The organism is Nicoliella sp. ESL1149, from assembly GCF_058107265.1.
The window spans coordinates 1095757-1153427 of record NZ_JBYLUE010000002.1; the positions used below are offsets into that span (position 1 = coordinate 1095757).

The 57671-nt window shown below is 34.3% G+C and carries 59 protein-coding genes, 2 tRNA genes and 1 other RNA gene (1 of these 62 running past the window's edge); 47 read left to right on the forward strand and 15 right to left on the reverse strand.

What is annotated here, in order from left to right; genetic code table 11:
* From lepA to AC3B6G_RS05290, 4 genes are all read right to left on the reverse strand, one after another.
* On the reverse strand, positions 1–904 hold the 5' portion of the coding sequence (gene lepA / locus AC3B6G_RS05275; RefSeq protein WP_489849356.1) for a translation elongation factor 4. 884 nt of this gene lie to the left of the window's left edge; 904 of the gene's 1788 nt are visible here — the first part of the coding sequence; its start codon is at positions 902–904; its stop codon lies beyond the left edge, outside the window.
* Between the two features lie 179 nt (positions 905–1083).
* Complete coding sequence (locus AC3B6G_RS05280) at positions 1084–1947, reverse strand: hypothetical protein (RefSeq protein WP_489849357.1); 864 nt, start codon at positions 1945–1947, stop codon at positions 1084–1086.
* 160 nt (positions 1948–2107) lie between these two features.
* Entirely contained in the window at positions 2108–3487 is a 1380-nt protein-coding gene (locus tag AC3B6G_RS05285; protein ID WP_489849358.1) for an aspartate ammonia-lyase, read from the reverse strand.
* 99 nt (positions 3488–3586) lie between these two features.
* On the reverse strand, positions 3587–4684 hold the full coding sequence (locus AC3B6G_RS05290; protein WP_489849359.1) for an aminopeptidase P family protein: 1098 nt from the start codon (positions 4682–4684) through the stop codon (positions 3587–3589).
* Positions 4685–4849: 165 nt separating this feature from the next.
* Between AC3B6G_RS05290 and AC3B6G_RS05295 the strand changes: the two genes are divergently transcribed.
* The 3 genes from AC3B6G_RS05295 (at position 4850) to AC3B6G_RS05305 (ending at position 9166) form a co-directional block, all read left to right on the forward strand.
* On the forward strand, positions 4850–7048 hold the full coding sequence (locus AC3B6G_RS05295; protein ID WP_489849360.1) for a DUF5776 domain-containing protein: 2199 nt from the start codon (positions 4850–4852) through the stop codon (positions 7046–7048).
* Positions 7049–7213: 165 nt separating this feature from the next.
* The gene (locus AC3B6G_RS05300; protein WP_489849361.1) at positions 7214–8401 is read left to right on the forward strand and encodes a DUF805 domain-containing protein; all 1188 of its coding nucleotides are present in this window, start codon (positions 7214–7216) and stop codon (positions 8399–8401) included.
* Between the two features lie 24 nt (positions 8402–8425).
* Complete coding sequence (locus AC3B6G_RS05305; RefSeq protein WP_489849362.1) at positions 8426–9166, forward strand: zinc ribbon domain-containing protein; 741 nt, start codon at positions 8426–8428, stop codon at positions 9164–9166.
* 27 nt (positions 9167–9193) lie between these two features.
* Here the strand turns inward: AC3B6G_RS05305 and AC3B6G_RS05310 are convergent, their stop codons facing one another.
* The gene (locus tag AC3B6G_RS05310; protein WP_489849363.1) at positions 9194–9958 is read right to left on the reverse strand and encodes a DUF1003 domain-containing protein; all 765 of its coding nucleotides are present in this window, start codon (positions 9956–9958) and stop codon (positions 9194–9196) included.
* A 138-nt stretch (positions 9959–10096) separates the two neighbouring features.
* Here AC3B6G_RS05310 and AC3B6G_RS05315 point away from each other — a divergent pair, with 138 nt between their 5' ends.
* A complete protein-coding gene (locus tag AC3B6G_RS05315; protein WP_489849364.1) occupies positions 10097–10954 on the forward strand; it encodes an aldo/keto reductase in 858 nt (285 codons plus the stop codon).
* A 124-nt stretch (positions 10955–11078) separates the two neighbouring features.
* Positions 11079–11981 (forward strand): magnesium transporter CorA family protein, encoded by a 903-nt coding sequence (locus AC3B6G_RS05320; RefSeq protein ID WP_489849365.1) that lies wholly within the window; start codon positions 11079–11081, stop codon positions 11979–11981.
* A gap of 38 nt (positions 11982–12019) precedes the next feature.
* On the opposite strand, the gene AC3B6G_RS05325 is transcribed toward AC3B6G_RS05320, so the two are convergent.
* Positions 12020–12601, reverse strand: a complete 582-nt coding sequence (locus AC3B6G_RS05325) for a L,D-transpeptidase (protein WP_489849366.1) — start codon at positions 12599–12601, stop codon at positions 12020–12022.
* Positions 12602–12683: 82 nt separating this feature from the next.
* A complete protein-coding gene (locus AC3B6G_RS05330) occupies positions 12684–14087 on the reverse strand; it encodes an APC family permease (RefSeq protein ID WP_489849367.1) in 1404 nt (467 codons plus the stop codon).
* Positions 14088–14192: 105 nt separating this feature from the next.
* Between AC3B6G_RS05330 and AC3B6G_RS05335 the strand changes: the two genes are divergently transcribed.
* The gene (locus tag AC3B6G_RS05335; protein WP_489849368.1) at positions 14193–15062 is read left to right on the forward strand and encodes a LysR family transcriptional regulator; all 870 of its coding nucleotides are present in this window, start codon (positions 14193–14195) and stop codon (positions 15060–15062) included.
* A 36-nt stretch (positions 15063–15098) separates the two neighbouring features.
* Here AC3B6G_RS05335 and AC3B6G_RS05340 read toward each other — a convergent pair whose 3' ends face one another.
* The 3 genes from AC3B6G_RS05340 to thrC are packed head-to-tail and all read right to left on the reverse strand — an operon-like array spanning position 15099 to position 17892.
* On the reverse strand, positions 15099–15533 hold the full coding sequence (locus tag AC3B6G_RS05340; RefSeq protein WP_489849577.1) for an ACT domain-containing protein: 435 nt from the start codon (positions 15531–15533) through the stop codon (positions 15099–15101).
* A gap of 2 nt (positions 15534–15535) precedes the next feature.
* A complete protein-coding gene (gene thrB, locus AC3B6G_RS05345) occupies positions 15536–16414 on the reverse strand; it encodes a homoserine kinase (protein WP_489849369.1) in 879 nt (292 codons plus the stop codon).
* Entirely contained in the window at positions 16411–17892 is a 1482-nt protein-coding gene (gene thrC, locus AC3B6G_RS05350; protein WP_489849370.1) for a threonine synthase, read from the reverse strand. Before thrC ends, thrB begins: the two co-directional genes overlap by 4 nt.
* A gap of 104 nt (positions 17893–17996) precedes the next feature.
* Here thrC and AC3B6G_RS05355 point away from each other — a divergent pair, with 104 nt between their 5' ends.
* The 8 genes from AC3B6G_RS05355 (at position 17997) to AC3B6G_RS05390 (ending at position 25129) form a co-directional block, all read left to right on the forward strand.
* Positions 17997–19136, forward strand: coding sequence for a homoserine dehydrogenase (locus AC3B6G_RS05355; protein WP_489849371.1), 1140 nt, complete (start codon positions 17997–17999; stop codon positions 19134–19136).
* A gap of 15 nt (positions 19137–19151) precedes the next feature.
* A complete protein-coding gene (locus tag AC3B6G_RS05360; protein ID WP_489849372.1) occupies positions 19152–20480 on the forward strand; it encodes an aspartate kinase in 1329 nt (442 codons plus the stop codon).
* 192 nt (positions 20481–20672) lie between these two features.
* Positions 20673–21641 carry an AEC family transporter gene (locus tag AC3B6G_RS05365; RefSeq protein WP_489849373.1) on the forward strand — a complete coding sequence of 323 codons (969 nt, stop codon included), beginning with the start codon at positions 20673–20675 and terminating at the stop codon, positions 21639–21641.
* 115 nt (positions 21642–21756) lie between these two features.
* Positions 21757–22143, forward strand: a complete 387-nt coding sequence (locus AC3B6G_RS05370; RefSeq protein ID WP_489849374.1) for a hypothetical protein — start codon at positions 21757–21759, stop codon at positions 22141–22143.
* A 76-nt stretch (positions 22144–22219) separates the two neighbouring features.
* The gene (locus AC3B6G_RS05375) at positions 22220–22768 is read left to right on the forward strand and encodes a hypothetical protein (RefSeq protein ID WP_489849375.1); all 549 of its coding nucleotides are present in this window, start codon (positions 22220–22222) and stop codon (positions 22766–22768) included.
* Between the two features lie 13 nt (positions 22769–22781).
* A complete protein-coding gene (locus AC3B6G_RS05380; protein ID WP_489849376.1) occupies positions 22782–23408 on the forward strand; it encodes a carbonic anhydrase family protein in 627 nt (208 codons plus the stop codon).
* 74 nt (positions 23409–23482) lie between these two features.
* Positions 23483–24205 (forward strand): sulfite exporter TauE/SafE family protein, encoded by a 723-nt coding sequence (locus AC3B6G_RS05385; protein ID WP_489849578.1) that lies wholly within the window; start codon positions 23483–23485, stop codon positions 24203–24205.
* Positions 24206–24667: 462 nt separating this feature from the next.
* Positions 24668–25129 (forward strand): hypothetical protein, encoded by a 462-nt coding sequence (locus AC3B6G_RS05390; protein WP_489849377.1) that lies wholly within the window; start codon positions 24668–24670, stop codon positions 25127–25129.
* Between the two features lie 32 nt (positions 25130–25161).
* Here the strand turns inward: AC3B6G_RS05390 and ssrA are convergent.
* Positions 25162–25536, reverse strand: a transfer-messenger RNA (tmRNA) gene (gene ssrA / locus AC3B6G_RS05395).
* A gap of 140 nt (positions 25537–25676) precedes the next feature.
* Here ssrA and AC3B6G_RS05400 point away from each other — a divergent pair.
* Complete coding sequence (locus tag AC3B6G_RS05400; RefSeq protein ID WP_489849378.1) at positions 25677–26363, forward strand: hypothetical protein; 687 nt, start codon at positions 25677–25679, stop codon at positions 26361–26363.
* A gap of 39 nt (positions 26364–26402) precedes the next feature.
* On the opposite strand, the gene AC3B6G_RS05405 is transcribed toward AC3B6G_RS05400, so the two are convergent.
* Positions 26403–26476 (reverse strand) — tRNA-Glu (locus tag AC3B6G_RS05405).
* A gap of 115 nt (positions 26477–26591) precedes the next feature.
* On the opposite strand from AC3B6G_RS05405, the gene AC3B6G_RS05410 reads away from it, so the two are divergent.
* From AC3B6G_RS05410 to AC3B6G_RS05435, 6 genes are all read left to right on the forward strand, one after another.
* A tRNA-Gln gene (locus AC3B6G_RS05410) sits at positions 26592–26664 on the forward strand.
* A gap of 64 nt (positions 26665–26728) precedes the next feature.
* A complete protein-coding gene (locus tag AC3B6G_RS05415) occupies positions 26729–28453 on the forward strand; it encodes an ABC transporter ATP-binding protein (protein WP_489849379.1) in 1725 nt (574 codons plus the stop codon).
* A 2-nt stretch (positions 28454–28455) separates the two neighbouring features.
* Entirely contained in the window at positions 28456–30285 is a 1830-nt protein-coding gene (locus AC3B6G_RS05420) for an ABC transporter ATP-binding protein (protein ID WP_489849380.1), read from the forward strand.
* An 83-nt stretch (positions 30286–30368) separates the two neighbouring features.
* Positions 30369–31223: a VOC family protein gene (locus AC3B6G_RS05425; RefSeq protein WP_489849381.1), complete on the forward strand. Its 855-nt coding sequence runs from the start codon at positions 30369–30371 to the stop codon at positions 31221–31223.
* 2 nt (positions 31224–31225) lie between these two features.
* Positions 31226–32209, forward strand: a complete 984-nt coding sequence (locus AC3B6G_RS05430) for a serine hydrolase domain-containing protein (protein WP_489849382.1) — start codon at positions 31226–31228, stop codon at positions 32207–32209.
* A 53-nt stretch (positions 32210–32262) separates the two neighbouring features.
* Entirely contained in the window at positions 32263–33669 is a 1407-nt protein-coding gene (locus AC3B6G_RS05435) for an MFS transporter (RefSeq protein ID WP_489849383.1), read from the forward strand.
* Positions 33670–33704: 35 nt separating this feature from the next.
* Here the strand turns inward: AC3B6G_RS05435 and AC3B6G_RS05440 are convergent, their stop codons facing one another.
* The gene (locus tag AC3B6G_RS05440; RefSeq protein ID WP_489849384.1) at positions 33705–34412 is read right to left on the reverse strand and encodes a type 1 glutamine amidotransferase; all 708 of its coding nucleotides are present in this window, start codon (positions 34410–34412) and stop codon (positions 33705–33707) included.
* Complete coding sequence (locus AC3B6G_RS05445; RefSeq protein WP_489849385.1) at positions 34412–35764, reverse strand: MurT ligase domain-containing protein; 1353 nt, start codon at positions 35762–35764, stop codon at positions 34412–34414. The genes AC3B6G_RS05440 and AC3B6G_RS05445 overlap by 1 nt, the downstream gene beginning before the upstream one ends.
* A 190-nt stretch (positions 35765–35954) precedes the next feature.
* Here AC3B6G_RS05445 and AC3B6G_RS05450 point away from each other — a divergent pair, with 190 nt between their 5' ends.
* The 26 genes from AC3B6G_RS05450 to AC3B6G_RS05575 all read left to right on the forward strand — a co-directional run bounded on the left by AC3B6G_RS05450 (position 35955) and on the right by AC3B6G_RS05575 (position 56896).
* The gene (locus AC3B6G_RS05450) at positions 35955–36539 is read left to right on the forward strand and encodes a thymidine kinase (protein WP_489849386.1); all 585 of its coding nucleotides are present in this window, start codon (positions 35955–35957) and stop codon (positions 36537–36539) included.
* 11 nt (positions 36540–36550) lie between these two features.
* The gene (gene prfA, locus AC3B6G_RS05455; protein WP_489849387.1) at positions 36551–37648 is read left to right on the forward strand and encodes a peptide chain release factor 1; all 1098 of its coding nucleotides are present in this window, start codon (positions 36551–36553) and stop codon (positions 37646–37648) included.
* Positions 37638–38483, forward strand: a complete 846-nt coding sequence (gene prmC / locus AC3B6G_RS05460) for a peptide chain release factor N(5)-glutamine methyltransferase (RefSeq protein WP_489849388.1) — start codon at positions 37638–37640, stop codon at positions 38481–38483. Before prfA ends, prmC begins: the two co-directional genes overlap by 11 nt.
* A gap of 13 nt (positions 38484–38496) precedes the next feature.
* Positions 38497–39516, forward strand: a complete 1020-nt coding sequence (locus AC3B6G_RS05465; protein ID WP_489849389.1) for an L-threonylcarbamoyladenylate synthase — start codon at positions 38497–38499, stop codon at positions 39514–39516.
* A 32-nt stretch (positions 39517–39548) separates the two neighbouring features.
* A complete protein-coding gene (gene glyA / locus AC3B6G_RS05470; protein WP_489849390.1) occupies positions 39549–40799 on the forward strand; it encodes a serine hydroxymethyltransferase in 1251 nt (416 codons plus the stop codon).
* Between the two features lie 157 nt (positions 40800–40956).
* Positions 40957–41676, forward strand: coding sequence for a F0F1 ATP synthase subunit A (atpB, locus tag AC3B6G_RS05475; protein WP_489849391.1), 720 nt, complete (start codon positions 40957–40959; stop codon positions 41674–41676).
* A gap of 34 nt (positions 41677–41710) precedes the next feature.
* Complete coding sequence (gene atpE, locus AC3B6G_RS05480; RefSeq protein ID WP_489849392.1) at positions 41711–41923, forward strand: F0F1 ATP synthase subunit C; 213 nt, start codon at positions 41711–41713, stop codon at positions 41921–41923.
* Between the two features lie 43 nt (positions 41924–41966).
* Positions 41967–42470, forward strand: a complete 504-nt coding sequence (gene atpF / locus AC3B6G_RS05485) for a F0F1 ATP synthase subunit B (RefSeq protein ID WP_489849393.1) — start codon at positions 41967–41969, stop codon at positions 42468–42470.
* A complete protein-coding gene (gene atpH / locus AC3B6G_RS05490) occupies positions 42471–43016 on the forward strand; it encodes an ATP synthase F1 subunit delta (RefSeq protein WP_489849394.1) in 546 nt (181 codons plus the stop codon). It begins immediately after the preceding gene.
* A gap of 30 nt (positions 43017–43046) precedes the next feature.
* Positions 43047–44573: a F0F1 ATP synthase subunit alpha gene (atpA, locus tag AC3B6G_RS05495; RefSeq protein WP_489849395.1), complete on the forward strand. Its 1527-nt coding sequence runs from the start codon at positions 43047–43049 to the stop codon at positions 44571–44573.
* A gap of 27 nt (positions 44574–44600) precedes the next feature.
* Entirely contained in the window at positions 44601–45497 is an 897-nt protein-coding gene (locus AC3B6G_RS05500) for a F0F1 ATP synthase subunit gamma (RefSeq protein WP_489849396.1), read from the forward strand.
* A gap of 21 nt (positions 45498–45518) precedes the next feature.
* Positions 45519–46928 (forward strand): F0F1 ATP synthase subunit beta, encoded by a 1410-nt coding sequence (atpD, locus tag AC3B6G_RS05505; RefSeq protein WP_489849397.1) that lies wholly within the window; start codon positions 45519–45521, stop codon positions 46926–46928.
* A gap of 13 nt (positions 46929–46941) precedes the next feature.
* Complete coding sequence (locus AC3B6G_RS05510; RefSeq protein ID WP_489849398.1) at positions 46942–47367, forward strand: F0F1 ATP synthase subunit epsilon; 426 nt, start codon at positions 46942–46944, stop codon at positions 47365–47367.
* Positions 47368–47514: 147 nt separating this feature from the next.
* Entirely contained in the window at positions 47515–47745 is a 231-nt protein-coding gene (locus AC3B6G_RS05515; RefSeq protein WP_489849399.1) for a DUF1146 family protein, read from the forward strand.
* 19 nt (positions 47746–47764) lie between these two features.
* Positions 47765–49078: a UDP-N-acetylglucosamine 1-carboxyvinyltransferase gene (murA, locus tag AC3B6G_RS05520; RefSeq protein WP_489849400.1), complete on the forward strand. Its 1314-nt coding sequence runs from the start codon at positions 47765–47767 to the stop codon at positions 49076–49078.
* A 97-nt stretch (positions 49079–49175) separates the two neighbouring features.
* A complete protein-coding gene (locus AC3B6G_RS05525; RefSeq protein WP_489849401.1) occupies positions 49176–50183 on the forward strand; it encodes a rod shape-determining protein in 1008 nt (335 codons plus the stop codon).
* 7 nt (positions 50184–50190) lie between these two features.
* Complete coding sequence (yidD, locus tag AC3B6G_RS05530; RefSeq protein ID WP_489849579.1) at positions 50191–50475, forward strand: membrane protein insertion efficiency factor YidD; 285 nt, start codon at positions 50191–50193, stop codon at positions 50473–50475.
* A gap of 30 nt (positions 50476–50505) precedes the next feature.
* Positions 50506–50724 (forward strand): DUF2969 family protein, encoded by a 219-nt coding sequence (locus AC3B6G_RS05535; protein WP_489849402.1) that lies wholly within the window; start codon positions 50506–50508, stop codon positions 50722–50724.
* A gap of 27 nt (positions 50725–50751) precedes the next feature.
* Positions 50752–51957 carry an FtsW/RodA/SpoVE family cell cycle protein gene (locus AC3B6G_RS05540; RefSeq protein WP_489849403.1) on the forward strand — a complete coding sequence of 402 codons (1206 nt, stop codon included), beginning with the start codon at positions 50752–50754 and terminating at the stop codon, positions 51955–51957.
* Between the two features lie 105 nt (positions 51958–52062).
* A complete protein-coding gene (locus tag AC3B6G_RS05545; protein WP_489849404.1) occupies positions 52063–52446 on the forward strand; it encodes a GntR family transcriptional regulator in 384 nt (127 codons plus the stop codon).
* A complete protein-coding gene (locus AC3B6G_RS05550; RefSeq protein WP_489849405.1) occupies positions 52427–53296 on the forward strand; it encodes an ATP-binding cassette domain-containing protein in 870 nt (289 codons plus the stop codon). Before AC3B6G_RS05545 ends, AC3B6G_RS05550 begins: the two co-directional genes overlap by 20 nt.
* Positions 53289–54140 (forward strand): hypothetical protein, encoded by an 852-nt coding sequence (locus AC3B6G_RS05555; protein WP_489849406.1) that lies wholly within the window; start codon positions 53289–53291, stop codon positions 54138–54140. The genes AC3B6G_RS05550 and AC3B6G_RS05555 overlap by 8 nt, the downstream gene beginning before the upstream one ends.
* A 126-nt stretch (positions 54141–54266) precedes the next feature.
* Positions 54267–55370, forward strand: a complete 1104-nt coding sequence (locus tag AC3B6G_RS05560; RefSeq protein WP_489849407.1) for a D-alanine--D-alanine ligase family protein — start codon at positions 54267–54269, stop codon at positions 55368–55370.
* Positions 55371–55424: 54 nt separating this feature from the next.
* Positions 55425–56024: a DNA-3-methyladenine glycosylase I gene (locus tag AC3B6G_RS05565; protein ID WP_489849408.1), complete on the forward strand. Its 600-nt coding sequence runs from the start codon at positions 55425–55427 to the stop codon at positions 56022–56024.
* 26 nt (positions 56025–56050) lie between these two features.
* The gene (locus AC3B6G_RS05570) at positions 56051–56197 is read left to right on the forward strand and encodes a helix-turn-helix transcriptional regulator (protein WP_489849580.1); all 147 of its coding nucleotides are present in this window, start codon (positions 56051–56053) and stop codon (positions 56195–56197) included.
* A 24-nt stretch (positions 56198–56221) separates the two neighbouring features.
* Entirely contained in the window at positions 56222–56896 is a 675-nt protein-coding gene (locus AC3B6G_RS05575) for a hypothetical protein (RefSeq protein WP_489849409.1), read from the forward strand.
* 40 nt (positions 56897–56936) lie between these two features.
* Here the strand turns inward: AC3B6G_RS05575 and AC3B6G_RS05580 are convergent, their stop codons facing one another.
* Positions 56937–57425 (reverse strand): universal stress protein, encoded by a 489-nt coding sequence (locus tag AC3B6G_RS05580; protein ID WP_489849410.1) that lies wholly within the window; start codon positions 57423–57425, stop codon positions 56937–56939.
* Positions 57426–57671: the final 246 nt, after the last annotated feature.

Here is a 57671-nt window from a genome sequence, read left to right on the forward strand (position 1 = left end):
TTCCTGCGTACACCATTGGGGTGGCAGGCTGATATCCAGGAAGTGATTTTGATGTTGGCTGATCATTGTTGGTAATTGTATCACCAACCTGAACTGATTTAGCATTTTTAATACCAGTTACAACATATCCAACGTCTCCAGCATGCATTACCTTTGTTGGGTGCATTGATGGAGTGAAGAACCCAATTTCTTTTGCGTTGAATGTTTCTTTACTGTGCATTAACTTTAGAGTATTACTGGAAGTTAATTTACCGTCAAAAATCCGAATTGAAGCGATGATGCCTTTAAAACTATCGTATTTTGAATCAAATACCAATGCTTTTAATGGTTTTTGTTCATCACCACTAGGAGCAGGAAGCTGATGAACGATTGCTTCTAATACATCATGAATACCAAGCCCTTTTTTTGCGGATATCTGCAAAATTTTATGATTTCTGAACTGGTCGTCTAAATCATAAATTTGATTGGTTGTCATTTCAATTTGAGCATTTGGCATGTCCACTTTGTTAATTACTGGAATGATTGATAGATTAGCTTTTTTAGCCAGCTGAAAATTAGCAAAAGTTTGAGCTTGGACTCCCTGGGTGGCATCTACCAGTAGGATAACACCATCACTAGCAGTTAAGCTTTTAATCACTTCATAATTAAAATCTACGTGTCCAGGGGTGTCAATGAAGTTTAATTCATAGTCTTCATTATTATCTGCGTGGTATAAATTGCGAACCGTTCTGGATTTAACAGTTACCCCATGAGCTTTCTCGACTTCCATGTCATCTAATAATTGTGATTTACTATCTCTTGGATCCACGGTATCAGTCATTTCCATGATCCTATCAGCTAAGGTAGATTTACCATGGTCAATGTGAGCAATGATAGAGAAGTTTCTGATGTTTGATTGTTTCATTATTTATACTCCATTCTAATTCGTAAAAATCTGAAATTAGAATAAAGTACCAACTAAAAGAATCTTTTTCATTGGTTTCACATCCTTAAATAAAGTTTGTACTAGATAATTTAGCATATTTTTAAACTATGTACAATAAAAGCCGTTGACTAAAAATCAACGGCTCCTAAAATTTTATTTTAATAATTTTCAACTAAGTTAAGCAAATGTCTTTCAGCTTTCTTTAAAGCAGCCTTAGCCTTCTTTAAAGTTTTACGAGCTTTGGTTCTAGTCTTGTGAGTAGCAGCATTAGCAACACGCTTCTTAGCTTTCTTAACAGCTTTCTTATCCTTAGCAACCCGTTTCTTAGCAGCAGCTATCTTGCTGTGTGATTTACGGTGATGGGTAGGAGTAGCGGCACTAGATGCAGAACTAGAGTTGGAACTAGCGCTTGATGTTGCAGAACTAGTACTTGAAGCAGAAGATGCAGAACTCAAAGTTGATGCAGAATCAAAACCAGATGCGGCTTGATCAAAAGTGGTTGATAATTTGTTAACGACACCATTGTAATCAGCAATGTCATTTTTAGCAGCATATGATTTAGCATCAGCACTCATTTGATTATAAATAGTGTTCATATCACTATAGGCTGCAGAAGCCTTATTAACCTTGTTTTGTGAGTCAGAAAGCATTGCTTTGTGATCATTGACCGAGTTTAGCAATGAAGTCATTGCAGATGAGTCCTTTGCAGCAGCATATGATTGAATAGCAGCAGAAGCATTGTTTTCAATGGCTGTTTCACTAGCAGTGGCTTCAGCAACACCCTTACTGATTGAAGTGTAACGAGCATCAGCAGAGCTCATTCGACTGGCTGCTGAAGATAAAACAGTATTGGCACTTGAAGCAGCAATTTGGAATCCAGCTGAAGTAAGTGAGCCTGCATTCGTGTTAGTTGCAACTACATCAGCATTCGCATTATTTGCATGATTAGTTTGATTGATAACAGCGCTACCACCAGCAGTTAATGCGGTCATAGCAGCTAAATATAAAAGTGTTTTTTTCATAAATATAACTTCCTTTCACTTTTTATGATTTCATCTTACCATTTTGAGTAGAAATTGATAGTAAATTGATTTGCCATAAGAGTTTCTTTATTACTTTAAGTTAAAGTTAAAAAAGCTACCATTAAACGGTAACATAACTGTTTAAGTGGTAACTTTCTTGTTATTTATTTGTAAGATTTTTGGCTGAAAAAAGTTTTTCGATTTGTTCATCATCTAAAAGGTTTTCGGCCTTGACCAATTCTTTTACACTACGATGTTCTCGTAAAGCTTTTTGAACTAGTTTAGTTGTTTTATTGTATCCTAAGACGGGATTAAGAACAGTTGCAGTTACTGCAGAAGCATAGACTTGACGTTTACCTAGTTCAACGTCCACTTTAGAATTATCGAGACATTTTTCAATGAACATCTCGATAGCGTTCTTTAAGTGTTTTTCACTCATGATTAATTTTTCAAAAATTAAAGGTTCAAAAGCATTTAATTCTAGTTCGCCATGTTCAGCACTTACCGTTACCATTGCATCATGGCCCATCATTTCATAAGCGGTTTGGACCAATGCTTCAGGGATAACAGGGTTGATTTTACCGGGCATGATTGAAGATCCTGATTGAACCTTAGGGAGGAGTAGTTCGCCTAAACCGGCTTGAGGACCACTTGCTAGTAACCGAAAATCATTTCCCATTTTAGCAAGGTTAACTGCGAGTGCTTTTAATGCTGATGAGAACTCGACATAACTATCGCAGTTTTGGGTATCATCAATTAAATCAGTAGCTGTTGTTAAAGGAAGCTTCGTTTCATCTGCCAGATTAACAGTAATGTGTTCTTGATAGTATTTAGAAGCGTTTAATCCAGTCCCAATTGCAGTAGCTCCCATATTAACGATTGCTAAATCTTCTTCAGCGTTATCAAGACGATGGATGTCTCGTTTGAACATGCTAGCATAAGCATGGAAAGAGTTTCCGAACGTAGTTGGAAGGGCATCTTGAAGTTGAGTTCGGCCAACTTTAATATCGTCAGCATATTGTTTAGCTTTTGCTTCAAAAGCACTGATTAAATGTTCAATGCTTTCGCGGAGTGGTTTTATAGTTTTTAACATGGCAATCTTTCCGGCAGTCGGATAAGCATCATTAGTAGATTGGCCTTGATTGACATCATTATGGGAGTCGACAGAGTCTTGAAGATTAGTTAGATAGTTGTTAGCTAAATTTGCGATGACTTCATTAGCGTTCATGTTAGTGGATGTTCCAGCACCACCTTGGATTGCAGTGGTAATGAATTGATTCCGATATTTATCAAAGTTGCTGATTAATTCGTCACAAGCCATCTTAATAGCACGAGCCTTATCCTTGCTTAAAGTTGTACCTTCAGCATTTGTTTTTGCAGCAACCGCTTTAATAGTAATCATTGCTTCATTAATTTCTTGTTGAACCGGTTTTTCAGTTACGGTAAAATTCTGGTGAGCACGGAGGGCATTGATTCCATATAACGCATCACTAGGGACATCCATTTTACCAACAGCATCTTCTTCTACTCTAAACTTCATCTATAACGACTCCTTATATAATATTTATGTTATATCTTATTACATAAGTAACCTTTTTGTCAATAAAAAAAGATATTATACTAAAATTTATACATAGTTTTAATCGACATATGTTAGCTCTTTTGACATATGAGTGAATGGAACCGCACCATTTTGGGTTAAATGAACACAATCTTCGATTCGAACTCCTGCGACTCCAGGAACGTAAATCCCAGGTTCAAGTGAGAAGCACATGCCCTCTTTAAGAACTAAATCATTTCCGCTCTTGATTTCAGGAGCTTCATGAGTACTTAAACCAATTCCATGTCCTAAACGATGAATGAAGTATTTACCATAACCAGCATCAGTGATTACCTTTCGAGCGACTTGATCTAATTCTCCAGCTGTCATCCCCACCTTAGCAGCTTTTTGTGATTCTAATTGGGCCTGAAGAACAGTGTTGTAAATTTTGATTTTTTCAGCGTCTGGTTTACCAACAGCAACGGTTCTTGAAGCATCAGAACAGTATCCATCGTGAACGGTTCCAAGGTCAAATAAGACAAGTTCATTGTTCTTTACCTTATTTTCACTAGTTCCATTGTGTGGTTGTGAAGCGTGGGCGCCAGCTTGGACGAGTGTAGGGAAACTGTTTTCCATGATGCCACGCTTCATTAATGCATATTTAATTTCAGCAGAAATTTCGTTTTCGGACACACCAACCCTAACAGCGTTGAATCCAACTTTGAAACAGAAGTCAGCTTCTTTTCCAGCTGCTTCAAGTTCGCGAATTTCGTCAGGAGTTTTGATCATTTGCATGGCATTGATGGTAGGGGTGACATCTTTGTCAAAACTGCCACTATCAATTGCTTGGGTCAAAGCTTCCACTTTGCCATAAGCTAAGTTATCAGCTTCAAATCCAATGTGTTGGGGGTTCGCAACCCGTTTAATGATTTGTTTTGCCATTATCATCCATGGATTTTCACTATCCTCATATCCATAAACATCGCCTTTAAAACCACTTCGTTCAATTTCTTCAACTTGAAGTGAGGGGGCAAACATGAAAGCATCTTGATCTGGGAAAATAATTAACGCCATGATGCGTTCAATAGGGTCATTGTAGTAGCCAATTAAATATTGAATCGCTTTGGGATTGCTAATGTATGTAAAATCAAGTTGATTATCGTTAGTCCATTTTTGAAGTTGTCCTAGTTTATTCATTGATAAAACCTACCTTTATAATATGAAATTAAATTAACATTATTATATTCTCATAAGTTGGGATGTCAATTGTGATAACGATTTCCGAAGTATTTTTATTATACAAATTCTAAAAATATATTATAATAAAATTAAGAAAATTATTTTTAGAAATGGGGTCTTCAAATGCATTTTAAATATTCAGAGTTAAGTTCGAATCAATTAAATCTGTTAACAAAGAAGTTTAAGTTACATAAATTTGAAAAATTAATGTTAGCTTCTGCAACCTTAGTTGGTGGGATTTCGTTGTTTGGTAGTCATATGGGAAATGTGGCACATGCTGATACGACAAAAACAACGACAAATAATGATGATAAAAGTAAGGAAAATAAAAAACCAACTATTTCATTAGCTGTTCAAGTCAATAATGCAAATCAAAATGGGACAGACTCATCTACAAAAAATGAGGTTGAAGTAACTAGTGATAATACAAAAAATCTAAAAGATGGTCAACATTTAGATATCGTGGTTACTTTTTATGCTGGAGACACTGTATTAGGAACATATACTTATCAAGGAACTGCAAATCAACAATTTGAAATTCCTCATGATGTCTTTGCGAACCAAGGATACTATACTAATGGTGCTATATACACAACGCCAATTAGTGGAACAGATAAAGTAAGTGTACACGTATATCAGGAATTTAACCTTACTTACAACTTTTTTAATGAAACAAATAATGCTAGTTTAGGTTATAAAACTTTTAGAGGTAAACCAAATACTGTTTTTTATCTTTCCACAAATGATATTCCTTCAGGTTATAAAATTGCTAGCGATTATAATAACGGAAGTTATCCTGGATATTATGTATCTAAAGGTGATTCATCAGTATCTGTTAAGTTATCACCTTTACCAGAAAGTACAAGAGTTAATTTTATTTATGATGGACAGAATGTTGGCTATAAAGACTATTCTGGAGTCCAGGGAGATACATTTAATGTGCCGGCTAGTGATGCTCCTTCAGGATATCATTTTAATGGAGCAACATTAAAAACGGATGTTAATAATCCAACTCAAAATGTTCAAGTTGAAAAAGATGCTCAAACTACGTACAATACAACAATTAAGTTTGAATTAGCAGATGGAACTGAGAAGGGTAGTCATACCTATAATGTTACAGATGGTGCAACAATTGTCTATAGTGATGATGTTCCAACTGGCTACTATGTTACCGAAAATAAGGTAGTTAGAGGAACTAACGGTAATCAAACGGTTGTAGTAACGGTTGCTCCAAAGAAATATAGTACAACTATTAAGTTTGAATTAGCAGATGGGACAGTTGAGAAAACTAATACCTATAATGATGTTACAGATGGTGACACAATTGATTACAGTCGTGATATTCCAACTGGCTACCATGTTACCGAAAATAAGGTAGTTAAGGGAACCAATGGTGATCAAACGGTTGTCGTAACTGTTGCAAAGGATTCGGAAGTAACTCACAGAACGACAATTAATTTTGTTGATGAAGATACTGGAAGAACGATTTCAACTAAAAATTATGATGGAGTTTATCCAAACGCTCCAATTAAGTATTTGTCAGATGTTCCTGCTGGATATTATGTTGATGGAAATCAACCAATTAATGGAGCTAATGGTGATCAAACCGTAACGGTTAGAATTAAAAAGAGTGCTCAACCTGGCCCAGCTCCAACGCCCGGGTATCATCCAACTCCTAAACCTGCATCCAGTTCCGCAAGTAATGATTCATATGCTGGGTATGTTGCATCTAATACATCTAGTTCATCAACATCATCAGCTAGCACAACTGACAGTTCAAGTGCTTCAACTTCATCTACTGCTTCTGCCGAACCAGTTCGGGTTTATACACTAAGAAAAGTTGGTTTTTATACTAATCCATCCATGCAAGAAAATGACAAAATTAATACGTTCAAGGAAGAAAAACGAACTAATCGTCCTGAATTTAAAGTCTTAGATAAACAGACTAATTCTGCGGGTCAAGTTGTATATAAAGTTCAAGATCTCAATCCTAATTCCAAGACTTATGATAAGGTTGGTTATATTACTGCTAATTCCATCGATTCGGATAGTCTTTACTACACTGGAGCAGGTGAATCCAATGTTAGGACTAATCTTCGTAACAAAGTCGTTGAATTTGTAAAGCCACGAAAGATTAGGGTTATTAATAAAGCAATTGTAGAATATGCTAATCCTAAGTTCACTGATAAGAAAGGCTACTATAAGAAGGGTAAGAAGCTCAAAGTAGTTTCGATTCATAAGTTAGGAACTGTTTACAGATTTAAGTTAGCAAATGGTAATTACGTTACTGCTAATAAACGATTTGTTAAATTGCTTAATTAGTAATTTTGCACATTAATAATTATAGAAAGCTAAGGATTTTATTCCTTAGCTTTTTTTATATTTATTAAACTATAATTTCATTATGAAATATTGATATTGCAATGTTTTATTCACTATGATAGAGTTAAATATTATTGATAATTTAATATTTGGGGTGTATATTTAATGGCTAGTTTTTGTACTAACTGTGGAAAAAAGATTGAAGATGGAATCAATTTTTGTCCTTATTGTGGAAGCCCACAGAGCAACATGAGTGTTGATAATGATGTTTCATATTACAATGATAATAATGATATCTCATTTGATACTAATTCATACTACTTTGGTGATGATGAATATGGTTATAATGACAATAATCAGCAAAATGAAAAAATTGAATCTACCAATAATCGAACTTTTATTGATGCATTCAGTTTATCATGGAAAGATATGCTAACAGTTAACAGCATAATGAGCAGAGGGGATTATTGGAAGGCTTATTTTATTAACGCAATTTTTTCGATTGGCATATTGATAGTTGCTTCATTTTTATCAGGGCTATTTATTAAACAGCCAGTGTTATTATTTACCCTGGTTCTTGTATATAGTGGAATCGAGGCTTTATTCACAATTAACTACTTTACGGCCACGATTAGACGTCTTCACGATACTGATAGGAACGGTTGGACAATGTTACTTATCTTGATTCCGATTTTAGGGTCAATTTTATTACTTTGTTTATTATGTGTTCCTCATTTTGATAGTAGACGTTTTAATTTGAATCCATTACATACTGATCCCGTAAAACAACCGGGATTTTGGATTAGTTTATTGTTATTAATGGTTATTTTTGTACCATTCAATTGTGTTCAAAATAACCTGATTTCAATTCCAGATAGTAGTAATCAAAAAATTACTAGTCACTCAAGTAAGAAGACTGTTTCTAGTAAGGATGACGATGATAGTTCAGATGATACTGATACTGGTGATTTTGAAAATAAAGCTGTAAAGGGAATTGATAGTGATGACTATAATAGTGGTAAAGCTGCTAATAATAATTTCTCTTATGGTGAATTGATAAAATCGGATGATTTCTTTGGAAAATCATTTAATCTTGAAAATGCTCAAGTTTTACAAGCTGAGCAAAGTGGAAATGCTACTACATTATTAGCATATATTGATGATGATTCTGATAATCTTTTCAAGATTTATTATGCTGATAAGACAAAAGCAGTTGAAGATAGTGTTATCAATGTTCAGGGAATTTTAGGAAATAGAGAAGATTATGATACGAAAATTGGTGGAACTAACACCGTACCAACATTAGTAGCCCATAAAGTAACAGTTATTGGAACTGCTAGTGATAACGAATAATAAATGATAATTGGAGAAAATAAAATGAACAAAAACTTTTGTCCGAATTGTGGAGCTCCATTGAAACCTAATAGCTCATTCTGTCCAAGTTGTGGATATCAACTTTCTAAACAATCATCAATTAATGCCGGCTATGGAAATAATAATTCATCACAGTCCAAATCACCAACGGGTTGGATTATTTTAATACTTCTGATATTCTTAATTTCAGTATTTTCTGGGGTATTCGTATATAATAAATTTTTTAATAGTAATACTGAACCAAAGTCACAAAATCATCAAATCACGAATTCTAAACCTGCTGCAAAAAGTAGTTCAACAGTAAGTAGCCATAGTAAAAAAACGACAATCAATAATAATAATCATTTAAACAATAGTGAGCGTAATATTTCAGCAAATGATACTGATACCTTACTTAGTGATACTTTTACTAAAATTGGCGATAGTGTAACTGATTCTGATGAAGATTTCAGTAATGATTTTGTTGGAAGTACTTCTAATCCTTCATATCAACAAATTAAAAATTGGGTCGATATTCAATCTGCTAATTCAAAAATTGATTCTGTTACGATTGATGTTAGTAATGTTGTTGTTAACGGGAGCAACGTTACTTTTAAGGCGAAATATGATTTTTACCATGGTGATGAAGGAAATGATCACATTCAAATTTTTAATTGGAATGGTAAAATTCAAAATGCCAATGGTAGATTGTTAATTACATCCTGCCAAAGTGATTCAAAACCAATATCAGATTACTATGAATAACAAAAAATCTTAAGGTATGATTCTACCTTAAGATTTTTTTGTTAATTTTAAATTTTCTAGTTCAATTCGTTCATTTTCAAGTAAATCAAGTTCTTCTCTGATTTCACCAAGGGTTTCTAATTGTAGTTTTTTAATTTCAAGATGATGAGGCATTTGATTTTGACTTAATTGATCAAGCTTGGCATGCAAAAGGCGAAGCTCATTTTCAGACTTTAAATTAACGTTGTAATCATTATCCGCATCTAAACGGTCTCTTTGATTGGAACGGTTTTGACTCATCATAATAATGGGAGCTTGAATGGCGGCGATACAACTCAATGCTAGATTCAGTAAAATAAATGGATAAGAATCAAAATCGGCACCAAAAATATGAAAAATGTTGATGACCATCCATCCAATTAAAATGGCAATAAAGATAAAGATAAAAGTCCAACTTCCCCCAAATTTAGCTACATCATCAGCAACTCGTTGTCCAAATGTTTCCGATTGATTCAATGATTCATTGATATCTTTGATTTTGTAGTCTTCTTTTTTCATGGTTCGAGTTAATTTACGATCAATTTTATTATTTCGTTTGTGGTCATCATTAATAAGTTGGTTAATTCGATTAAGTTGATACTTTAGAAGATGCTCGTTACAAATGAAATCATTTCCATTTGCTTTTTTAAAATCATTATGGATATGTCCAAGAATGGTAGAGTCGATTTGATTCAATCTTTTTCCTTCGTTAATGAAGAATTCTTTTTCATCAACAATGCATCGATGAATATCATTTTTAAATCGTTTATCCATTAAAAAAGTCCTCCTAAAGTTAGTAATTTATTTAATTATAAAAAGTATCTTCTCAACAAGCAAGATACTTGAACTGATTAGTAATATTGTTTATATTAAAAAATGTAGTGTACAAAGTAAAAGAGGAGGATTATTGATATGGATTATTTTAAGTTAAATGATGGTAACAAGATTCCTGCCGTTGGTTTTGGAACTTATAAGATTACTGAAAATACTGCTGATGAAGTGTCAGATGCGATTCATGCTGGATACCGTTTGATTGATACCGCTAAAGTTTATGCGAATGAAAAAGGTGTCGGCGAGGGAATCAAAAAGAGTGGCATTGATCGTTCTGAATTATTTGTAACTTCAAAGGTTTGGATTAATGATGCTGGATACGAAAAGACAAAGAAAGCATTAGATGAATCTCTAGAAAAATTAAATTTAGATTATCTTGATATGTACTTGATTCATCAACCATATGGTGATAATTATGGTTCTTGGCGTGCGATGGAAGAAGCTAAAAAAGCTGGTAAGGTTAAATCAATTGGTGTTTCAAACTTCCCTGCATATCAATTAACTGATTTAGCTGTATTCAATGATGTTAAACCAGTTATTAACCAAATTGAAATTAACCCTTGGAATCAACGAAAAGATTTAGTTGATTATTTAAAGAGTTTTGATGTTCAACCTGAAGCTTGGGCTCCATTTGCTCAAGGTTATGACCATATCTTCAGTAATCCAGTTTTAACTAAAATTGCTGACAATCATGGTAAGGGCGTTGGGCAAGTTATCTTACGTTGGCTAAGACAACGTGGAATCGTATCCATTGCTAAGTCAGCTAAACCAGAACGAATGAAAGAAAATATCGACATCTTTGATTTTGAATTAACTGATGACGAAATGAAACAAATTGCTGCAATTGATCGCAAAGATGGAGTTGCTGCTGATCATACTGATCCTAAGACTGTCTTTAAATTAAGTAAATACAGTGATAATTTAAAGGGTCTTGATTAATATCATTATTAATATCTAGTTCATTTAAAAAGTCCTTCTTCTGAGGGGCTTTTTTATTTATACTGGTAATTTAAATACTGTTAAATTAAAATGATAATATGAAAAAGTTAAAGGATGGATGATTTTGTTAGATGCTCACAAAGTAAGTGATCAATTTGATTGGATTCAGGTAAAGGAACCAGAAAGAAATGATTTTGAAACATTATCACAAAAGTATGCAATTAGAAGTGACATTATCAATTATGCTTTTGATATTCACGAACGGCCACGTTTAGAGTTGGATGAAGATAGTGATTATCGATTGTTTATCTATGATGTTCCAATTGAAAGCCGCTTCCGTGGTGGAGTAGCTGTTGAGCCAGTTGCTTTTTTGATTAATGATGATCATTTATTCACAATCACCCGTCAAAAAACGAATTATGTAATTGATATTATTAATTCAGTTCTGAATGATCCTCGGACTAAGGATACAGGCAAAATCTTGGATTTAATTTTAGATTCAGTCTATCAGCTTAGTCTTGGTTATTTTGATTATATTAATCAAGCCAATCGAGAACGAACCGATATTCAACAACATTTTATTCACCGTGCTGATCGAAAATTAATTACGGCATTATTAGCAATTCAGACTCAAATGGTTTACTATTTAACTGCTTTAAATTCGAACAGTGAAATGTTAGCGACTGTTGAGCGGAAACTAGGTTCTGAACTAAGTGAACACCAAAGTGACCGGTTAGAAGATATTTCGATCGAAACAAAACAAAGTCTTTCAATGGCTGAAGTTGCGTCTAGTGTGACAAGAGAAGTTGCTGATGCATATTCTAATGTCTTGGATAGTGATTTGAATAAGACGATGAAACTACTAACTGTTTTTTCAATCTTACTTGCAATTCCAAACATGGTTTTTGCTTTTTATGGTCAAAATGTGAAATTACCATTAGCTGATGATGGTTGGGGAATTACCATTATTTTCTCAATTTTACTTTGTATTTTAGTATGGTATCTTTATCGGCGTTTCTGGTCGTAAAATAAAATCTCCTCTGGTTTATATCAGAGGAGATTTGTTTATTTAATAACCACTTTAGTTCCTGTTGGAACGTGTTGATTGATCCATTTTGCATCTGGGACGGAAAGTCGAATACAACCGTGGGAGTGAGCCGTTTTACCAAGAGCTTTTGCTTCAGCAGGAAGGTATTTTCCTTTGGCATTGGTTGGAACGGTGTGGAATAAATAAATTCCATGGTCTTTCCATGATGTCCAGTAGTGAGCGCCTTCTTTTGAATTTCGGTTATAAAAGAAATTACCACGTTCATTTTGAATATGGAACGTTCCGCGTGGAGTGGAGTTATGAATTCCAGTCGATGCGAACATTGTATAGAGGACCTTATTCTTTGGACTCATTATATAAACCCGTTGATTTTTAATTGATACGTCTAACCAATTATGATTTCTAAGGTTCATGTTTGGATATGGTTTGTTTTGCGATGATTTTCGCCAATCTATAACTGGTTTATTCTTATGATGAATAGTTACTGATTGACTACTTTTTGATGATTGAGTATTCTTATTACTAGTTTGATTACCACAGGCACTTAATAAAGATAGGCTGACTAGAGAAATCCCGATTAATTTCATTTTTATTTTCATTTCATTCACCCCAATACATGCAGTATAGTATTAAAAATTTAAGATATCAATTTAAAAAGGTAGCCATTCGGCTACCTTTATTTTAATCTTTTCGATTTTGAAGTTTAGAGTGATGGATACTGTAAGCGAAGTAAAAGATAACCCCAATTACTAACCAAATTCCAACTGAAATTTTCGTGATGTCAGGAAGAGCAATTAAGAAATAAATTGTGAATACGCCAGCAATAATTGGTAAAAATGGGTACCAGGGCATTTTAAAACCAGTATTCTTAATATCTTTACGATGACGAAGTTTAATAATTCCAAATGAAATAAATGCAAAAGCAATCAATGTTCCAGCGTTAATTAAACTAGCTAATTGAGCAAGCGGTACTAGGCCAGCAAAGAAGGCTTGAACGATAGTTGCGACAATAATTGCATTTTTAGGGACCGAATGTTTACTAGAAACTTTTCCCATTGATTTCGGAAGTAATCCATCTCGACCTAATGCATAAACTAATCGGGATCCACCAATGAACATTGTCATGATGGCAGTAAAAATTCCAATCAATGCCCCAATTGTGATTAATTTGTTCCAAGCGGTTAGGTGAATAACTTGAAGGGCGAAGGCAGCAGGGTCGTCAACGTTTAACTGTTTGTAATTTACAATTCCAGTTAGAACAAGGGAAAAACTAACGTAAAGAACAACGGCAATTACAACAGTTCCCAAAATTCCTCGAACCACATTTTTACCAGGGTCGATTGTTTCTGCTGAATTCGCTGCGAGGGCATCAAATCCAATAAAAGCAAAGAAGACGGTTGCAGCTGCAGTGGAAATTCCTCCTAGACCAATTGGACTACTATGGAATTCTTTTGGATAGAATGGAACATAGTTGCTGGATTTAATATAGAAAACACCAACGACGATAAAGATAATAATAATGGCAACTTTGATTAAAACGGCCCAATTTTCAATTCGCTTAGAAAGTTCAGTTCCGTGAATGATGATGGCTGCAATTAACAACACGATAATAACGGCAGTGATGTTAATTACACCACCTTCCATTGGACTAACCTGGAGGGCTTTAGGAATATTAATTCCCATTGCTGCTAAAATATTATTATTAAAGTAAGCAGCAAAACCAGTGGCTTCTGCAGAAACAGCTAGGAAGTATTCTAGAACTAAGGCCCATCCTAGAATCCAACCAATAAATTCACCATAAATAATGGATCCAAATGAATAGGCTGATCCAGCAATTGGCATTGCAGAAGAAAATTCAGCGTATGCCATTCCTACTAACCCCGAAACAATCGCAGCAAGTAAAAAGGCGATTGCAACAGCCGGACCAGCATGTTGGGCAGCTTCATGTCCAGGAAGAATAAAGATACCGGTACCAATAACGGCCCCAATTCCCAATCCAACCAAATCTTTGGCACGAAGTGTTTTAGCTAAATGAGAATCGGATTGGATAAAGTTATCAACCGATTCTTTTTTGAAAATGTTCATTGAAAAAAAGCTCCTTAAATTATGTTATAATTATAAATATAAGTTATCTGATTTATTAAGTACAATTAATAATCGTGATAGACACATTATGGAAAGGTGATACGTATGAATCGTTTGCTTGTTTTACAAGCTATTTTAGAGACTAATAGTTTTACTAAAGCTGCTGATGCATTGGGATATACCCAATCTTCTGTCAGTCAGATGATCAGTGGTTTAGAGAAAGAAATGGGGATTAAAATTTTAAAACGTTCCCGACATGGAGTTTCTTTAACAGCTGAAGGAAGCGAATTGTATCCATATATTCAACAAAGTATCAACCAATATAAGACATTACAAGAAACAGCGAATGCCATCCGTGGGGTTAAGGTCGGAACGGTTAAGATTGGTGCGATTACCAGTGTTAGTTGCTACTGGTTGCCACCACTTTTTAAAGAGTTCAAGAAAGAATATCCTGGTGTTAATTTCGAATTAAGTCAAGGGGATTATGGAACCATTTCTGAGTGGATCCGGACTGGTCAAGTTGACTTTGGTCTGATGACTGCTAATTACACGGCAGGGTTAAAGAGTGACGTTTTGCATATGACTGAGATGCATGCCTTTCTACCGGAGAATCATCCTTGTGCAAAGCTAGATAAAGTTCCAATTGAAAAATTAACTAAAGATCCATTCATCTTGATTGAAGGTGGGGGTTATAGTGAACCACTAAATGCTTTTTCAGAAGCTGGTGTAGAAGCTAATGTTAAGTATAAGATTCAAGATGATTATACGATTATGGCAATGGTAGAAGCTGGTTTGGGAGTTAGTATCTTGTCTGAATTAGTCGATCGCCGTTCTAATTTTAAAGTCGTTAGTCGACCTGTAGAACCAGCAGTGGTTCGACCATTAGCGGTTGTTTATCGAGATAAAGCCACTTTACCAATTGCTAGTCGATATTTTATTCAATTTATGAATGATCATAAAGATATGTTAGTTTAAATTAAAAAGCTATCCGAATTAATTCGGATAGCTTTTTTATTCAATTGATAATAGCTCAACTTTATTGGCACCGTGAATATCTCTGATTTGATCTAATAATGATTCAATATTTTCAGTCATGTGATTTAAATCTAGTGAAATGGTAACACTAGCAATATTATGAATTGGGATGTTTTGATTGATCGTTAAAACACTTGCGTGATTATCAGCAATTACTTGAAGAACCTTGGTAAGCATACCACGTTCATTATTAAGCATGAAAGAGATAACCGCTTTTCGATCCCAGCTGTTTTTATCAGTATCATAAACCAGGTCACGGTATTTATAATAACTGCCTCGACTGATGCCAACTTTTTTAACAGCATCACTGATTTTTTTCACTTTTCCAGTATTTAATAAATGTCGCGCTTGAATGACCTTATCAAAAGTTGCTGGTAATAACGAACGATCTACAATGTAGAATTTATCGATAGTTACATCTCCCCTTGGGTTCCCTTTACATCCACAGCGACATTTAGTGTCTGCCATTGTGGGAAATGGTTTTGAATTACGTTTTTTATTTTATCACGTTTTTCAGAGGATGACAGAACTGCCATGACAGTTGAACCACTGCCACTTACATAGTAAGGAACATCATAGGTATTAAAAATCTGCTTAAGTTCTGTAAATCCTTGAATTAATTTGGCGCGGTAAGGTTGTTGCATCTTATCAATGAAGCCTTCTTTGATTAATTCTTCATTTCCATTTTGCATGCCAGTGACCATCATTAAAGCATGACTGATTTGGTAAGTGGCTTCAGTGTAATTCATTGTAGTAGGCAAAACTGATCGAGCTTTGTTTGTACTTACTGGAGTATCTGGAATGATGGCTAATAATTGCCATTTTGGATTTACTGGGTATTGGACGACCTGTAAATGATGTCCTTGAGTGTAAGTCGTCATACATAAACCGCCATAGATTGCGGGAGTGACATTATCGGGATGACCTTCAACTTGATTAGCTAAGGTCAATAATCTTTCTTTACTGAAGGGAGTTCGATACCATTCACCAGCGGCTTTAATTCCGCTAACAATACAGGTAGCAGAACTGCCTAATCCTCTAGAAACAGGAACTTTCGTTTGAATATCGATATGCAAATTGGGAATTGGTTTGTTAAGGGCTTGGCATCCTACAATAAAAGCTTTATAAACAATGTTATCTTCGTTCTGAAATTTTTCAGGGCATCCAGTTATTGATAAATGATGTTCACTTTTACTAAACGAGAATTCAGCATATAAATTAATGGCTAGACCCAGACAATCATATCCAACTCCTAGATTAGCGCTGGTAGCGGGTGTTGTAATTTTGATCATTTCCAGTTCGCCTCCACTTGTTGTTTTACATAGTCCGTCATTTGGTTAGGTTCGATTACGGTTTCTTTATTTAATGGAAGGGACCATGTTTTTGCTAATGAAGCTGGCATTTGAAATTTAGTAACGTTAACAAGTTCTTTTGCCGTTTCTTTTGGTGTATCTTGATGATGACCCAAGATTGCATCAGAAACAGCATCAACAAACTTATAAGGACTCGCCGTACTCAATAAAACCATTGGGGTATCATCATCTTGGTTTTGGAACTGTTTCATAACGTGGTAGCCGGTGGCAGTATGGGTATCCATAAGATAGTGATCCATTTCAAAAACCTCTTTAATACTATCTTCAATTTCTTTATCAGTTGCAAAACCGCAACTAAATTCTTTCTTAATAGAAGCTAAAATTTCTGGTTTAACTTGATAACGTCCATTTGATTCAAGTTGATCCATTAATTCTTTTACATATTTGCTATCTTCACCACTCATATAGTATAAAAGTCGTTCAAAGTTACTCGAAATTTGAATATCCATACTTGGAGCAACTGTTTTGAAAAAAGGACGATTTCGATCATAGACACCGTTTTCAAAAAAGTCAGCTAGAACTTTATTTTCGTTACAAGCAATAATTAGTTTTTTGATTGGTAATCCCAATAATTTAGCATAGTAGCCAGCAAGAACATCACCAAAATTACCTGTTGGAACTGTGAAATTAATTTTAGTCCCCATTTTAATTTTGTTATTTACCAGTAATTGTTGATACGAACGGAAATAATAAACGATTTGGGGGATTAACCGACCGATGTTAATGGAATTTGCACTTGAAAGGCTAATGTTATTACCTAATTCTTGTTTAAGTTTTTGATCATTAAAAATCTTTTTGACGTTTGTTTGGGCATCATCAAAATTACCGTTGATTGCAGCAACATTAATATTGTTTCCATCCATCGTTAACATTTGTTGCTTTTGAGTTGGACTGACTCCGTTGTGGGGATAAAAAACGGTAATTCCCATTTGCTTGGTGTTCTTGAAACCGGCCAATGCAGCAGTACCAGTATCACCACTAGTAGCAGCTAGAATCATTACTCTTTGGTGGGGAGTTAGACATTTATTCATTAATTCTGGGAGTAATTGGAGGCCAACATCTTTAAATGCAGCTGTTGGGCCATGGAATAATTCCAAAATATGGAAGTTTCCAACTTTAACTAATGGGGTAATCTGGTTATCTGTAAAAGTATTTTGATAAGCATCATCTAAGCTCTGGTCAATTTCCTTTTCCGAAAAATCTGGGAGGAGAACTTTTAAGATCATTTTAGCCGTTTCAATATAATTTTGATGTGGTAATTGATTCAAATCAACATGTTTATCTTTTAAATTAGGAAGAACAAAGAGGCCCTTATCATCAGCAAATCCTTTAACAATTGCCTGCTTTGCACTCATTTGAACATCGCTATTTCTAGTACTGGTGTATAAATTATCCATTTAAATCGCTCCTTAACTTGCTTTCGTAATATTTACATGATAATATGTTTATAAATAAAAGACAAGTGTTTATTTAAAATAGACACAATAAGGAGCGAGTTAAGATGAAAATTGCGGTCTTAGGAAATGGAACTGTTGGCTCTGGAGTTATTGAACAAGCTAATAAACAACCGAACTTAGAAGTTTCCTACATTTATGTAAGACATGATTTAGATGATTCTAAAAAAACAAATGATTTTGAAAAAATCGTTAATGATGATTCTGTTAACCTAGTAGTTGAAGCAATGGGTGGTTTAGAACCAGCTAGAACTATGATTTTAGATGCAATGAAGCATCATAAACATGTAGTAACCGCAAATAAGGCCGTTGTTGCTAGATACATGGAGGAGTTTCAAAAAACCGCTACAGAGAACAACGTTGCTTTCCAATTTGAAGCAAGTGTTGGAGGCGGAATTCCGTGGTTACATAATTTATTAAGAACAATGCGGAACAACAAAATTACCGGAATTGTTGGAATCCTAAATGGAACAAGTAACTTTATTTTAGATCAAATGCATCGGACGAAACGACCTTTTGATGAAGTTTTAAAACAAGCTCAAGACTTAGGTTATGCGGAAGCCGATCCAACTGCTGATATCGACGGATACGACATTGAAAATAAAATCTGTATTAGTGCTGATCTTGCATACCATACAATTATTAAACCTGATTTACAATCGTACCGGTGGGGCATTCGAACGATGAAAGCACAAGATATTGATTATTTTGAAAAGAACAATTGGGTCGTTAAATTAGTTGGACAAGCGGTTCGGAAAGCCGATGGTTTGAATATTGTCATTGAACCACGTTTGTATCCAAGTGACGCAATTTTCAGTACAATTCATGATAATTTAAATTATGTCCAATTGTTTGGCAATCAATTAGGTATGGTTGGTCTAGCTGGTCAAGGAGCTGGGAAAAATCCAACGGCAGATGCAATCCTAGAAGATATTTTAGATGTTTTAGATGGTCATCAAAGTTCAGTTGGGGCGTTAAATAAAAAATATCCATTGAATCGAGAATGGGCTAAATCAGATTATGTTGTCAGAACGACAGTTGATTTGACTAAGGATGATAGATTAACGGTTGTGACCGATGGTAATTATTATCAAGTTAAATCAATTGAAGTTAATGAAATGCATCAATTAATGGAGAAAATTTGGAATGAAGATAAGGCTGCAATGGCAGCTCGAATTACGAATTAAAAGGAGTGCGTTAAAATGAAAGTTGTTGCAAAGTTTGGCGGAAGTTCTTTAGCAAATGCGAACCAATTTAATAAGGTAAGAAAGATTGTTGACAGTAATAGTAGTCGAAATGTAATCGTTGTTAGTGCAGCCGGAAAGAGTAAGGATCAACCAGTAAAATTAACTGATCAATTGATTGATATTTACGAGCGGATGCAAACAAAACAAGATTATACTGGACAGGTTCAAGCTGTCAGTCAACGTCTTCAATTATTATCTGTTCAGCTTGGATTAAAGAAACCAATTCAAACTTTGTTTAGCAAGATTATTCAACAATTACCTCAACTTTCATATGCAGAATTTGTTTCTCGTGGTGAATTTTTGACAGCTAATTTAATGTCTGCATACTTAGATTATCCAATGATTGATGCCGCTAGATTCCTTGTGATTGAGAATGGTCAAGTTGATTTTAAAGAATCTAAACGACGTTTAGCTGCATTAATGCCAGCTGGTGGACATTGTGTTATTCCGGGCTTTTATGGGGTGAATCAAGCAAATAAAATTCAATTACTACCACGAGGTGGTGGAGATACGACTGGAGCAATCATTGCAAATTTATTAGATGTTGATCGTTACGAAAACTGGACTGATACGAGTGGAATTTTGATTGCTGATCCACGAGTTGTTGATGCCCCATCCGTAATTAATGAACTTTCTTATAATGAATTACAAGAACTATCTTATTTAGGAATGCAGGTATTTCAAGAAGAAGCAATTCAGCCAGTTCGTGTTAAAAACATACCAATTGTGATCAAAAATACGAATCAACCATCTGAATCAGGAACGTGGGTCGTTGATCAAAAAGGAGAACAACGATTGGTTACGGGAATTGCTGGCCGGAAACATCAAACTTTAATTACGATTCATAAATATCAATTAGTTCAACATATTCAAGATTTATTTAATTTGTTCAACAATTTTAAAGCAATGGATGTTAAATTTTCATACGTCTTCAATGGAAATGATCAATTGAATATTACTTTAAATCATTGTAATGAGTTTGTTGAAAATGTTTTAGATGACATCGAGAAAGTTGTTGAACCTGATAAAATAGATGTAGAAACTGACTTAGCATTAGTTGGTGTTGTAACGGATGAACTTCAACAAAACCCATTACTTGTTGGTCAAATCGTTGAATCATTGGCAAATGATAATGTTCCAGTTAAGACGCTATTTCAAGGAAATGGGGACTCTAAGGTAATTTTTGGGGTAAATGATAGTAATTATCATGAAGCAGTTCAAAGTATCTATAGCTTATCTTTTTTAGATCAAATTCATTCTAATATCAAAGTTAGTTCGATATAGGATTTTATTATGTAAATAGGTTTTAAAAAGTTTGCCAGGTTTGGGAGGCTTTTTTATTTTTCTTTATTCATTATTAATATTTTTTATTAAAGATTAAGGTTTTGACTATTAGATGATTAATCATATAAAATGAACTAGTTTGTTATATTAATTGACATAAATTATTTCTGAATTTTAAGGAGGAACAATTTCATGGCTGTTTTATGGAGTTCAATCCAAAGTGTCCTAGTGGTCGTATTGATCATGGTTTTAGGATATGTTTTACGCCGTAAGGGTTGGTTTGCTGATACATTTGGTGGTAATATTGCCAAGTTTATCAAGAACATCGCCTTACCCGCTTCAATTTTTATTTCTGTTTTATCCCGATTAAGTATTGGAAAACTAGCTGGATTTGCTAGTTACTTGGTATGGGGATTAATTTCCGTTGTGATTGGATATGTAATCTCGTTTTGTTTAGTAAAGGTATTGAAGGTTCGTAAGGGTCGTCGAGGGGTGTTCATTAATGCTATCGTTAATGCGAATACTATCTTCATCGGTTTACCTTTAAATATCGCCTTATTTGGTGATAAAAGTATGACCTTCTTCCTCGTTTACTACATTATTAACACTGTTTCTACTTGGGCTTTTGGGGTCTTCTTGATCAGTAATGATGATCCTACCAAGGATAAGAGTCAAGAACACAACAAGATTGACATTAAGAAAGTTTTACCAATGCCATTAGTTGGATTTATCGTTGCATTGATTTTCTTACCATTCAATCATGCAGTATTAAGCGTTTCATTCATCGCCCAAACATTAACTTATGTTGGTAACTTGGTCACACCATTATCATTGATTTATATTGGGATTGTTTTAGCTGATGCTGGTTTGAAGAGTATTAACTTCGATCGTGATACAGTAGTAACTTTAATTGGTCGTTTCATTCTTTCACCAGTTGTAATGATTATTTTAATGATGATTGCTAAGAATTCTGCTGGAGTTCCAAACTTATTATCTAGTACAATGATTGTTCAATCAGCTACACCAATGTTAGCAGTTTTACCAGTCTTAGCTGCTGATGCTCATGGTGATGTTAAGTTTGCTACTAATATCGTTACATTATCAACGGTATTGTTTATCATTGTTGTACCAATTTTAAATACTTTAATTCAATTTATCTAATTAATTGAGCTGATGCATTAGTATCAGCTCTTTTTTGAGCTTTTTAGTTGCTTTTACCCGTTTAAAACAATTATTATAGTAACTGTAATAAAAACAAAGAAAGAAGTTTTGAATTATGAGTAAAAAAGATTTTGAAGCAAAAGATTTAGAAAAGAACTTTAAAGATATCAAGAGAGGTTTACGTGAAAAGTCAACTAATCCTCAAGGTGCTTGGGATCAATTAAAAGATATTGCTGATTTCATGGATGCTAGCGAATCCAAAGCTGCTGATTACAAGAAGGTCTTAGTACCAGAATTAAATAAGAAGGATAGTCGTGGTTTCTTATATGCTGGTGAAGGTAAAGACGTTAAAGCTTCTGTTAACGACAGCAAAGATTTCAAGGATATCGATGTATCTAATTTAGATGATAATAAGGTTTATTTATTAGATGAAAAGAAAAATGAATACAAACCTTTAGATGAAGATTACATTGATGGAATTATTGATAAGGTTGTAAAATAAATCGATTATTAATTTTAAAATTTGAGAGTTTACCATTTTATATTTGGTAAACTCTTTTTTTAGGAGAAATGATATTATGTTAAAAAAGATGTTATTAGTATTACTATCAATAAGTGGATTTTATTTTGTAATTAGTTTAGAGAATGTTAATGCTTCAAGTACACATTATTTGACCAGTTTTCCAAAACAATATCGAGGAAACTGGTATGCTTATGACAAAGATGAAGGTTTGATTAAAGAAAGAATTACCAAAAATAAAATTGTTTATCGAACTACTAAAGATGCTCACGATAATGATTATAATGAGTACCTTCATCGATATGTTAAACATAATCCATTAAAAACAGGTCATAAAGAATATAAAAAGACGATGGATTGGGCATATGCTTCCAATACAAAGACTAAAATTCATGGCTTTAAGTGGTTATGGATTTATGGTTGGAATGCAACTGCTGGTGATGGTGATTTCCTTAATTACCATAAATTTAATGGGCACCAAGTATTAACAGAAGCTGGTGGAGCAGAAGTTTGGGTCGATATTCACTATTACAGAACGCCTAAATTAGCTAAACAACTAGCTAATAAACGTTACAACGGGTTTAAATATTATCCTAAATTAAATTAAGAGGAGATTATGGATGGCAGATTATAGTAATCAAGATAAGTGGCCAATATATTGGGGTCATCAACAATCTCCAATTGACATTAATAGTTCGCGAACGGTTGCAAAAGAATCATTGCGTTATCAGGTTTTAAAGCCATATCGATTAATGACAGAAATCGATGACCATTCGACCATTAGATTGGTTGGAGATGGGGGAATTATGATTAATGGAAACGAATGGTCCTTTAATCAGGTTCATTTTCATTGTCCTAGTGATCATTTGATTGATGGAAAAAGTTCACCACTTGAGATTCATTTAGTCCATTCAAATTCTATTGGTCAAATTATGGTGTTATCATTAATGATCCAATTAGGGGATAATGATAAAGGGTTTGGTCAAATTATTGATAAATTTAAACACGCTAATACAGTTCCCATTAAATTGGAAATTACAAATTGGTTAGATAATAATGATCCGCATGGTTTTCATTATTTGGGTTCATTAACAACGCCACCATTGATTGAAGGCGTGGAATGGATTATTGTCACTAATCCTTCTGTTACCATTAGTAAAGAACAATTATTAAGATATCAAGAGCTATTTTTATCTAATAATCGAGATATTCAAGATTTAGAGGGAAGACCAGTTACAAAGTTTTAAAAATGATATAATTAACAATATTAAAGATTGAGAAGGCGATTATTATTACTATTGCGTCAATTTTATTTTTGATTGTGATTGGCTTTATTTCAGGGATTATTAATAGTGTGGTAGGAATGGCATCGTTGATTTCTTATCCGGCAATGATTTCTGTTGGAATTCCACCGGTATTGGCAAATGCATCGAATACCGTTGCGTTAATTAGTAGTGGAGTTAGTTCTACTTTAGCCTCTTTAAAGGAACTAAAGAAGAACCTTAAAGCAATGTGTATTGTGGTAAGTTTGACCGCAGTTGGTGGCTTCTTGGGTTCATTATTATTACTACATTCTTCCAATAAGGTATTTTCCAAAGTTGTGCCTTTTTTAATTTTCTTTGCGGCTTGTTCACTTTTTATCCCCAAGAAAAAGGGTGATGCTCAAAAGAGTGAAAATAAGAAGGCGTTGATTGGAGAATATTCTATTTTAGGCTTAGTTGGAATATATGTTGGATATTTTGGAGCTGGAGCTGGAGTCATTATGACAGCAGTTCTCTCTAAATTAACTGATAGTCCTTATCATGTTTACAATGCAATTAGAAATGTTGCAACGTTGGCTGCTAATTTTGTGGCTTCAATTATTTTTATTAGTGTGGCTCATTTGTATTGGGGAGCAATTATTTCGTTAGCAATTGGGTTGTTTTTTGGTGGTTTTGTTGGCCCATCGTTAGTTCGTCATATTCCAAATAATGTGATGCGAATCGGGGTAGGGGTGTTTGCCTTTGCCCTATCGATTTATCTATTCGTCAAAGCTTTTTTCTAATTTAAAGACTAGACCTACTAACTTAAGAGTGGGTCTTTTTATTTTGATTAAAATGCTATTTATTTACATATTTAATGTTTATTAATATCGAAATGAATGGATAAAACCAACGTTTAGACAAAATTATTAATGGGGTAAACGAGGGATCTTTGTTGTCGATATTGATAAATAGAATACACTACCTATTAAAGTATGAAAGAGTTAAGATATTTTAGGACGTTTGTGATGTTAAACAATGTGATCAACCTTGCAATAGATTAAATTATTTTATGAATAAGCGAACTAATTATATGCATAATGATTGAAATTAGCGATAATCAAACGCTAACGAACAAGACAATCATTGCCAAAATAAGTATAATAAACCTAGAAGCTTTAGATTCGCATCTTGATTGAAATCTAAATTTGTCAAACATCATTTATCAGATGATGGACCTGAACTCTAGAAAGGGATGCTAGACTATGCCAACGTTTCCTATTAAACATTATCAAATTAAATTAAATTCTAACTATACGATCAATGTGCCCGATCGTGTTTGGCAAGATTGGAATTTAAAAGCTAATTCCACATTGCTTGTAAAGATTAATGATCAACAATTGATCTTAACTAAGATTCCTGATCAAAGTGATTGGCAAGGTATTATTGATGCTTATGCTAAAAATGGGAAAATTGAGATTTTGGGCGATCAAAATGATCATGATCAAGATGTTCATGACTGGAAATTGCAAAGTGACCCAGAAGCTGAACACGCTACCGATGATCGTACTTATGACGAAGATGGCAATTTGTTAGTTCATTGTAATCAAGATCACGAGTTCAAACTACCAGCACCTGTTTATCAGACTCTAAAGCTCCAACCCAACGATCAATTAGATTTACTAACAGATCAATATCATAAAGTTATGATTGAAAAAATCAAATAAAAAAGACTGCCAATTATGACAGTCTTTTTTATTAATGGAGTCGGCGGGAGTCGAACCCGCGTCCGAGCATATCGCCACCCAAATCTCTACGTTCGTAGGGATATGATTTGGTATTTCACTAGTTAAAACGCCATATTCCAGGGCAACCATGACTAGCTAACCTGATTAATCTCTTCTAATTACTTCAGGTGTGAGCAATTAGCGTAAGCATACTTAATTATAAAACCCGTAACTTACTCATATGCGAAGTAAGGCGGATCACACAGAGCTGGTTTTTAGGCAGCTACTGCGTAGTTGTTTGTATTATTGTTTGCAGTTATAATAGAAAACTGTGCGTTTTTAACGTGGTCGTTGCCACGAAACGCAATTTGGGCTCGACCTATACCCGTCGAATCCTTAACGACCCCAAATAATACGTTAATATAATAGCATATCATGCATAAAATACCAAATAATTAAGCTTTATCAATAATTTGATTTATCATCATACAAAATATCTTATAATGACGTATAATAAATATTAATAATATGGTTTGGAGTGAATCATTTGAAATCAACAACGATTGCAAGTGAACAAATTAATTCATTTTACGTTCGCTTAAAGACATCACCAACCCCAGATTGGTACTTGCCAGAATTTAAAAAGCCACAACGTAAAATGCTCAAAAGACATTTTCAAAGAAAAAGTGTAAAACAAGATATTTTGATTAATCAAATTGCTTTTTTTCATAAACATAGTTGGATGCATTTTGATTTAGAAAATATTAGTGGCTGGTTACCTTTTAAATCCGTTCGGAAGAATTACTATCGTTTAGCAATTACCCCAATTCAACAAACAAGTGATGGCAAAACTCAAAGTATTTTTACCTGCGTTAAGATGATGTTAAATGTTCAAGCACCATACAACGAGATTGAAGAACGTTTAGAATCTGTTCAAAATACGAATTATTTAAGCCCATTGAGTTTTGCTGATGTAACCCTTGATACAGTTGGATCATTCCGTAATTTATCGAATAAATCGTTACGGCGATTAGTGAGCCAATTGCGGAGACATCGGTCAATCGTTTTATGGGGACAACATAATTCTTTTCATGCAGAAGCAATTTTATTGATTGGTTTTAATAAACGAGTGTTTATTTATAATGATCCTACAACTGGTGAGATGGGAACGATTTCCAAGAGATCATTGTTAAAATATTGGAAATCAGGAAATTATCAAGCTTTAAGTTACTAAAAAAGCTGTCGTTTTATAAACGGCAGCTTTTTAATATTATCACCCGCACGGGGGTCGAACCCGTAACTCCGCCTTGAGAGGGCGACGTCTTAAACCAATTTGACCAGCGGGCAATTAAATTGACAAATACTATTCTAGCTAATCTCAGGTGGAAAGTCAATTTAAGTGGCTAAGGTTGACTTTAAATCGAAAGGCTAGTAACATATTTAAAGCGTAGTTAAATATTATTGGGTATTCGCCAAATTGGTAAGGCAGCGGACTCTGAATCCGTAATTTACTGGTTCGAGCCCAGTATACCCAATTTTATACCGTCACTTGTTGACGGTTTTTTATTTTACTCATTTATTAAGAGCAAGGAGTTAAAAATGTTTACCTTAATTAAAAAATATTTAAATCGATGGGCAACTTTAGCAGCAGTTCTATTTTTAATTGTTCAGGTGTCTTGTGATTTGTATTTGCCGACCGTGACGGCAAATATTATTGATCAAGGAATTGCTAAGAATGATGTCCACTATATTATCATTACTGGGATTAAGATGTTATTAGTTGCACTGCTTGGATTATTATCAGCCAGTGGAAATATTTACTTTGCAGCTACCCAATCTCAAAAAATGGGTCGAAAGTTACGTTCGGAAATTTATCGACGGGTAGTATATTTCTCCGATCAAGATTTATCACGTTTCGGGAATGCTTCTTTAATAACAAGGGCAACTAATGATGTTACCCAAATCCAAAATGTTGTTGTTAATGTTTTAAGAATGATGATCATGTCGCCGATTACTCTAGTAGGGGCAATTGTATTGGCATTTTCTAGAAGTGCAAAGTTAACAACGATATTTATTGTTTCTTTATTGATTTTAGTTGTTGTAATTTTTACGATTATGCGCTTTGCTGGTCCCTTATTTCGTTCATTGCAGAAAAAGACTGACGGAATTAACTTGGCCTTTCGAGAGGGACTTACTGGGGTTCGGGTAATTAGAGCTTTTAATCGGGATGATTATGAACAACATCGTTTTGATAAATTAAATCATGCTTATACTAATAACGCCAAAAAAGTATATAGTATCGTTGCATTCATGTTTCCAGTGATGACATTGATTTTGAATTTTACAAATATTGGCATCGTTTTATTTGGTTCTATTTTAATTAACCATCAAGCTTTAGCAGTTGGAAATTTAGTTGCATTCATGACCTATTCAACACAAATTTTAATGAGTTTTATGATGTTCTCGTTCATTTTTGTTATGATTCCTCGGGCAAGTGCATCTGCAGGAAGAATAAATGAAGTTCTTGATGTTAAGAACTCAATTCAAGATTTACCAAATAGTGAACTGCAAAAGCCTTCTGATCAAAATACATTATCCTTTGACAACGTATCTTTTAAATATCCTGAGGATGATTATTTAGCATTAAAGAACGTTTCATTTGATGCTAAAGCTGGTCAAACGGTCGCAATTATTGGGAACACAGGTTCTGGTAAATCAACACTAGTTAATTTGATTCCGCGATTATTTGATGTTGATAAGGGAGCAGTGAAAGTAAATGGAGTCAATGTTAAAAAGATGGCTCAATCAGTCCTCCATCAATTAGTTTCCATTACCCAACAACAAGCAGTGTTATTCTCAGGAACCGTAAGAGATAACATGAAGTTTGGAAATGAACAAGCCGATGATGATTTGATTTGGAGGGCATTGAAAATCGCCCAAGCTGATGATTTTGTGAAAGAGAATGGTGGGTTAGACAGTGAAGTTCAACAGAACGGTAGTAACTTTTCTGGTGGACAAAGACAACGGTTAGCAATTGCACGAACCATTATTAAAAAAGCAGCAGTATATGTTTTTGATGATTCATTTTCAGCGTTAGATTTTAAAACCGATGCTAATTTAAGAATGGCGCTATCAAAAGATGAACAAATGAAACAAGCGGTTGTCGTAATTGTTGCACAAAGAGTGTCTACGACTGCTAATGCAGATTTAATTGTTGTTTTAGACAAGGGACAAGTTGTTGGTAAGGGGACTCATGAAGAATTAATGGCAACAAATCGTATTTATCAAGAAATTGTTAATTCACAAATTAGAAAGGAGGACTAATAATGCCACATAAAAGAACAGTTAAAAATAAACCAGTTAATTTTTGGAACTCAACATTGCGCTTGATTCGTTATTTAAAACCATGGCGGGTAATGCTAGGAATCGTTGTTTTAATGACGCTAATTGCCCTTATTTTTCAAGTTTTAGCTCCAGAAGTTTTAGGCCAAGCAACTACTGTAGCATTTAATGGAGTGGAAAAAGCTGCTAGATTAAAGCGTTTAGGTCGTCCGTTAAACTATGTTCCAATTAATTTTACTAAAATCTTTCAAATCTTGTTGATCACAGCTGGGATGTATTTGATCACGACAATCATGAATTCATTACAGTCTGTTATTATGAGTAGATTATCTCAGGATGTTGTTTACCAGTTAAGAAAAGATTTAAAACTGAAAATGAAAAAATTACCCGTATCTTATTATGATCAACACTCCAATGGAGATATGATGTCAAGAATGGTCAATGATATGGATAATATTTCATCGATGCTACAGTCTAATTTGACTCAGTTCATCAATAGTATCTTGATGCTAGTCGGGGTACTAGTAATGATGCTGATCTTGAGTTGGCAATTAACGCTTGTCGCATTGATTATGATTCCACTTAGTTTGATTATTGTTGGCTTTTTGGCCCCTAAGTCACAACGATTTTTCGTTCGCCAACAAGCACAATTAGGAAAAGTGAATGCAGAAGTTGAAGAAAACTTTGGTGGTCATAATATTGTGAAGACTTTTAATCGAGAAAAAGAAGTTATCAAAAAATTTGAAGCAGCTAATCAGGCCTATTATAAATCTGCTTGGAAGGCTCAGTTTGTTTCAATATTAATGTATCCAACAATGACATTCATTCGAAATTTAGATTATGTTTTAGTTGCAATTGTTGGGGGCATTCAAGTGACCCGTGGAATGATTACATTAGGTAATGTTCAAGCATTTTTGCAATATACCAATATGTTTTCACAACCAATCACTCAAATGTCCAGTTTAACGAATACGCTTCAAGCAACGATTGCATCTGCTGAACGAATTTTCAATGTGTTGGATGCCCCTGAAATGACAACTGATGAACATCATAATGTTGAATCAGTTGCATCCAATGACGAAATTGCTTTTGCTAACGTTAATTTTCAATACGTTCCAGATGAACCTTTAATTCAAAATTTCAATTTAGAGGTGCCAAAGGGAACTGATGTGGCAATTGTTGGTCCTACTGGAGCTGGAAAGTCAACAATTATTAATTTACTAGAGCGTTTTTATGACGTTGATAGTGGTAGCATTCAAGTTCGTGGGAAAGATGTTAATAATAATTCACGTGAAGCCCTCCGTTCTAAAATGGCAATGGTTCTGCAAGATACTTGGCTATTTAAGGGGAGTATCATGGAAAATATTAAATATGGTAAAAAAGGCTCAACAGATGGAGAAGCAATCAATGCTGCTAAGGAAGCACGAGCAGATGAATTTATCAGAGAATTACCAGATGGGTATCAGACCATCTTGAATGAGAATGCCTCTAATATTTCTCAAGGGCAAAAACAATTAATCACGATTGCTAGAGCTTTTATTGCTGATCCAGAAATTTTGATTTTGGATGAAGCTACTAGCTCAGTTGATACAAGAACCGAACAGCTATTACAAAGTGTGATGGATAAGCTTAGTAAAGGACGGACCAGTTTTATCGTTGCGCATCGACTATCTACTGTTCAAAATGCTGATCAAATTATTGTAATGAATCATGGAAAGATAATTGAAGTTGGAAATCATAAATCATTGATGCAGAAGAATGGCTTTTATGCTGATTTATATAATTCACAATTTATTGGAAATTCTTTAATTTGAAATGACGAATAGGCATTCTCTTTGTTTAAAAGAACGTTTGCTATTATAATAGTAGTTAGAACCAGATCGAGGGAGCTAATAAAATGGATTATCAATTACCTGCAGAATCGAGAATTGAATTGGTTGCTTTACGAGTCGCTAAGCCAGATCAAATGATTGATTTTTACACTCAAATAGTTGGGTTATCTTTAATTAAACGAACTGAAAACACCGCATATTTAGGACTTTCTAATCGGCATGTCTTAATTACGATTAGAAAAATTATGCACCCAGAAAGTCGTGATAATGTCGCAAATATTCATTCATTTGCTTTATTATTACCACGTCAAGAACAATTAAAACAAATTTTAATGCATATTAATAACCTTGGAGTGAAAGTTGCCGCAGTTAATACTAATGCTGGTTGGGATTGGGTAGAACTTCAGGATCCTGAAGACAATCACTTTATTTTGGTTGCCAAAAAGCCCCTCGCCCAATCTGAATTAATTGGGGATGTTAATTGGTTAAGCCAAGTTGAAAAGAAAATTGAAACTAGAAATTATCTAAAAGATAATAAAGAACGCTTAAAGAGATTACCAATCAATACACAACTTGGGTGGATTGAAATGGGGGTTTCTAACCTTGTAAAATCGCTTGAATTTTATCATGAACGTTTAGGAATGGACGTTGAAATGGATCGAAATGGAAATGCAGTTTTGACAATTCCATCAAATGATACTCAAGAATTGGTATTATATGAAGATGATCAATTAGCAAAACACGGGATTGAAAATCTTGGTTTGGATTATTTGAACTTTCAAATGCCACATTCTCGTCAAATTAATGAATTGAATGAACAATTTGAAAATACTGGTCATACGATTCAATACAGTAGTATGGATCATTTATTGTTCCTAGCTGATCCAGATGCATTGAATTTAACCTTTTCTAAGGGTTAAAAATGAGATTAAGTCATGCGCAATTTGCGTTACACAATTTAGTAAAACAACAACTTGTTCCGGGCGTTAGTTATGCGATTTTAAATCATGGCGAAATTACTACTGAAGTATTTGGTAATGCTGAAATTTTACCTGAGCCGAAACCATTAAAACCGAATCAACAATATGATTTGGCTTCTTTAACTAAGGTTATCGGAACGGTTCCTGTAATTTTACAATTAGTTGAACAACATCGATTGTCATTAAGTGATTCAATTAGTGAATATTTACCTGAATGGAAATATCCGCATGTTACCATTCGTCATTTGATTACGCATACTTCTGGAATAACTGGATACATTCCTCATCGAAATCAATTGAACCGAGTTGAATTGGAGAATGCATTGTTGGGTCTACATATTGGAAAGAATTTCAATACGAAAATGGTTTATTCTGATACTAACTTTGTATTTCTGGGAATGATTGCTCAAAAAATATTGAAACGTCCTATCCAAGATTTAATTCAAATGAATGTTTTTAATAGGTTGAACATGACGAATAGTACTTTTAATCCCATTGATATCCAACGATGCGTGCCAACTGATTATCATCATGGAAATTTAAGGCAAGGTTCGGTTGAAGATCCAAAAGCACAAATATTGAAGAGCGATTGTGGTTCGGCAGGTGCATTTAGTACTTTATCTGATCTTATAATCTTCGTGAATGAAATGCTTGATTCAACCGGAAAATTATTTGATCATTTTAACATTAATGATTTTATGCATGACCAGACGGTTGGTGGGGAATTAGGACGTTCTTTTGGATGGAGTTATTACAAACATCCTGAGTATCTATTCCAAGCTGGATATACAGGGACTGGAATTATTTTACAACCGGTTAAGAAAAGGGCTTTAATTTTTCTAACTAATCGAGTCCATCCCCAAAAGAATAATCCTGATTTTATTCCATATCGAAATCAATTAATTCAAACGTTTATAAACGAATAAATAACAGAGTGCTTTGTCACTCTGTTTTATTATGCTTGAAAGAGGGAGTTACATTGTCAAAAAGGCAACAAATTATTATCTTAATTGCAACCGCAATCCTAACGTTTATGTCAACAGTGGATATGAGCATCGTGAATACCGCAATTCCACAACTTTCTAAAGATTTACAAATTCCAATGAATGAAGCTGAATGGATTTCATCTTCTTATCTGATTTTAATTTGTATGTTGTTGATTTTCTTTGGAAAAATTGGTGATCAAATTGGCCGAACACATGTTTTTCAAATGGGGACACTGATATTTTTATGTGGATCGCTTTTTTGTGGACTTAGTCCGAATTTAATTAGTTTACTTGGATCTAGAACGATTCAAGCCATTGGAGCATCAATGGTGATGGCAACTAGTTTTGGAATAATTACGGAATTGTTTCCTAAAAATCAACACGGACGAGCATTGAGTGTTAATTCTGTCTTCGCCCAGACAGGAAACGTTAGTGGACCTATTTTAGCCGGGTTTATTTTATCTTTTACGACGTGGCATTGGTTATTTTTTATTAACATTCCAATTGGCATTATTGGTTATTTATTAGGGCATTTTGTTTTTCCAAAAAGAGATTTTCATTTTAAAGAAATTAAGATTGACTGGTGGGGATTTATCAGTTTCGCTTTATTTATATTAACGTTCTTTGTTACTATTTATACGGGACAAGTGGTTGGTTATAGTCGACCATTCATATTAGCATTGTTTGGTTTAGCCGGAGTTTTGTTGATTTTATTTATTTGGATCGAACACGTTGTCAAAGAACCATTGCTGTCGTTAACTTTGTTTAAAAAACCAGGATTTTCGATTGGAATCGTTGTGACAATATTTGTCTTTATTATCGTTTACTTCAATAATGTTTTAATGCCATTTTATTTACAAAATCGCTTGGCATTTACACCATCAAAGATGAGTATGTATTTAATGATCATTCCATTAGTGAATGTTTTTACATCACTTATCGGTGGTTACATGACTGATTTAATTGGTCCGGAAAAAATATCTTTGATTGCCTTATTCTTATTCTTAATTGCGGAAGGCTTATTTACGTTAATTAGACCCCAATGGTCAATTTTAGTATTGGTAGTTGCTTTTGTTATATTTGGGAGTAGCAACGGATTGTTCCAAAATAATCCAATGATTATGTCCAATGTTAGTAAATCTGAACAGGGAATTGCTGGTTCGATTGCGGCATTAAGTCGAAATATCGGTTTTACTGTTGGGTTATCTTTAGCGACAACTTTGTTATATCTTGGAATGGGGATTAGAGCACAACGTCATATTACAACTTATCCCATGAAGCACCCAGAATGGTTCATGTTCGGTATGCATTATGCATACGGATGGGGACTAGGGATTGTAGTTGTTTCAATTATTCTGTTAGGTAGTTTGGTTTGGCATAAAATCCGTATAGAAAAATAAAAGATTCTTTGATGTTTTCCATCAAAGAATCTTTTTTAGTATGATTCAGGAACCTTTAGTGCTTCTTGTTTACTAAAGTCTTGATCAGGATATTTATTATGCAGAGCAGTAATTAGCATATGTTTAGCAATGGCACCGTTCCGTGCTAAGATTGGACCATGGAAATACGTACAATAAACGTTTTTGTAGATAGCACCTTCTTCGCCATCTTTTCCGTTATTGCCATATCCCTTATCAACTTTACCGAGCGGTTTTTCATCTTTACCTAAATAGGTGACACCCTGATGGTTTTCAAATCCTTTGTATTTTTCACCGTTATCTGGATTTGTGATTTCAATGTCACCAATAAAACGATTGTTATGTTGAGGTTCAGTATAATGATCCATAGCGCCGATTCCAGGCATTTTCTTTCCAGCAGCATCAATATAATACTTACCCAGTAATTGAAAGCCTCCACAAATGGCGACCATTGGTTTTCCTTCGTTGATGTATCTGGTTAGTTCAGTCTTTTTGGTTTGAAGATCCTTAGAAACGATAGTTTGTTCAAAGTCCTGTCCACCACCAAAAACAGCTAAATCATAGTCATCAGCATTAAAACTATCATCTAAACTGACAACTTGATCGTCAACTTGAACGCCCATTAGTTTTCCGTAGTATTGAAGAGCTAAAATATTACCATAATCACCATAGGTATTCATTAAATCACCGTATAAATGAGCAATTTTTAATTCATATTTAGCCATTATTTAAGCCCCCTTTGAATGTAACCTCGTGCTGCAAAGTCACGACGAACTTGCATCATTGCGGTATAAGTAGCCAAGATGTAAACCTTCTTAGTTGGAAGGTCAGCAATTTTATCAACAACCTTTTTTAAGTCTGGTTCAACTTCATGTTCATCATCTGGGACACCGGCAATTTTTAATCTGAACGTGATATCTTTATATCTTTCACCACCAGTAATGTACTTTTTAATATTCATTTTTGGTAAGCGTTCAAAATCACCATCCCAAATCCAACTTGTATCAATTCCATCAGCATAATTTGCATTCAAAAGTGCAACAAATGAAATTGGTTCGTGGTCAGTAGAAATAGTGTCAATGACTTGGTTTAAGCCAACTGGGTTTTTAACGAGGATTAATGTGACGTCTTTTCCTTTAACATTAATTTGTTCCTGACGACCAAAAATCTGTTCATTGGCTTTAAAAGCATCCGTAATTTGACTAGGTTCAACGTCCATTAAACGACCAACAGAATAAGCAGCAAGTGCATTGTAAATGTTGTAGATTCCACCAATTCCTAAAGTGAAACGTTCGTATTCAATTTCGAATTCAGAAGAGTTAGGAGTGAGTTTATCGAGCGCGGTCAATCGGTAATCTAATTTAGGACGATGATATCCACAATTAGGACAGAAATAATCTCCTAGATTACTGTAAGTGATGCTGTGATAGTGTAAAATATGTTCACACTTAGGACAAAGGACACCATCAGTATTAGGTTTAGCTTTTTCATCTTTATCTGAATTAGGATGTAGATCAAATCCAAAGAAAAGATGAGGATTTGGTAGTGAATCAGAATGAAAGATGGGGGCATCTCCATTTGCAACAACCGTGGCGTTGGGGGCTAGCTTAGTACCATCAAGAATTTTTTTATAAGTGGTATATATTTCACCGTAACGATCCATTTGGTCTCTGAAAATATTGGTATAAACGATTGCTTTTGGTTTAATATATTTAGTCACCTTAACAACGTTAGCTTCATCAACTTCTAAGACAGCAATTGGATGATCATCCCTAGGTCGTTTAGCCTTTAAAAAAGTGGTTACAATTCCCTGTTCCATGTTAGAACCAGAAGGGTTGGTTAAAACGTGTTGATATTTTTGTTTTAAGACCTGCACTGTTAACGCAGTGGTCAATGTTTTTCCATTCGTTCCAGTAATTATGATCACATCATAGTTTTGGCCCATCGATTTTAAAACCTCTGGGTCAATTGCAGTTGTTATCTTTCCTGGAAGGGAGCTGCCTCCCTTAAAGATGTTGTGGAGAACCCAGTATGATGATTTTCCAGCTAGTGTTGCAAGTGTACTTTTCACAGACATATTATTTACTCCAATCTAACGATATCTATATAAAAGAATTTTACCATATATCATAGTTAATTAAATCCTAAATGGTCGTGTCTTAATGGAATTTAAAATTTGGCTAACTATCGAAATTATTTCTTAAATCAGCTATAATTAAAAATGGAGTTTTTATGTGCTGAATTATTAAAAAGGAAGAGGGATATGAATGGCCCAGCTTTATTTTAAGTATGGTGCGATGAATAGTGGGAAGACAATCGATATTTTAAAGGTCGCTCATAATTACGAAGAAGAAGGTAAATCCGTAATTTTAATGACCAGTGGTCTTGATACTAGAGATGGCTATGGAATGATTGCTTCACGAATTGGCTTAAAACGAAAGGCTTTTCCTATTCTTGCAGATACGGATGTTTTTGAAGTGGTAAAAGAAAAGGATTCCCATGCTCATTGTGTATTGGTAGATGAATCCCAATTCTTAAATCGTGATCAGGTTCTTCAATTAGCTCGAGTAGTTGATGATCTTCATATCCCAGTGATGGCTTACGGATTGAAAAATGATTTTCAGAATCATTTATTCGAAGGTTCTGAAGCATTATTATTATTTGCTGATAAAATTGAAGAAATTAAAACAGTTTGTTGGTTCTGTGATCATAAGGCAATCATGCCTCTTCGTTTTTCAGGGAACCATCCTGTTTATGAGGGAGAACAGATTCAAGTCGGTGGAAATGAATCTTATTACCCAGTCTGCCGGAAACATTATTATAATCCACCACTAGAAAAAATTGGAAAGTAGGGAGAAAACTAATGGCAAGTGATTTTGATAAAATTTTCGATCGACTTCAAGCGGCTGTCGACCGTTATGATGAATTGAACGAATTGATCAGTGATCCGGAAGTGATTGCTGATACTCAAAGATTTATGAAGCTTTCAAAAGAAGAGGGAAGCTTGCGTGATTTAGTTGCGGCATACAATAAATATAAGAAGGTCACTGATGAAATTGATGGTGACAAAGAAATGCTTAATGAAAAATTAGATGATGAAATGAATACAATGGTAAAAGATGAATTATCTGATTTAGAAGAACAACAAGCTAAGTTGCAAGATGAAATTAAGATTATGTTGCTCCCCAAGGATCCTAATGATGATAAGAATATTATTATGGAAATTCATGGAGCAGCTGGTGGGGATGAAGCCAGTCTTTTTGCTGCCGATTTACTATCTATGTACACTAAATATGCCGAAACTCAAAATTGGAAAGTTGAAATCGTTGATAAAAGTGAAACTGAAGTTGGTGGCTTCAAAGAAGTTGCTTTAATGATCACAGGCCAAAAGGTCTATTCTAAATTGAAGTTCGAAAACGGAGCCCATCGGGTTCAACGTGTCCCTGTGACTGAATCCGCTGGTCGAATCCATACGTCAACAGCTACGGTTGGGGTAATGCCTGAAGAAGAAGATGTTGATATTGATATTGATCCTAAGGATATTCGGGTCGATGTTTATCGTTCTTCTGGTGCGGGGGGTCAACATATTAATAAGACTTCTTCAGCTGTTCGGATGACTCATTTACCTACTGGAATTGTGGTTGCAATGCAAGACCAACGTTCTCAACAACAAAACCGGGTTAAAGCAATGCAAATTTTAAAAGCCCGGGTCTATGATTACTATAAACAACAAGAAGTTGATAAGTATGATGCCGAACGAAAGTCAGCAATTGGAACCGGAGATCGTTCAGAACGAATTCGGACTTATAATTATCCTCAAAATCGGGTAACTGATCATCGAATTGGCTTAACTTTAAATAAGTTAGATAAGATTATGAATGGTGACTTGGAAGAGATCATTGATGCTTTAATTATTTCTGACCAAGCGAAGAAACTTGAACAGTTAACAAATGAAAACTAATCCAATCACTTATTTTGAAGCTCGTCGTCGAGCTTCTTTTTATATTGAAGAACATCATAAGGATAAGACGATTGCGGATTATTTATTGAAACGTCGGCTTCACTGGAATGATGCTGAACTATTGATGCATTATCGCGATATTATAGATGATGAAATCTTGAAAAAATATCAAGATGATGTCCATGATTATGTCGATGGAATGCCACCTCAATACATTATTGGGACCGCGCCTTTTTTTGGAATGGATTTGATTGTTAATTCAGCTGTGTTAATTCCACGGATTGAGACAGAGGAATTAGTAGAGTGGGTTTTAAGCGATAATGACCAATCCCCATTAAAAGTACTCGATTTAGGAACGGGGAGTGGTGCAATTGCATTGGCTTTAAAAGCTAACCGTTCCAATTGGCAAATCACGGCTAGTGATATTTCGGAAGCAGCGTTAAAAGTAGCAAAGGAAAATGCCGATAATCAGCAAAAACCGATTAATTTTGTAAAAAGTGACCTATTTAGTTCGGTAAATGAGCAAAAATTTGATATAATTGTATCAAATCCCCCATATATTTCAAAAAATGAGGTAAAATATATGGGTGAAGACGTCATTGAACATGAACCACATTTAGCATTATTTGCTGACAATGACGGGCTACTCATTTATCAACGGATTGCTGATTATCTCGGTGCCCATCAACGAAATAGCCAAACTATCTATTTAGAAATTGGTTTTCATCAAGGTCCTGCGGTGAAAAAAATATTTCAAGATGCATTGCCCAAAGCTACGGTAACACTCAAAAAAGATGTAGCAGGTAATGATCGAATGATTAGAGTTCGATCGTAAAGGAGGTTCTAATTTGCAAACCCATATTTATAAGCCCGCTGAAATTAATTTAGCAGCGAAAGACTTACAAAATGGTGATCTAGTATCTTTTCCAACTGAAACTGTGTATGGTTTAGGCGCAGATGCGACGAACGAACAAGCAGTTAAAAATGTATATAAAGCAAAAGGTCGGCCAAGTGACAATCCACTGATTGTTCATGTGACTGGTATCGAACAAGTTGAAAAGTATGCCCAACCACTATCTACAGAAGCTAAAAAATTAATCAACACTTTTTGGCCTGGTCCATTAACAATTATTTTTAATTTGCAACCGCATAAGTTGTCTAAGGCGGTCACTGGTGGTTTAACCACTGCAGCTTTTAGGAACCCAGATAATCAAGTCACTTTAGATTTGATCAAAGAAGCTGGAGTTCCGTTAGTTGGTCCTTCGGCAAATACTTCTGGAAAACCTAGTCCAACAACAGCTGAACATGTTTACCATGATTTAAAAGGTAAAATTGCTGGGATTGTTGATGATGGCAGTACTGATTATGGAGTTGAATCGACTGTTTTAGATATGTCGGTGCCTCAACCTGCAATATTAAGACCTGGCGCAATTACTGTAGATCAAATTGAAAAAGTTTTAGGTCGTCCCGTTCTTGATGAGAGGAAAAAGGTTGCAGATAAAGACATTCCCAAGGCTCCCGGGATGAAATATAAACATTACGCTCCCAATGCGCAGGTTTACATTGTCGATCATAATGACGATTGGCAAGCTGCTAGCAAATGGGCATCTCAACAAGATTGTAAAGTAGGAGTGATGACTACTGATTCAATTTTAAGGGAAATTGATTGGCCTAGTGATGTTGAGACATTTAGTTTAGGTAGTTCAGTGCGAAGCGCAAGTCACTTGTTATTTGCTGGATTGCGGCATTTCGATAACCATCCAGAAGTTAAAGCAATTTTAGCTGAAGGATTTAGTATCGATGGTTTAGGTGAAGCTTATATGAACCGCTTGAACAAATCTGCCGGACAAATTCATTTCAAAAAGTAGCTATTGATAATTATTGAACCCACAAGGAGATAATGATAATGATTAATTATGATTACAAAAAAGATGATGCAGAGTTATGGAACTCAATTGCTAAGGAACAAAATCGTCAACAAAATTTTATTGAATTAATTGCTTCTGAAAATATTGTCTCTGATGCTGTTATGGCAGCTCAAGGTTCTGTTTTAACTAACAAATACGCTGAAGGATATCCTGGTCACCGTTATTATGGTGGTTGTAAATATATTGACCAAGTTGAACAATTAGCTATCGATCGGGCAAAAAAATTATTTGGTGCCGAATACGCTAACGTTCAACCCCATTCTGGTTCACAGGCTAACCAAGCAGTTTATGCTGCATTCTTAAAGCCGGGTGATCGAATTTTAGGAATGGGCTTAAATGCTGGTGGTCATTTATCACATGGTGCTAAATTTAATTTTTCAGGTAAAATTTATCAATCATTTTCATATGATTTAAACCCAGAAACTGAAACATTAGATTATGATGAAATCCTAAAAATTGCTAAGGAAGTTCAACCTAAGTTGATTGTTGCTGGTGCTTCTGCTTACAGTCGAATTATTGATTGGAAGAAGTTCAGAGCAATTGCTGATGAAGTTGGCGCTTACTTAATGGTTGATATGGCTCACATTGCTGGATTAGTTGCTGCTGGTCTTCATCCAAGTCCAGTTGGCATTGCTGATGTTGTAACCACTACTACTCATAAGACTTTACGTGGCCCTCGTGGTGGAATGATCCTTTCCCAAGAAAAATATGCTAAAAAGATTAATTCTGCTGTATTCCCTGGAACTCAAGGGGGTCCTTTGGAACATGTTATTGCTGGTAAGGCAGCTGCCTTTCGTGAAGACTTACAACCAGAATTCAAAACATATTGTCAACAAATTATTAAAAACGCTGCAGCGATGGCTGAAGTGTTTGATGCTGATGATGCTGTTCGAGTTGTTTCAGGTAAGACTGAAAATCATTTGTTGAATCTAGATTTAACTAATTCTGGTTTATCAGGAATGGAAGTTCAAAACTTATTGGACTCTGTTAACATTACTACTAACAAGGAAATGATTCCTAATGATAAACGTAGTCCTAAGGAAACTAGTGGTCTTCGTTTAGGAACTCCTGCGATTACAACTCGTGGATTCAAAGAAGAAGATGCTAAACAAGTTGCTAAATTAATTTTAGCTGCCATTCATAATCACGATAATGAAGCAAAGCTTGCTGAAATTAAAAAATCAGTAAAAGAACTTACTAGTAAACACCCAATTAATTGGTAAAAATTTAATTTTATCTTTTGAATTTCACCAAAAACGGTGGTAATATTTGAATGTATTTTTAATACATTCTTTTTTCTAATTTGTACACTTATCTTACATTTTTTGGATGTTTGGTGTATTATAATTAGAAGGGTTGCATGAAAAGAGGTGAAATTTATTGAATGAACCAATTTCCACCTTTAAGTTTCTTGGATTAACCTTTGATATTGGGAGTATGGTTGCTGTTACTTTTGCGGCAGCATTAGTATTCATTTTTGTTTTTACGATTTCTAGGAATCTTCAAGTAAGACCTACTGGTAAAAAACAACTGATATTAGAGTGGTTAGCCGACTTTACAAATGGTATTCCCCGTGGAGTTATGAATCGTGAAGATGCTAACTCTTACAGTCTATTATCGTTTACGTTATTTACGTTTCTGTTCATTTCAAATATGATTGGACTTGCCCTTCAAATTGAGGGTGGTAACGGAGTAACTTATATCAAGAGTCCGACTGCCAATCCAATTTTAACTTTAACTTTTGCAATGACTGTTATGGTTATTGCGCATTATGCTGGGGTTATGAAATTAGGGTTTAAGAAATACTTCTCTAATACTTACCTATCACCATTCAAGGTTTGGTTGCCAATTGCCATCTTCGAAGAATTTGCTAACTTCTTAACGTTAGGTCTTCGTATCTTTGGTAACATCTTCGCCGGTGAAATGTTATTAACATTGATCGGTGGAGTTGCTTCATCACATGGAATTTTAGGATATGTGGGGATGGCACCTCTTGAATTACTATGGGTAGGATTCTCAATTTTCATTGGTAGTATCCAAGCCTTTGTCTTTGTAACCTTAACATCAGTTTATATCTCTGATAAGATTGAAACTGAATAAAACATGTATTTAATATTTAAGGAGGATTTTAACTATGGGAGCAATTGCTGCTGGTATTGCTATGGCCGGAGCCGCTATTGGTGGTGGTGTCGGTGATGGTATCGTTGTTTCAAAAATGCTTGAAGGTATGGCTCGTCAACCAGAAATGGCCGGTCCATTACGTACTTGGATGTTTATTGGTATTGGTTTAGTTGAAGCTATGCCAATTTTAGCTCTTGTTATTGCATTTATCGTAATGAACAAGTAGTTAATAGATCATTTTATTTTGACGTCAAAGGAGGTGTCAATAGATGCTTTCACCATTGTTAATGGCATCCGATTTACCTGTCGGATCAATGATTTATTATATTGTAATCTTCTTAATCTTGATGTACTTAATTAAGATTTTTGCTTGGAAACCTCTAAACAAAATGTTAAAAGAACGTGGAGACAAGATTACTAACGACATTGATTCTGCTGAAAAATCACGTCAAGATGCTGAAAAGTTAGCTCAAGAACGTCAAGATGCTTTAGCTCATTCTCATACAGAAGCAAGCACCATTATCAGTAATGCTAAGGCTAGTGGTCAACAACAACAAAATAAGATTGTTGATGATGCTAACGCTGAAGCACAACAAATTAAGGATGCTGCTCACAAGAGTATTGAACAAGAACGTAAAGATGTCTTAGCTAATTCTAAGAACGATGTTGCTGACTTATCTATTGAAATTGCTTCTAAAATCATTAAGAAAGAATTAAATGCTGATGATCAAAAGGATTTAATTGATTCTTATATCGAAAGGTTGGGGAAGTAAATGAGTCTAGATCGAATTACATTTGCTAAACGTTATGCAAAAGCACTTTTTGATTTGTTAGATTCTAACAACCAACTTGACGAAGCTCATGATGAATTAGAAGCAGTCAAGGATGTTTTTGAAGCTAATCCTGCATTAGGTTCTACATTAAGTAACAATAATCTTTCCGAAGATAGTAAAAAACAATTAGTGCAACCATTGGTTGATAACGCTAATAACAAATATGTTAAAAACTTGATTAACGTTGTTTATCAAATTAAAAGAACTGATCAAATGGTTGATATCATTGATCAATTTAATAATGATTATGATAAAGCAAAAAAAATCGTCCATGCTGATTTAATCAGTGCTGTTAAATTATCAGATGATGAATTGGAACGTCTAAAAGCTGCCTTTGGCAAGCGTGTTGACGCCAATACTGTGATTTTTAACAACATTGTTGATGAAAGTATAATCGGTGGTTTAATTATTAAATCATCCGATGTTATATTTGACGGAAGTGTAAAATCTAAGATTCAAAACGTCAAAGATCTTCTATTGAAATAACGATATCTATTTGAAGAGGTGAAAACTTTTATGAGCATGAAAGCTGAAGATATTAGTGCATTAATCAAAAAGCAACTTGCTGGTTATGATGATGAACTTCAAGAACAAGAAACCGGTACTGTTACTTACGTTGGTGATGGGATTGCCCGTGCCCACGGTTTAGATAATGCATTATCTGGCGAGTTGCTCAAGTTTGAAAACGGAGCTTATGGAATGGTTCAAAACCTAGAAAGCAATGAAGTTGGTATTGTTGTTTTAGGCCGTTTTGATAACATTGAAGAAGGAGACACAGTAAAAAGAACTGGTAAGATCATGGAAGTTCCTGTAGGGGAAAGTATGATCGGACGAGTTGTTAATGCGTTAGGTCAACCAATCGATGGAAAAGGCGATATTGAAACAAAAGATACTCGTCCAATTGAACATAAAGCTCCCGGCATCATGGCACGTCAAAGTGTTAATGAACCACTTCAAACTGGGATTAAAGCTATTGACTCGTTAGTACCTATTGGTCGTGGTCAACGTGAATTGATTATCGGTGACCGTAAGACTGGAAAAACGTCAATTGCTGTGGATACAATTTTGAACCAAAAGGGTCAAGATATGAAATGTATTTACGTTGCAATTGGTCAAAAGGATTCTACTGTTCGTGGTTTACAAGCTACTCTTGAAAAGTATGGAGCAATGGATTATACGACCATTGTTTCTGCTGGTCCTTCTGAACCAGCTCCATTGTTATACATCGCTCCTTATGCCGGTGCCGCAATGGGTGAATACTTTATGAACAAGGGTGGCCACGTGTTAATCATCTATGATGATTTAACTAAACAAGCTAATGCCTATCGTGAATTATCATTGATTCTTCGTCGTCCTCCTGGTCGTGAAGCTTATCCTGGTGATATTTTCTATACGCATTCACGTTTACTAGAACGTGCTGCTAAGTTGAACGATAAACTTGGTGGTGGTTCAATGACTGCTTTACCAATCGTTGAAACCCAAGCCGGTGATGTTTCTGCATATATCCCAACTAACGTTATTTCAATTACTGATGGACAAATCTTCTTGAACGCTGATTCGTTCTATGCAGGTGTCCGTCCAGCGATTGATGCCGGAACTTCTGTTTCCCGTGTTGGTGGTGATGCACAAATTAAAGCAATGAAGCAAGTTGGTGGTACCTTACGTCTTGATTTAGCTTCATATCATGAATTGGAATCATTTGCTCAATTTGGTTCTGATTTGGATGATGCTACTAAGGCTAAGTTGGATCGTGGTGCTAGAACTGTTGAAGTTCTTAAACAACCACTTCATTCACCAATGGCAGTTGAACAACAAGTTCTTGTTCTCTACTGTTTAACACACGGATACTTAGACAAAGTTGCGATTAGCGATATTGCTAGATATCAAACTGAAGTCATTGATTTCTTTAAGGCTCAACATAATGATCTCTTAGAAGAAATTGTTAAGACTGGTAAATTACCAGACACTAACAAGATGGATTCAGCAATCAAGGAATTCGCTGATAACTTTCAACCAAGTGAATCTGCATCAGATAATAAATAATTAAACTTGAAGGGATGGTGAGAATGAATGGCATCAACTAGTAATGTTAAGCATCGTATTGCTTCAACTAAAAAGACCCATCAAATTACGACTGCAATGGAAATGGTTCAAACTGCGAAGTTAAACCAAATCCAAAAGAAAGCAGTTCAATATGAAGATTACGTCTCACGAGTTAAAGCAGTTGTAGTACATCTATCTAAAAGTCATTTATTAGATCAAGTTAATTCTTCAAGTGATGGTGATAACAAAAAAGGTAAAACAGCCTATTTAGTTATCACATCTGATCGTGGAATGGTTGGTAGTTATAATAGTAATATTATTCGTGGCACAAATGAATTTATTGAAAAAACAACCCCCAATAAAGATGACTATATGGTCTTAGCTGTTGGTGGAAATGGTGCTGACTTCTATAAGAAGCGTGGTGCTAACGTTGCATATGAATATCGGAATGTTTCTGATATTCCTTCCTTTAAAGAGGTTAAGGAAATCGTTACAACTGTTATGAATATGTATAAAAATCATTTGTTTAACAAACTTTATGTTTGTTATAGTCATTTTGTCAACCGAATTTCTTCAGACTTCCGTGCTGAGCAAATGCTTCCAATGGATAGCAGTGCAATGGATAAAGGTAAGAGTGGTGACGTTGAACATCGTGAAGTTACTGCAGAGTATGATGTGGAACCTGATAAGGGTGAAGTATTAGATGTAATTATTCCTCAATATACGGAGGGTTTAATTTTTGGAGCAATTTTGGATGCGAAAACTTCTGAACATGCTCAAAGCTCTCAAGCAATGGGAACGGCTTCCGATAATGCGGAAGATTTGATTCAACAACTACAATTACAATATAACCGAGCTCGGCAAGCTGCCATCACAACAGAAATTACTGAAATTGTTGGTGGTCAGGAAGCCTTGAAGCATTAAGATGGGAGGAATTAACAAGTTATGAAGACTGGTAAAATTATCCAAGTTATTGGACCAGTTATTGACGTTGAATTCCCTAATGACGAAAGCTTACCTGATATTAATACTGCTTTAGATATTAAAATTAGTGATGATCATGTATTAGTTACCGAAGTTATGTTGGAATTAGGTGACGGTATTGTTAGAACCATTGCCATGGACGGAACTGATGGTTTACGTCGTGGAATGGATGTTGTCAATACTGGTGCGCCAATTTCAGTACCTGTTGGTAGAGATACACTTGGTCGTGTTTTCAATGTCTTAGGGGACCCAATTGATGGTGGTCCTGACTTTGGTCCAGATGCAGAACGTTGGCCAATTCACCGTTCAGCACCAGCTTACGATGAATTGAGCAACTCTACTGAAGTTCTAGAAACTGGGATCAAAGTTATTGACTTACTGGCACCTTATATTCGTGGTGGTAAGGTTGGATTATTCGGTGGTGCCGGTGTTGGTAAAACCGTTTTAATTCAAGAATTAATTCATAACATTGCCCAAGGTCATAACGGTATTTCCGTCTTCACCGGTGTTGGTGAACGGACCCGTGAAGGTAATGATATGTACTTTGAAATGAAAGACTCTGGAGTTTTGAAACAAACAGCCCTAGTCTATGGTCAAATGAACGAACCACCTGGTGCACGTATGCGGGTTGCATTGACTGGTTTAACTATTGCTGAATACTTCCGTGATGCAGCTAAGCAAGACGTTTTGTTATTTATTGATAACATTTATCGTTATACTCAAGCTGGACAAGAAGTTTCTGCATTGTTAGGCCGTATCCCATCTGCAGTTGGTTATCAACCAACGTTAGCTACTGAAATGGGTCAACTCCAAGAACGTATCGCTTCTACTAAGAATGGTGCGATTACATCGATTCAAGCCGTTTATGTTCCTGCCGATGATTATACCGACCCTGCTCCAGCTACTACTTTTGCGCACTTAGATGCAACCACTAACTTGACTCGTTCTTTGACTCAACAAGGTATTTACCCTGCTGTGGATCCATTGGCTTCTACATCAACTGCCTTAACTCCAGAAATCGTTGGTCAAAAACACTATGAAGTTGCAAATAAAGTTCAACAAGTATTACAAAGATACCGTGAACTTCAAGATATCATCTCTATCTTAGGTATGGATGAATTATCTGATGAAGAAAAGACGATTGTTAACCGTGCTCGTCGTATTCAATTCTTCTTATCTCAAAGCTTTAGTGTTGCTGAACAATTTACTGGGTTACCTGGTAAGTATGTTAAAGTTGAAGACACTATCAATAGTTTCGAAGGTATTTTAGATGGTAAGTATGATAACTTACCTGAAGATGCATTTAGAAACTGTGGTGGTATTGAAGACGTTGTTGCTAATGCTAAAAAGATGGAGCAAAAAGCAAATTAAGGAGGGGTTCTAATTGGCTGATAGCAAATCAGAATTGACCGTTAGTATCGTTACTCCTGATGGTACGGTTTATAACCAAGATGATGTTCGTTTACTTATTCTTCATACGAAGGGTGGTCAAATGGGTATCATGGCTAATCATGTCCCTGTTATTGCATCTTTAAATGTTGATGCTGCTAAAGTTGAAAAAAAAGATGGTTCAACTGATATTATTGCCGTTAATGGTGGTTTTGTTGAATTTTCTGATAATATTGCAACAATTGTTGCGGATAGTGCGGAATTACCTCAAAATATTGATGTTGATCGTGCTGCCCGTGCCAAAGAGCGTGCTCAACAAACAATTAACAAGGCGAAAGAAAAGCATGATGCTGATGAAATGGATCGTGCTCAAGTTTCACTTCAACGGGCAATTAACCGAATTAATGTTGCTAAAAAATAAATTCATTAAGAGTGATGTAAAGATATTAATATCTTTGCATCACTCTTTTTTTTAATGTTATAATTAATCTTATTGTAATTAATATTATTACAATATGAATAAATTTAAATTAAAGATAATAACATTAAAAAACAAAGGAAATTTATTATGAATAGTACTGGGATTATTGCTTTGCTAACGTTATTTAGTCATTTATTTTTCATTCTAATCGCTTTTAACGTTATCCAAAATATCCATTTAGAAAAACATTTGAAAATGTATTACGTTCAAGGTAAAATGTTGATCGTTTTGCTTTCCATTGCTTTAGGATATTTATGTAGTTCTTTTTTCTTAAGTATTATTAATAGTATTATTGATCTGCAATTCTTGCTAAAGTAGATTCTAGGAGGTTTTGATATTGCAAGAAATCGTTGTTGAAAGTGGAAACCGTCTTAAAGGTGAAGTTGAAATTGAAGGAGCTAAAAATGCAGTTTTACCTATTTTAGCTGCTACTATCTTAGGTGAAAAGGGTGAAACAGTTTTAGATAATGTCCCTTTATTATCTGATGTTCATATGATGAATGAAGTTTTGAAGTTTTTGAATGTTGATTTAGATTTTGATGAAACAAGTAACAGAATCGTTATCGATGCTTCACACAAATTATCATATGAAGCACCATTAGAATATGTGTCAAAAATGAGAGCTTCTATCGTTGTGATGGGACCATTATTAGCAAGATTAGGTCATGCTAAAGTTGCATTACCTGGTGGTTGTGCGATTGGTTCTAGACCTATTGACTTACATTTAAAGGGTTTTGAAGCACTGGGTGCTGAGATTACTCAAAATAACGGTAACATTGAAGCAATTGCTAAAAATGGATTACATGGTGCAAATATCTATCTTGATTTTCCAAGTGTTGGAGCTACACAAAATATAGTTATGGCTGCCACAATGGCTGAAGGAACAACTGTAATTAGAAATGTTGCAAGAGAACCTGAAATTGTTGATTTAGTAACTGTTTTAAATCAAATGGGGGCTAAAATCACTGGTGCTGGAACTGATACGATTAAAGTGATTGGGGTTTCTCATATGCACGGTTGTCAACATTCGATCGTTCAGGACAGAATAGAAGCAGGGACTTTTATGATTGCTGCTGCGGCAACCAATGGAGACGTGCTTGTTAAAAATGCGATTCCTGAACATAACTTACCATTGATAGCTAAGATGCGTGAAATGGGAGTAACAGTTAATATTAGCGAAGCTGGAATTAGAGTGATTGGAACGGATCATTTAAAACCTGTTGACGTTAAGACTCTTCCCTATCCTGGTTTTCCAACTGATATGCAACCTCAAATGACGGTTCTTCAACTCTTAGCAAATGGGAGTAGTACGATTACTGAAACCGTTTTTGAAAATCGATTTATGCATTTAGCAGAATTAGGTAGAATGAACGCTAAATATGATATAAATGGCCGAACTGCTATTTTAGAGGGACCAACTCAATTTAGTGGAGCTGAAGTTGCGGCAACTGACCTAAGAGCTGGAGCTGCTTTAGTAATTGCAGGTTTAGTAGCAAAGGGAATTACTCAAGTTCGTAATCTTCAATATGTTGATCGTGGTTATTATAATTTGCACGGTAAATTGGCTAAATTAGGAGCCACAATTAAAAGAGTTGATGTGATGGATAAAGAAAGCATCAATTTAGATGAAGTTAAGGATTTGCAAGAATAATAGTAAAAACACGGGAAAGAAATTTGCTTTCCCATTTTTGTGTTTTAAATATGGTATAATTGAAAGAGAAATAAGTATTGATCAGGAGGAAACACTGATGGCAAAAGATATTGGCATCGATTTAGGAACAGCAAATGTCCTAATTTATGTAGCAGGAAAGGGAATCGTTTTAAATGAACCTTCCGTTGTCGCTGTTGACGTTAGAAATGATAAGGTTTTAGCTGTGGGGACTGAAGCTTACCGAATGGTAGGTAGAACTCCAAGTAACATTAGAGCTATTCGTCCGTTAAAGAATGGGGTTATTTCAGACTTTGATGTGACTGAGGAAATGCTTTCATACTTTATCAATAAGTTAAATGTTAAGGGATTCATGTCCAAACCTAAAATTATGATTTGTGCGCCTACTAATATTACGAATATTGAAAGAAAAGCAATTATCCAAGCTGCTGAAAAATCAGGTGGTGGAAAAGTTTATCTTGAAGCTGAACCCAAGGTGGCTGCAATTGGTGCAGGAATGAACATTTTTCAACCCCGTGGTAATATGGTTATTGACATGGGTGGCGGAACTAGTGATATTGCAGTTCTATCATTAGGTGACATTGTTGCTAGTAAGTCAATTCGGGTTGCTGGTGACCACATGAATGCGGATATTGTTGCATACATTAAAGAAAAACATAATCTCTTAATTGGTGAACACTCCGCTGAAAAGATTAAAATTAAGATTGGTAGTGCCAAGGAAGTTCCTGCTGATCAAGTTCAAAAAATGACAGTTCGTGGTCGTGATGCTGTTAGTGGGATGCCTCGCTCAATTGAAATTGATAGTAATGAAATTGTCGATGCTCTTAAAGACACTGTTAACCAAATTATTGCTGCTGCTAAGAGTGTGATTGAAGTAATTCCACCAGAATTAGCTTCTGATATTGTTGATCGTGGAATTATGTTAACAGGTGGGGGAGCACTCCTTAAAAATATTGATCAAAAAATTTCTGATGAACTTACGGTTCCAGTTATTATTTCTGAAAATCCATTGGATAATGTTGCTAAGGGTGCAGGAGCATTATTAGAACATATCACAAAAGATAATACGAAGTCCAAGAAAGAATAAAATGTTTTTGAAGTCGATAATGATTGGATTTATCCATTTTTATCAGCGATTTATATCACCCATATTACCTAAGAGTTGTCGATACTATCCAACTTGTTCTCAATACATGGTTAAAGCGTTACATCGCCATGGAGTGGTTAAAGGTTTAATAATGGGAATTGCCCGAATCGTTCGGTGTAATCCTTTTGTTCATGGAGGATATGATCCAGTTCCACGTTATTTTACGATTTTTAGGAATAAAAAAGCTGAGAATCGCTATCGTCATTTAATGAAATTAGGTAGCCGAAACTAATCGGCTACCTTTTTTAAGGAGGTTGAGTTTTTGAGCAATAATAATGAAGTTGAAGTTCAATTGATTTCTAAAACTGATCGACATGGTAATGAAATTGAAGAGTTAAAAATCGGTAAAAAGTTTGTCGGTGAAATTAAAGAAGTTAATGATAAGTTGACAGCCGAATCTTGGCGTAACAACTCTTATCATGTTAAAGATGTCAATGAAGGCGTTCAATTACTGTTGAGCGAATATAATTTACACAAATAATAAATAATGAAGATAAGGGGGCTCCCCATGAGTAGTAAACCGGAAAGTAGTATTGAAGACGTTGATAATCGAATTGATTGGGGAATTATTTTCTGTGTTTTAATGTTAGCATTGGTTGGATTAGCTTCTATTTATGTAGCAGTCGTCCACGATAATAGTAACGCTAGTGTTCTGTCCAAAGTATTACCTCAATTAGTATGGTATGTGATTGGGGCAGTTGCAATCTTTGTTATTATGCAATTTGATTCCGAACAATTATGGAGATTAGCCCCTATTGCTTACGGAGTAGGAATATTTTTGCTTGTCGCAGTCCTGTTCTTTTACAGTCGTGCTTATGCAGTCCAAACTGGTGCTAAGAACTGGTTTGCAATTGGGCCATTCACATTTCAACCTTCAGAAGTTATGAAACCAGCATATATTTTAATGTTATCTAAAATTTGTGTTGAACATAATAGCTCAGTTCAACATAATGTTCATAATGATTTTGTACTATTGGGAAAGTTGATTTTATGGACATTACCAATCATCATTTTAATGAAATTACAAAATGATTTTGGAACAATTTTAGTTTTCGTTGCAATTTTAGCCGGAATTATTATTTTATCTGGAATCACGTGGAAAATACTAGCACCATTGTATGGTGGAGTTGCAGCACTAGGAGCAACTGCTTTAGTGTTGGTTGCCACTACGGCTGGGCGAAATATTTTGACCCATTTAGGATTTCAATCGTATCAATTTCAACGAATTGATACTTGGTTAAATCCCTCAGGTGATACATCAAATCAAAGTTATCAACTTTGGCAAAGTATTAAAGCTGTTGGTTCAGGTGGAATGACTGGGACTGGTTTTAACGTTTCTCATGTTTATGTTCCAGTGCGAGAATCTGATATGATTTTCTCAGTAATTGGAGAAAACTTTGGATTTGTTGGTGGATGTTTATTGATCTTTTTATATTTCTTATTAATCTATCAAATGATTCGAGTAACGTTTCAGACAAGAAATGTTTTTTATGCCTATATTTCTACTGGTGTTATTATGATGATTTTATTCCACGTTTTTGAAAATATTGGAATGAGTATCGGATTATTACCATTGACTGGGATTCCATTACCATTTATTAGTCAGGGAGGTTCATCTTTGATTGGTAATATGATGGGAATTGGATTAATTATGTCAATGCAATATCATAATCATAGTGATATGTTTAGCCGTGACGATAAAGGCTTTTCATAATAATAAAGTCCTCTTTGAGGGCTTTTTTTAATTGCTTTTATGAATTATTTTTGATATAGTTAGTTACACCATTAACTAACTGGATAAATACTGGAAGTGATATGAATGCATTTTGATTTTAATAGTGCAAAACCAATATTCTTACAAGTTGCTGAGCAAATTACAGAAGCTATTTTTATTGGTGATTTTAAAGAACAAGAACAGATTCCATCAACAACTGAAATTTCAAAACAATTTAAAATCAATCCAGCAACGGTTTTAAAAGGAATGAACATTTGTGTTGATAATGGGTTACTAGAAAAACATCGTGGATTAGGAACTTTCGTTACAGCTGATGCTCAAGAAAAAATTAAAAAGCAACGACGAAATTCTTTTTATGATCATTATGTTGTTAATCTAGTTAATGAAGCGTTGAAATTGGATTTATCATTACCTGATTTAATTAAATTAGTAGAACGGGGGTATCACGATGACAACATTAAAGGTTGATCATTTGAGTAAAAGATTCCATAAAAAATTAGTTTTAAATAATATTAGTGTCCAGTTCAAAACTCCGGGCATTTATGGTTTATTAGGCCGAAATGGGGCTGGGAAATCTACTTTATTGAATCTAATTACGAACCGTTTATTCAGTGAAACTGGAACGATTAAAATTGATGATCAAGATGTAAAAGAAAATCCACAGGCTTTGTCACAAATTTTTTTAATGAATGGCGATGATTTGTATCCTGATACAATTAAAATCAAGAAATTATTTAATCTCAGTGAAAAAATATATGGTTCTTTTGATCATAATTTAGCTCAAAGATTAATCAAACGATTTAAGTTAGATGTAAATAAAAAATTGAAAGCTTTATCAACCGGATATAAACAAATTGTTGAGATTATAATTGCTTTTTGCATTCCTGTTGAATTTGTTTTGTTAGATGAACCAATTTCAGGATTAGATGCAAATAATCGATCTATTTTCTATGAAGAAATGATTCAAACTTATATTGATCGGCCTCGTTGTTTTGTAATCTCGACGCATTTGATAGGTGAAATTGAACAAATGTTAAATCAAATTGTTATGATAAATAATCATAAAGTTATTATTAATTCGGATGCAGATGTGGTTAGAAATAATTGTCATACTGTTTCTGGTCCGAAAGAGGATGTTGATAAGTATGTTGATGGATTGAATGTCATTGGTGAGGAACGACTAGGCAATACAATTACAAAGTATGTCTATGGAAAATTAGATAATGATAAGATTTTGCCTGATACTGTTCATCTGGGTTCAATGAGTATCCAAAAGATGTTTATCGAAACTACGAAGGGAGAAGAAGCGGATGAATAAAGCTTTTTTTAAACATGTGTTAAAAGATGGTTTTCTTATTCTCCTTTTTATGGAAATAGGAATTTTTGTTGTATCTGAATTAATTCCACTATTAATCAATCTATTTTCTGGTAATCGAATTACTTTTAACATGTTTATTAACAATAGTAATGAAATGCTGAGTATAATGGGACCGTTCATAATATTTTATATTCTGATCATGCATGATCCTCAATTTAAACTAGGCATTCAATTTAGTTTAAGTCGAAAAGAAATCTGGAAATCACAAATTATAAGTTATGTTTGGTTGGCGACTTTCTTAACGATGATATCAGAAATTGTAAATTTTGGAGTTTACTTACCAATGAAAAAAACAGGATTAATTAATAGTATTTATTATAATTTTTATAATGGGTATTTCCATAATGCGATTTTCAATGGCATTTTGAATGTAATTGTAACTTTTCTCTTAATAATTACAAATGCTTTTTTCTGGACTATGTTTATAACATTTCTAGGATTGTTCGTTCGTTGGTTTAGAAAGTGGCTAATGGCAATTGGAGTTGTTGCTATTATTATGTTAATAGTTGGCTTTAGTTATTTATTAGTTCATTTTGGACTTGTTTTATCAATCTTTGGAACGATGTTTAGTTGGATTTGTTATGCATTAGGAATTTCGTATAAAACCGCTGATGGCAGTGGAATGATCAATTTTGCAACTTCTAGTACAACTAATCATATTACATTTTCATCAGTTGGAAATCCCATTCATTTGATAATTACTTTATTGATAATTAATTTAATAATGTTGTTATTGAGTCGTTACTTTAATGATCATATTCAAATCAAAAACCTGTTAAAATAAATTCAATTTAAAATTTAAAAAAATAAACGTCTATTTAAGGACGTTTTTTTATTTGTGGTCTTTTTCAATTTAATAATGTGATATAATAAGGTTTCGAGAAATATTAAAAGAACGGATGGTTAAAAAATGGCAGATAAATTACATGTTGCATTAGTATTTGGTGGTAATTCTTCAGAACATGATGTTTCAAAGCGTTCTGCACATAACATTTATGATGCAATGGATAAAAGTAAGTATGATGTTAGCCTCTTCTTAATGACTAAAAACGGATACTTACTTAGTAATGAAGATTCACATCGTGTTTTTGATGGAGAAGATGAAGACACTGTTGCTAAACAAGCAATGGCAAATGTTGATTCACACGATGTTTTAGCTAACATTAGTAATTTAAGAAGTGTGAAGGATATTGATGTCTTTTTCCCAACGATTCATGGGAACTTGGGTGAAGATGGAACGATTCAAGGATTGTTTAGATTACTTCAAAAACCATATGTTGGAAGTGGTATTCTTGAATCTGCAATGTCTTACGATAAAGATATTACTAAAAAAATGATGAATTTATATGGAATTCAAAATACTAAATATGTATTATTAACTCCGGACAATGAAAAAGATTGGTCTTATGATAAACTAGCTAAAAAATTAAGCAAACATATCTTCTTAAAACCTGCTAATCAGGGTTCATCTGTTGGAATTCATAAGGTTACAAATGAAGCTGAATATAAAGCTAGTTTAGCTGATGCTTTTAAATATGACTACAAAGTTTTAGCTGAAGAATCAATTGATAATCCTGATGAAGTAGAAATTTCAATTTTAGGAAACGAGCATCCAATTGCTTCTAAGTTAGGGAATATTGAAGTTCCTAAGGATGATGCTTTTTATACTTATGATAATAAATTTGTTGATGCTAGTGCTGTTAAGTTTAATATTCCAGTTGATTTACCAGAAGAATTGACTCAAGAAATTACTAAAATGGGATTGGACGCATATAAGGCTCTCGGACTTAAAGGAATGGCAAGAATCGATTTCTTAGTATCTCAAGATGGTAAACCATATTTAGGAGAAGTTAATACACTTCCTGGATTTACTAACATTAGTTTATATCCTCAATTGTGGAATGCATCTGGAATTAGTTATACTGAATTAATTGATAAGCTAATTGATTTAGCGATCAAAGAGTTTGATCGGAAGAAAGCAATTCATCATGATTTTATTCCATTAGATAAATAGAAAATTAATGTTATTTACGTAATTATGGATAGACCATAATTAGGAGTGACAAAATTGAATTTAAAAAGATGTCATTGGGTAAATGATGATCCTAGAATGATTGAGTACCATGATAAAGAATGGGGAACTCCTTGTTTTGATGAACAAAAGCTTTTTGAATTATTAACATTAGAAATTTTTCAGGCGGGATTGTCGTGGTCAACGATATTAAAATATCGTAGTGGTATCCGTAAAGCATTTGATAATTTTGATTATCATCTAGTATCAAAATTTGATCAACAAAAGATTAGTGAATTAATTAATAATGCAAACATAATTCAAAATAAAGCTAAAATCATCGCTACGGTTGCAAATGCAAAAGCAATATTGATTCTACATGATAATGATAAAAGTTTGAGTAAAACATTATGGAAGCATGTAAACTATATACCTTTAAATCATTTAAATTTAGGAGTTAATAACGATGATTACTCTAAATTCATTAAGCCATTTGTTCATGATCTTAAATTGAATAATTTTAAACGAGTTGGTCCAGTGACGGTCTATTCGTTACTTCAAGCCGCTGGAATTGTTAATGATCACGAAATTGATTGTTTTAGATATTCTGCTTTAATTAAAGAAAATGATAATTTACCGAAAGGAATCGAAAAATGAGCCTAAAAGAATCTCCCGTTAAGATAATGGGAAATTTAATTCGCAAAAAACGACTTCACGATAAACTGTCTCAAAAAGAACTTGCTGAGAATATTTGCTCACAAGGAACAATTAGTAGAATAGAAAAATATAATAGATGTCCTAATTTTCAGGTTATGAATTTAATTTGTTAACGATTAAATTTAAATCCATATAATATGTGTGAAGAAGATAATGCTTTATATCATAAAAGAGATATTTTATCTCAGATTGAAAATGACATTTTAAATAATTCCTATACTCCTGCTTCGCAAGAAATAATGAACATTAATGTTTGTCAATATGATAAATCGGAAGACATCACTAGATATTATTGTTATAAAGGGTTACTAGCTTTACATTTATATCAAGATTATAGTGAAGCTTTGCGATTGCTAACGTTAGTGATTAGTCGTTCACTATCACAACCATCAATTTATGCTGTATGGGCGAATGTAGGATTAAATTTGACCGCTTTCAAAATGAAGTCAAATACAGCATCTTTTGAATTAGTTGAGGAATCGTTACGTCAATTAGAATGTCTAAGTTATGAAATGATTAATTTACCATTAATCACCAGAGTTTATGTTGATATAATGATGGTATCGACTGAATATGAAGAATATCAATTAGTGGTAAACGTTGGGAATAAGATTATCAAATATTTACTTGAACGAAAATCCAGTTGTAATATGGCCATGATTCAATATTTAATGGGCAAAGCTTATTATTTTCTAAATCTTTTGGATAAGGCCTATCCGTGTTTTGAAAAAGCAAAGTGGGTCGCAATCGTATATAATAACAAGAATGTATCCGAATTAATCAATACTGAAATTAAACAATTGATTGAATAAAAAAGACTAGCCATTTTGGCTAGTCTTTTTGAGTTAAAAATTAATGCTTCTTATTTTTATCCTTTTTGAATGAAACTGGTTTATTATCTAAATCTGTTCTTACAATCATAGTATCGCAAGGAGCAAATTTAATAACATATTCAGTAACTGATCCAAGAACTAATCTTTGAATAGCACTTAAACCAGTAGCTCCCATAATAATTAAATCGCTTTGGTATTGTTCAGGGGCTTTTTTACAGATAATTGTTTTTGGCGCACCGTATTCAATTGAATAATCAATATCGTTGAGTTTCTTTTGATTTGCTTCTTGAACATATTTTTCCAATGTTGCTTTGGCATTTGCAGTTGCTTCATCTAGCATCGAACTATCAAAACTAGAAATGTTTTGAAAAGCTCTAGTGTCGATAACATGAAGTAAGTGAATAGAAGCATGGTTACTAAGGGCAATTTTAATGCTTTTTTCAAATGCTAATTTTGCAGATTTGGATCCATCAATTGGAACTAATATGTTTTGGTAATTTCCTAACATTGTATCACCTCATTAATTAATTTTACTACAGATAAATTTTAAAACCAGATTAAAGCTATTTTGGGAAGAATTTAACAATCGTTAATTGAAATACCATAATCAACATACAACTAATGAATAATATCCCAGAAATAAAAATCATATTTTGTATAAAAAGACTAATAAAAGAGCAACAGCCCATTAAAATAAATAGAACACCAAATTTTTTAAAAATACTTGATTGGAGTGCATCAGTTTCGGGCTTAA

Coding starts and splice junctions, on each gene's coding strand:
- AC3B6G_RS05280 (WP_489849357.1), bottom strand. CDS start 1,947: ATGAAAAAAACACTTTTATATTTAGCTGCTATGACCGCATTAACTGCT.
- AC3B6G_RS05285 (WP_489849358.1), bottom strand. CDS start 3,487: ATGAAGTTTAGAGTAGAAGAAGATGCTGTTGGTAAAATGGATGTCCCT.
- AC3B6G_RS05290 (WP_489849359.1), bottom strand. CDS start 4,684: ATGAATAAACTAGGACAACTTCAAAAATGGACTAACGATAATCAACTT.
- AC3B6G_RS05295 (WP_489849360.1), top strand. CDS start 4,850: ATGCATTTTAAATATTCAGAGTTAAGTTCGAATCAATTAAATCTGTTA.
- AC3B6G_RS05300 (WP_489849361.1), top strand. CDS start 7,214: ATGGCTAGTTTTTGTACTAACTGTGGAAAAAAGATTGAAGATGGAATC.
- AC3B6G_RS05305 (WP_489849362.1), top strand. CDS start 8,426: ATGAACAAAAACTTTTGTCCGAATTGTGGAGCTCCATTGAAACCTAAT.
- AC3B6G_RS05310 (WP_489849363.1), bottom strand. CDS start 9,958: ATGGATAAACGATTTAAAAATGATATTCATCGATGCATTGTTGATGAA.
- AC3B6G_RS05315 (WP_489849364.1), top strand. CDS start 10,097: ATGGATTATTTTAAGTTAAATGATGGTAACAAGATTCCTGCCGTTGGT.
- AC3B6G_RS05325 (WP_489849366.1), bottom strand. CDS start 12,601: ATGAAAATAAAAATGAAATTAATCGGGATTTCTCTAGTCAGCCTATCT.
- AC3B6G_RS05330 (WP_489849367.1), bottom strand. CDS start 14,087: ATGAACATTTTCAAAAAAGAATCGGTTGATAACTTTATCCAATCCGAT.
- AC3B6G_RS05335 (WP_489849368.1), top strand. CDS start 14,193: ATGAATCGTTTGCTTGTTTTACAAGCTATTTTAGAGACTAATAGTTTT.
- thrB (WP_489849369.1), bottom strand. CDS start 16,414: ATGATCAAAATTACAACACCCGCTACCAGCGCTAATCTAGGAGTTGGA.
- thrC (WP_489849370.1), bottom strand. CDS start 17,892: ATGGATAATTTATACACCAGTACTAGAAATAGCGATGTTCAAATGAGT.
- AC3B6G_RS05355 (WP_489849371.1), top strand. CDS start 17,997: ATGAAAATTGCGGTCTTAGGAAATGGAACTGTTGGCTCTGGAGTTATT.
- AC3B6G_RS05360 (WP_489849372.1), top strand. CDS start 19,152: ATGAAAGTTGTTGCAAAGTTTGGCGGAAGTTCTTTAGCAAATGCGAAC.
- AC3B6G_RS05365 (WP_489849373.1), top strand. CDS start 20,673: ATGGCTGTTTTATGGAGTTCAATCCAAAGTGTCCTAGTGGTCGTATTG.
- AC3B6G_RS05370 (WP_489849374.1), top strand. CDS start 21,757: ATGAGTAAAAAAGATTTTGAAGCAAAAGATTTAGAAAAGAACTTTAAA.
- AC3B6G_RS05375 (WP_489849375.1), top strand. CDS start 22,220: ATGTTAAAAAAGATGTTATTAGTATTACTATCAATAAGTGGATTTTAT.
- AC3B6G_RS05380 (WP_489849376.1), top strand. CDS start 22,782: ATGGCAGATTATAGTAATCAAGATAAGTGGCCAATATATTGGGGTCAT.
- AC3B6G_RS05390 (WP_489849377.1), top strand. CDS start 24,668: ATGCCAACGTTTCCTATTAAACATTATCAAATTAAATTAAATTCTAAC.
- AC3B6G_RS05415 (WP_489849379.1), top strand. CDS start 26,729: ATGTTTACCTTAATTAAAAAATATTTAAATCGATGGGCAACTTTAGCA.
- AC3B6G_RS05420 (WP_489849380.1), top strand. CDS start 28,456: ATGCCACATAAAAGAACAGTTAAAAATAAACCAGTTAATTTTTGGAAC.
- AC3B6G_RS05425 (WP_489849381.1), top strand. CDS start 30,369: ATGGATTATCAATTACCTGCAGAATCGAGAATTGAATTGGTTGCTTTA.
- AC3B6G_RS05430 (WP_489849382.1), top strand. CDS start 31,226: ATGAGATTAAGTCATGCGCAATTTGCGTTACACAATTTAGTAAAACAA.
- AC3B6G_RS05440 (WP_489849384.1), bottom strand. CDS start 34,412: ATGGCTAAATATGAATTAAAAATTGCTCATTTATACGGTGATTTAATG.
- AC3B6G_RS05445 (WP_489849385.1), bottom strand. CDS start 35,764: ATGTCTGTGAAAAGTACACTTGCAACACTAGCTGGAAAATCATCATAC.
- AC3B6G_RS05450 (WP_489849386.1), top strand. CDS start 35,955: ATGGCCCAGCTTTATTTTAAGTATGGTGCGATGAATAGTGGGAAGACA.
- prfA (WP_489849387.1), top strand. CDS start 36,551: ATGGCAAGTGATTTTGATAAAATTTTCGATCGACTTCAAGCGGCTGTC.
- prmC (WP_489849388.1), top strand. CDS start 37,638: ATGAAAACTAATCCAATCACTTATTTTGAAGCTCGTCGTCGAGCTTCT.
- glyA (WP_489849390.1), top strand. CDS start 39,549: ATGATAATGATTAATTATGATTACAAAAAAGATGATGCAGAGTTATGG.
- atpE (WP_489849392.1), top strand. CDS start 41,711: ATGGGAGCAATTGCTGCTGGTATTGCTATGGCCGGAGCCGCTATTGGT.
- atpF (WP_489849393.1), top strand. CDS start 41,967: ATGCTTTCACCATTGTTAATGGCATCCGATTTACCTGTCGGATCAATG.
- atpH (WP_489849394.1), top strand. CDS start 42,471: ATGAGTCTAGATCGAATTACATTTGCTAAACGTTATGCAAAAGCACTT.
- atpA (WP_489849395.1), top strand. CDS start 43,047: ATGAGCATGAAAGCTGAAGATATTAGTGCATTAATCAAAAAGCAACTT.
- AC3B6G_RS05500 (WP_489849396.1), top strand. CDS start 44,601: ATGGCATCAACTAGTAATGTTAAGCATCGTATTGCTTCAACTAAAAAG.
- atpD (WP_489849397.1), top strand. CDS start 45,519: ATGAAGACTGGTAAAATTATCCAAGTTATTGGACCAGTTATTGACGTT.
- AC3B6G_RS05515 (WP_489849399.1), top strand. CDS start 47,515: ATGAATAGTACTGGGATTATTGCTTTGCTAACGTTATTTAGTCATTTA.
- AC3B6G_RS05525 (WP_489849401.1), top strand. CDS start 49,176: ATGGCAAAAGATATTGGCATCGATTTAGGAACAGCAAATGTCCTAATT.
- AC3B6G_RS05540 (WP_489849403.1), top strand. CDS start 50,752: ATGAGTAGTAAACCGGAAAGTAGTATTGAAGACGTTGATAATCGAATT.
- AC3B6G_RS05545 (WP_489849404.1), top strand. CDS start 52,063: ATGCATTTTGATTTTAATAGTGCAAAACCAATATTCTTACAAGTTGCT.
- AC3B6G_RS05550 (WP_489849405.1), top strand. CDS start 52,427: ATGACAACATTAAAGGTTGATCATTTGAGTAAAAGATTCCATAAAAAA.
- AC3B6G_RS05555 (WP_489849406.1), top strand. CDS start 53,289: ATGAATAAAGCTTTTTTTAAACATGTGTTAAAAGATGGTTTTCTTATT.
- AC3B6G_RS05560 (WP_489849407.1), top strand. CDS start 54,267: ATGGCAGATAAATTACATGTTGCATTAGTATTTGGTGGTAATTCTTCA.
- AC3B6G_RS05570 (WP_489849580.1), top strand. CDS start 56,051: ATGGGAAATTTAATTCGCAAAAAACGACTTCACGATAAACTGTCTCAA.
- AC3B6G_RS05575 (WP_489849409.1), top strand. CDS start 56,222: ATGTGTGAAGAAGATAATGCTTTATATCATAAAAGAGATATTTTATCT.
- AC3B6G_RS05580 (WP_489849410.1), bottom strand. CDS start 57,425: ATGTTAGGAAATTACCAAAACATATTAGTTCCAATTGATGGATCCAAA.